Source organism: Micromonospora sp. WMMD723 (genome assembly GCF_049863385.1).
Lineage (GTDB): Bacteria > Actinomycetota > Actinomycetes > Mycobacteriales > Micromonosporaceae > Micromonospora > Micromonospora wenchangensis.
The window spans coordinates 2,070,460-2,126,688 of record NZ_JBMKNR010000001.1 but is presented as its reverse complement, the minus strand read 5'-3'; the positions used below and the strand labels follow the sequence as shown (position 1 = coordinate 2,126,688).

Below are 56,229 nucleotides of genomic sequence, written 5' to 3'. Positions count from 1 at the left end.
CATCGGGCGCAGCGGTCCGAGCCCGGAGCCGGCGGGCCGGGCCGGCTCCCGCTTGAAGAAGATGTTGAAGAACGCCAGGAAGCGGTGCCAGGCGACGCCCATCGTCACGTTCAACGCGATGACGATCAGCCAGGTCATCGAGATTACGATCTTGATGAGGGCGGCGACGCTCACGCCGGCCGGCCAGGCGGGCAGCAGCGCGCCGAGGGCGTGGCTGACCGGGGTGGCCCAGAGCGGGTACTCGAAGTGGTCGGTGGCGACCTTGAAGCCACGGATCACGAACCCCATGACCAGCACGGCGAGGACGACCGCCTCGACGAAGTAGCCCTGCCACATGGTGGAGCCGGTGAACCGGGAGCGCCCGCCCGGCCGGGTCGGCCGGTTGCGGACCCGGATCGCGATCAGCACCAGGATGCCGAGCGTGCCGAGCACCGCGATCACCTCGGTGACCAGGCCGTAGACGGCGAGGCCGCCGATCAGCGGCAGGCCACCGGTCGGCGAGACGACCTCGAAGTACGCCTCCAGCACCAGCAGCGACAGCACGATGAAGCCGACCATCACGAACCAGTGCGCGGCCCCCACCACGCCCCAGCGGAGCATCCGGGTGTGGCCGGCCGTCTCGACCAGCATCGTCTTCGCCCGGGTGCCCTTGTCGGTGAACCGCTCCGGCGCGGGTTGCCCCAGCCGGATGACTGCCACCATCTTCAGCACCGCGCGCACCGCGAGCCACACCGCCACGGCGGTGATGGCGGCGGCGAGGACCGTGGTGACGATCTGGACGCTGCCCATCGAGTTGGCCTCCCGGTCTGCTGCCTGTCGAGCGGCTCGGCGACCGGGGGCCGGCTCAGGGGGTGGCCGGCGTGCCGCCGCCGCACCCCCGACCGGACCGGTCGATGACCTCGCTCCGCTCGGTCATGCAGTGCAGCCTACGCGAAAGTTACCCAACGGTAACGTGAGTCTTCTCGCACCAGGCCACGCCGCCCTGCGGACACCATAGGGCTCCCGACGCCGAAGCGCCGGGTCGGGGCCGTCCGGGGTGACCTGGGACGTGTCGCGGGAAGCGCCGGAGCGCCGCGCTCAACGCCAGCGGGAGAGCAGGACCAGCGAACCCACCATCGCGCCGAAGCCGACCGCGAGGTTCCAGTAGCCCCAGGAGGCGACCGGGTACTCCTGCTCGGAGAGGTAGTAGACCACCAGCCAGCCGATGCCGCCGACGATCAGCGCGACAGCGATCGCCGGCAGCCACACCGGGCTAGGCTTGCGCGTCGCCGCCGTCGTCGTCGGACGAACGTCCGTCGGCGGGGTGTACACCTTCTTCTTACGGACCTGAGACTTGGGCACGACGCTCTCCAGAGGGGTGACGACCTCGTCCGGCCTGACAACCGGGCGCGGGGGCGACGGTCCATGGCCAATAATGTTCGACAGCTAGCGTAGTCCGGAAGGCCGCTCCAGGCCATGAATGGGGTCGATCCGGTGCACGCGGTGACCGGATCGGGCGGGTCGACGCGACGCCGGTGACCGTCCCCGGGTCGTGACGGGCGTCACCACACGACGGGAGAGGAACGCTCGGTGGAGTACACATCCGGTGCGGCGTCCTGGCAGAAGGCCATGCGCCGGGCGGTCGCCGCCTTCCTGCCACGACGCCCCCGGCAGCGCCGGCCGGGCTGGTCGATCGGCGTGCCGCTGATCGCCGCCGCGGCCGGGTTGCTCTTCACCACCACGGCGACCACCGCCGGCGGCACCGCCCTGCGCGAGGACCGCCGGCCCCAGCTCACCCAGCTCATCGAGGACCGCCGCGAACAGGTGGCCGAAAGCGAACTGCGGGCCGCCCGGCTGCGCGCCGACGTGGAGGGCGAGACCGCGGCCCTGGCCGACACCGACGAACCGATCAAGGAGCAGCGCGACCGCGCCCGGGCGCTCCAGCAGGCGGCCGGCTTCACCGCGCTCGCCGGGCCCGGGGTGACCGTCGAACTGAACGACGCCCCCCGGCGCAGCGACGGCACCCTGCCCAAAGGCGCCACCAACGACGACCTGGTCGTCCACCAGGGTGACGTGCAGGCGGTGGTCAACGCGCTGTGGGCCGGAGGTGCGGAGGCCATGTCCATCATGAACGTCCGCGTGCTCTCCACCAGCGCGGTACGCTGCGTCGGTAACACCCTGCTGCTGCACGGCCGGGTGTACTCGCCACCATTCAAGATCGTAGCAATCGGCGATCCCGCTGCCCTCCAGCAGGCCCTCGCCGGCTCTCAGGGAGTCGGGTTGTTCAAGCAGGCGGTCGACCACTACCAGCTCGGTTACTCCGAGAACGTCGGCTCCGTCACCGTGCCCGCGTTCGAGGACTCGACGGCGCTGCGATCGGCGACGGTGCCGCGATGACCCGGCAGGGCGGGGACCAGCGCCACGGCGACCAGCACGACGGGCCGACCGCCTTCCTCCCCCCGGTCGACCGGTCCACGCCGCCCGCCACCGCCCGCCCGGCACCCGGCCACCCGCAGCCCGCCGGCCCCTGGCCCGCACCGGTGCTGCCCACCCGCCAGCCGCCGCCCGCCTGGCCGGGCCGGCCCGTCGGACCCACGCCCGCCGACCGGCAGCAGCCGCCCGGTCTCCCCGCCCCGCCCGCGCCCCCCGGTCAGCAGCCGGGCCGTACGGTCGACCCGGCGGCGACGGCGCTGCTCCCGGTGCTGCCGGCCCGGCCGACCGCTCCGGCGATGGACTCCACCGCCCTGATGGGTGCGGTGCCACCCGCGCCCGAGCCGAGCGGGTCCGACGACCCCGTCCCGCCCCCGCCCCCTCCCCGCCGGGGTGAACGGGTGGTGCAGCTACGCCCGGAGCAGACCGGGGAGGGCTACAAGAGCGTCTACTCGGAGCTGACCCGACCCACCTTCGCCTCCCGGCTGCGCACCGGCGTCCGGGTCAGCGGCGAGGTGCTGATCACCTTCGGCCTGGTGGTGCTCCTCTTCGCCGGGTACGAGATCTGGGGCAAGTCCGTCCTGGTCGACGCCCACCAGAGCAAGCTCAACGAGCAACTCGCCCAGGCGTGGGGCCCGACCGGCGATCCGACGGTCAGCCCGACCGGCCCGGCCAAGGCGGTCGCCCCGGCCGAGGGCAAGCCGATCGCCGGGCTCTACATCCCCAGCCTCGACAAGAACTGGGTCGTCGTCGAGGGCGTCAGCCAGGAGGACATCCGGTACGCCCCGGGCCACTACCCGAAGAGCGCGCTCCCCGGCGAGGTGGGCAACTTCTCCGTCGCCGGGCACCGCAACCGGGCCACCTTCTGGCGGCTGGACGAGCTGAAGTCCGGCGACGCGATCCTCCTGGAGGGCAAGCAGGACTGGTACGTCTACAAGGTGTACCAGTCCCGGATCGTCCGCCCCGACCAGGTCGAGGTGGTGGCCCCGGTGCCCGGCGAGCCGAACGCGAAAGCCACCCGCAAGCTGCTCACCCTCACCACCTGCAACCCGAAGTTCGACAACTACCAGCGGCTGATCATCCACGCCGAACTCGACCGTACGCAGCCCAAGTCGCAGGGCCCGCCGCCGGAGCTGGAGGGCTGACGATGTACTCCTGGATCTGGCGCAAGCTGCCCTTCGGGCTGCCCGGCAAGCTGGCCGGCTCGGTGCTGCTCGCCACCGCGACGGTGGCGCTGCTCTGGTTCGTGGTGTTCCCCTGGGCCGAGCCGCTGCTGCCCTTCGACGACGTGCAGGTCACCCAGGACTCCGGCAACCCGGGTGGTGACTCCGCGGTCGACCCGGACGCGCCGGCCGGTGACGGGCACGACCTGCCGTACGACACCGACCGGAACAACACCCCGCCCGCCCCCTCCCCAAGCCGGTGAGCCCATGCGCATCCTCGTGATCGACAACTACGACTCCTTCGTGTTCAACCTCGTGCAGTACCTCGGCCAACTCGGGGTGGAGTGCGAGGTCCGGCGCAACGACGAGATCGACGTCGCCGAGGTCGGCCGGGTCGGCGCGGCGGGCATCCTGCTCTCACCGGGGCCGGGCAGCCCGGACCGCGCCGGCATCTGCCTCGACGTCATCCACCGGTACGCCGGCGAGCTGCCGATCTTCGGCGTCTGCCTGGGGCACCAGGCGATCGGGGAGGCGTTCGGCGGCACCGTCACCCGGGCCCCAGAGCTGCTGCACGGCAAGACCTCCGAGGTGCGGCACCACTCGGTCGGGGTACTCGCCGGCCTGCCCGACCCGTTCACCGCCACCCGTTACCACTCGCTGGCGGTGCTGCCCGAGACACTGCCCGACGAGCTGGAGGTCACCGGCTGGACGGCCTCTGGCGTGGTGATGGCGATGCGGCACCGGACGCTGCCGATCGAGGGGGTGCAGTTCCACCCGGAGTCGGTGCTCACCGAGGGCGGCCACCTGATGCTGGCCAACTGGGTCGCCGCCTGCGGCCACCCGGAGGCCCTGGAGCGTGCGCCGGAGCTGGCCGCCGAGGTCGACGCCCGCCGCCGGGCCGCCTTCGCCACCCTCTGACGGAGGCGGGCCCGGCACGACGGGCGGTACGGCTCAGTCGTCGTCGCTGCGGAACGGTGGGGTGGGCAGCGGGAACCCGCCCCCCGTGCCGTCGCCGGGCGGCGTGGTGGTCGGCACCGGCGTGGTCGGTGCCGGCGGCGTCGGCGACTCGGTGGCCTCCGGCACGCTCACCACGATGGTGACCGTGCTCCCCTTCGTCTTCTTGGTGCCGGCCTTCGGGTTCTGGCTCTGCACCTTGCCGGCCTCGTCCGCCGGCACCTCCGAGCCGAGTTCGGGGTTGGCCCTGAAGCCGGCGTTCTCGATGGCCCGGATGGCTTCCGCCTGGCTGAGGTCCTTGACGTTCGGCACCTCCCGGACGTTGCCCCGGGAGACGGTCAGGGTCACCTTGGTGCCCTCCGGCACCTTCTCCCCCTCGGGCGGGGACACGTCGAGGACGATGTCCTCGTTCTCCTCGCTGTCCTTGTCCACGACGGTGACGACGAACTTCGCGTCCTTCAGGCGAGCCTGCGCGCTGTCGACCTTGCTGCCCTTGAGGCCGTTGGGGATGCTGACCTCGGGCTTGCCGCCGCAGAGGCTCACCGTCACCTGGCCGTTCTCCTCCAGCGCGGTGCCGGCCGGCGGGTCCTGCCTGACCACCGTGCCCACCTTGCAGGTGCTGTCGAAGACCTGGTCGCCGGTCGCCGGCACCAGGCCGGAATTGCGGATCTCGGCGAACGCGACGTCCTGCGTCTTGCCGGCCAGGTTGGGCACCGGGCTCTTCTTCGGCTCCTGGCCGTTCATCAGCAGCGCCGCGACCAGGGCGATCACCGCCAGCACGCCGACCGCCGCGAACGCCGCGATCACCCACGCCGAACTCTTGCGCCGCTGCGGGTCGCCGACCCGGGCCGGGATCTGCCGGGTCTGCTGGCCGACCACCTGGGTCGGGTAGCCGCTCGCCGCCGCAGCCATCGGGGTCGTCTCGTCCTGGCTCAGGACGGGGGTGGCCATCACCGGCCGGCCGGCGGCGGCGCGGAGCAGGTCGGCCCGCATCTCGCCGGCGCTCTGGTAGCGGTTGAGCGGGTTCTTCGACAGCGCCTTGAGCACGATCGCGTCGATCGCCGGGGTGACGTCCGGGTTGATGTCGCTCGGCGTCGGCGGGGCTTCCCGCACGTGCTGGTACGCCACGCTGACCGGGCTGTCGCCGACGAACGGCGGGTGGCCGCAGACCAGCTCGAACAGCACGCAGCCGGCGGCGTACACGTCGGAGCGGGCGTCGACGGCCTCGCCGCGCGCCTGCTCGGGGGAGAGGTACTGGGCCGTGCCGATCACCGCGCTGGTCTGCGTCATCGTGGTGGCACCGCTGGCCAGCGCGCGGGCGATGCCGAAGTCCATCACCTTGACCTGGCCGGTCTGGGTCAGCATGACGTTGCCGGGCTTGATGTCCCGGTGGATGATCCCGTGCCGGTGGCTGAACTCCAGGGCCGCGCACATGTCGGCGCAGATCTCCAGCGCCCGGCGCGGCTGGAGCCGCCCCTCGACGCCGAGGACCTCCTTGAGGGTCCGCCCGTTCACGAACTCCATCACGATGAACGGCAGGGTCTCCCCGGTCGGGGCGGTCTCCTCGCCGGTGTCGTAGACGGCGACGATCGCCGGGTGGTTCAGCGAGGCCGCGTTCTGCGCCTCCCGGCGGAAGCGCATCTGGAAGGTGGCGTCCCGGGCCAGGTCGGTCCGGAGCATCTTGATCGCGACGTCCCGACCGAGCCGGAGGTCCCGACCGCGGTGCACCTCGGCCATGCCGCCGTAACCGAGCAGCTCGCCGACCTGGTACCTGCCACCGAGCAGGCGGGCCTGGGCTGTCATCGCGTTCGTCGTCCTTCGCTCGTCGTCGTCTCGCCGGCACCCGGTCCGAGCCGTACCACCCGACGGTACGACGTTCCGGCCGGATCGTCGCGTCCGAGGGCACTCAGCGCGCCGGACGTCGTACCCGGCGCACCGGGGTCGGTGGCCAGGTTGCCCTGCCGGCTCGCGTACGCGAGCACACCCGAGCAGACCAGCACCAGCACCGCCAGCAGGATCGCCAGGGTCACCATGCCGGACCGGGAACGGGCAGGTGGGGCGGGCGGCGGGAGGGGCTGTCGGGCGTACACGGGCCGGTCGGCACGCAGCTGGGCGGGCGGGACGGAGGCCGCCCCCCGGGGCTGCTGCGGATAGGGCCGGGTCATCGGGGTGGCCTGGACCGGCGGACGCTGCGGGGTCACCGGCGGCGGCTGCGGGTGCCGGGCCGCGACCGGCGGCCTGGCCTGTCCCCCCATCGGCGGTCGGGCCTGCCCGCCCATCGGGGGCCGCGCCTGCCCGCTGACCGCCGGCCGGTGCGGGTGGACCGGCGCGCCGGGCTGCTGCCGGGGTACGGCGGGCACCTGGGCGCGGGCCATCGGGCCGGCCGGGGACGCCGGGGCCCCGGAGACCGGGCCACCGGAGACCGGGCCGGGGTGGCCGCCACCGGCGCGGGCCTGCTGGGAGAGGGCCTGCTTGGCCTGCCGGGCGACGGAGGCCAGGGCGGCGGCGCTGGGCCAGCGGTGGCCCGGCTCCTTGGCCATCGCCCGCTCCACGATCGCCTTGACCTGCGGCGGGATGTCCCCGGGCAGCGGCCGGGGAGTGTCCCGCACGTGCTTCATCGCGATTTCGAGCGGGTTGTCACCCTCGAAGGGCCGCCGGCCGGCGAGACACTGGTAGGCCACCACCCCGAGGGCGTAGACGTCGGAGGCGGGCGTGGCGACCGCGCCGGTGGCCTGCTCGGGGGAGATGTACGAGGCGGTGCCGAGCACCGACCCGGCGGCGGTGAGCTGGCCGACCAGCTCGGACCGGGCGATGCCGAAGTCGGTCAGCACCAGCGTGCCGTTGGGCCGGACGAGCAGGTTGCCCGGCTTGACGTCGCGGTGCACGATGCCCTTCTCGTGGGCGGCGTGCAGGGCGTCGGCGGCCTGGGCGAGCAGGGCCATCGTCCGGGCCGGGGTGAGCCGGCCGACCCGGTTGAGCGTCGCCGACAGGGCGTCGCCCTCGACGTACTCCATCACCAGGAAGGCGATCTCCTGGTCGCTGCCGAAGTCGTAGACGTCGACCACACCCGGGTGGTTGATGGTGGCCATGGTGCGCGCCTCACCGCGGAACCGCTCGGCGAAGCCGGGCTCGTCGAGCAGCGCCGGGAGCAGGCTCTTCACCGCGACCGTACGGCCCAGCACCTGGTCGGTGCCGCGCCACACGTCGCCCATGCCGCCGCTGGCGATCCGCTCGTCGAGACGGTAGCGGTTGCCGAGCTGCACCCCGGGGCTGAGCATGTCAGCGGCCCCCCGCATCGGCGATGGCCGCCTGCATGATCTTGCCACCGATCCGGGCCGCCTCGGCGCTGCCGCCGCTGCCGGCCTGCTCCAGCTCCACGCAGACCGCCGACACGGCGTTGCCGTTCTTGTCCAGGGCGAAGCCGATGAACCAGCCGTGGTCGGGGCGGTCCGGCGCGGACTGGGCGGTGCCAGTCTTGCCGCCGACGGTGTAGCCGTCGATGGCCGCGGAGCTGCCGGTGCCGTTCTTGACCACGCTGACCATCATGTCCCGCAGGTCGTCGGCGACCTGACCGCTGACCGGCTGGCGCAGCTCGCGGGGCTGGGCGTTGTAGTAGCTGGTGGTGCGGTCCGGCCCGAGGAGCTGCTTGACCAGGTACGGGCGCATCTGCCGGCCCTTGTTGGCGACCGAACCGGCGATCAGCGCCCCCTGCAACGGGGTCATCCGGACGTTGTTCTGGCCGATCGAGGACTGCGCCAGCGCAGCCGGGTCGGTGCCGCCGTCGGGGTTCTGCATGTCGCCGGTCCGGCTGGCCGCCACCGGCAGGCCGCCCTCGCCGAGCTGCCCGACGGTGAGGTCGTCCTGCTCGAAGCCGAACTGCCGGGCCTTCTCCTTCACCGTGTCCGCGCCGAGCCGGACGCCGAGCTGGGCGAAGCCGGTGTTGCACGACTCGGTGACCGCGTCGATCAGGGTGACCTGCGCCTCCGGGCAGATCGACGGGGCGGCGTTGCGGATCTCGGTGCCCGAGGTCGGCGGGGTCCAGCTCGGCCCGGCCGGGATCTCGGTGTCCTTGCCGACCCCGTTCTCCAGCGCGGCGGCGGCAATCACGATCTTGAAGGTGGAGCCGGGCGGCAGGGTCTCCGACAGCGCCCGGTTCTTCAGCGGGCCCTCCGGGTCCTGCTCGTACTTGTTGTAGGCCGCCGAAGCCACGTTGGTGTCGTGGTCGACCAGCGGGTTCGGGTCGAAGCTGGGCATCGAGACCAGCGCCTGCACCGCACCGGTACGCGGGTCGATGGCGATCGCCGCGCCCTTCTTCACCCCGTTACGGTTGTTGCGCAACTGCTCGTAGGCGGTGTCCTGGGCGCGCTTGGAGATGCTCAGCAGCACGTTGCCGCCGCCACTCTCGTCGCCGGTGAACATGTCCTTGATCCGGTTGCCGAGCAGGGCGTCGCTGGTGCCGGCGAGGAAGTCGTTCTCCAGCCGCTCGATGCCGGTGTCGGCCAGGTTGACCGGTTTGTAGCCGAGCACGTGCGCGTACTTCGTCCCCGCCGGGTAGCTGCGCTGGAACCGCAGCTTGCCGCCGGTCTCCTTGCTGGTGGCCACGGCGGTGCCGCCGGCCTCGATGTTGCCCCGCCGACGCTCGTACTCGGCCACCTGGACCCGGCCGTTGTAGTCGCTGTTGCGGTATTCGTCCGCCTTGTAGGCCTGGATCCAGTTGAGGTTGGCGAAGAGCAGCCCGAACAGGACCATGACGACGACGCCGACGCGGCGCAGGGGCGCGTTCACGGGCGGATCACCTCCGTGGGAGCACCGTGCAGCTGTTCCGGCGGCCCGCCACCGGGTCGGCCAGCCGGGCCGCCGCCCTGGGCCACCGGCCGCCGGGCGGCGTCGGAGATGCGCAGCAGCACCGCGATGAGCAGCCAGTTCGCCATCAACGACGAACCACCGGCGGACAGGAACGGGGTGGTCTGACCGGTCAGCGGGATGAGCTTGCTGATCCCGCCGACGATCACGAAGACCTGCAGGCCCAGGGTGAAGGCGAGACCACCGGCGACCAGCTTGCCGAACGAGTCCCGCACCGCCAGCCCGGCCCGCAGCCCGCGCTCGACGATGAGCAGGTAGACCACCAGCAGGGCGGTCAACCCGAACAGGCCGATCTCCTCACCGATGCCGGCGAAGATGAAGTCGTTCTGCACCTCGGGGATCTCCAGCGGCTCCCCGGCGCCCGGCCCGGAGCCGAACAGGCCGCCGCTGCCCAGGCCGAGCAGGCCCTGCACCAGTTGGTAGCCCCGGTCGTACGGTTCGGCGAAGGGGTCGAGCCAGATCTCGGCGCGGGTGTAGAAGTTGGCGAACGGGCCACCCACCGTGCCGCCCAGCACGTAGGCGAGGTAGGCGCCGCCGAAGAACAGGACCAGACCGATCAGCAGCCAACTGACCCGTTCGGTGGCGATGTAGAGGGTCACCACGAACATGCCGAAGTAGAGCAGCGAGGTGCCGAGGTCCTTCTCGAAGACCAGGACCAGCAGGCTGATCATCCACACCCCGAGCACCGGCCCGAGATCCCGGCCGCGCGGGAAGTCGATGCCGAGGATGCGGCGGCTGGCCAGCGACAGCACCTCACGCTTGCGGACCAGGTAGTAGGCGAAGAAGACCAGCAGCGCCAGCTTGGCGAACTCACCGGGCTGGATGCTGAACCCGCCCACCCTGATCCACAGCTTCGCGCCGTTGATCTCGGAGAACCGGCCGGGCAGCACCGCCGGGATCATCACCAGCACGATGCCGGCCAGCCCCAGCGTGTACGCGTACCGGGAGACCGCCCGGTGGTCGCGCATCAGCACCAGCAGGCCGGCGGCGAGAATCACCGCGGCCAGCGTCCAGGCGAGCTGCCGCCCGCCGGTGCCGGCGAAGATGGCCAGCGTCTCCCGGTCGGCCGGGGCGGCCTTGCCGAGGTCGAGCCGGCGCAGGAAGCCCACCCCGATGCCGTTGAGCAGGGCGACCGCCGGCAGCAGGGCCGGATCGGCGAACGGCGCCAGCCACCGGATCACCAGGTGCATGCCGAAGAAGACCAGCCCGAGCGCGGCGGCCGGCATCCAGAAGTCGCGGGTGACGGTGTCGAGCAGGTTCGCCTCGACGATCGCCCCGTACGCGGCCACCAGCACCATCGCCAGCACCAGCAGGGACAGTTCGGCGTTACGCCGGGACCGCGCCAGACGTACGCCGGGCCGCTCGCCCGTCGTGACGGGCGAGACTACCGGCTGGGCCGCTGCGGTCAAGGAGGTGTCCCTCGGTTCTCAGCCGACGGTCACTCGGGCGACCGGCAGCCCGCCGGGTCTCCGGCCGGCGGAACCGCGTCGGAGGCCGAGGCGTCGGGTGTGGTGGGCGGCGTGGGGGTGCCGGTGGCGCCCGGGAGCCTGGTGGCGCTCGGGAGCCCGGTCACGCCGGGGCTGGGTGAGCCCGGGACTGCCGGTGCCGACGAGTTCGCCGGCACGGGTGAGCCGGTGACCAGCGGTGGCACCGGCGGGCAGACCGGCTTCAGGTTCGGATTGGTCGGGTCGTCGCTGGTCAGCTCGGCCAGCCGGCGCAGCGCGTCCGGTCGGCTCTTGGCCTGGATGCCCTGCTTGACCTGCTCCTGGGCGGCCAGGGTGAGGTCGTCGAGCTTGGCCTGGCTGGTCGAGTGCACGCTGGACAGGTCGAGGCCGGCCACCTGGCCGGGAACCCCACGGAACACCGCGAGCTGACCGCTGTCCGTCGCCCCGACGTAGTACTGCCGCTGGGTGTAGCTCCAGCCGGCGAAGAGGCCGCCACCGAGGATGACCAGCAGGGCCGTCAGCATCGCCGCGGTACGCAGCGGCCGGCGCGGGCGCTCCGGGTCGTCGTCCCGGCTGGCCGCCGGTTCCTCCGGGGCGGGCGGGCGCGGCGCGGACAGCGCCGACGCGCGGGCGGCCGGGGTCGAGTCGTCGGCGGCGGTGGCCATCCCCCGGTCCCGGGCCGCGGCCCCGCCGACGATCGGGCTCGCCTCGACGATGTCCTGGTCGGTGGCGTCCGCGATGATCACGGTGATGTTGTCCGGGCCGCCGCCGCGCAGGGCGAGCTGCACCAGCCGCTCGACGCACTGCTGCGGGTCGGTGTACTCGCGGAGGCTGTCGCCGATGGTCTCCGCGCTGACCACGCCGGAGAGGCCGTCGCTGCAGATCAGGTAGCGGTCCCCGGGCAGCACCTGCCGGACGCTGTACTCCGGGTCGATGTCCCGGCCGTCGAGGGCGCGGGTGAGCAGCGAGCGCTGGGGGTGGCTGCTCGCCTCCTCCGCGCTGATCCGTCCCTCGTCGACGAGCATCTGGACGTAGGTGTCGTCCTTGGTGATCTGGGAGAACTCGCCGTTGCGCAGGAGGTAGGCCCGCGAGTCACCGATGTGGACCATGCCGAGCTTGCTGCCCGAGAAGAGGGTCGCGGTGAGCGTGGTGCCCATCCCCTCCAGCTGCGGGTTGGCGTCCACCGTGTCGCGGAGCTGCTGGTTGGCGGTGCCCACGGCCGATCGCAGCGCGTCGACGAGCGCGTCCCCCGGGACGTCCTCGTCGAGCGGCGCCATGGCACCGATGACGATGTTGCTGGCGACGTCACCGGCGGCCATGCCGCCCATGCCGTCGGCGACGGCGAGGAGCCGCGGCCCGGCGTAGACGGAGTCCTGGTTTCCGTCTCGGATCAGACCGCGGTCGCTGTGGGCCGCATAGCGCAGGGTCAGAGTCATGGCCGTAATTCGAGAGAGGTGCGGCCGATACGGATCGGCACGCCGAGGGGGACGGGGGTTGGTCCGGTGACCTTAGCGCGATCGAGGTACGTGCCGTTAGTCGAACCGAGATCCTCGACGAACCACTGCCCGTCCCGGGGCACCAGCCGGGCGTGCCGGGCGGAGGCGTAGTCATCGGTGATGACGAGGGTGGAGTCCTCGGCCCGGCCGATGGTGATCTGCGCTTCGCCGAGGGTGATCCGGGTGCCGGCGAGCTGGCCGGCGGTGACCACCAGTTGGTGGGCCGCCCGACCCCGCTTCACCTTCGCCGGCTTCGCCGTCTGCTGCTGGGTGGAGGCCCCGACCGCGCGCGGCGCGGCCACCAGCCGCCCCGACCTGGCGCCCGCGAAGAGATCCCGACGGATGACACCGACCACCGTGAACACGAAGATCCACAGCAGGATGAGGAACCCGAACCGGGCGACGGTGATGACGAGTTCCGGCAAGGCGGGTCAGCCGTCCACGCGGAAGGTCAGCGTCGTGGTGCCGAGCTGGATCATGTCGCCCGGGTTCAGGGCGACGGCCGAGACGCGCTGGCCGTTGACCATGGTCCCGTTGGTCGACCCGAGGTCGGTCAGCACGACCTGGCCGCCGTCGAAGTCCAGCCGGGCGTGCCGCCGGGAGATCCCGACGTCGGGCAGGCGCAGGTTGGCCTGGTCGCCCCGACCGATCACGGTCGAGCCCATCTGCAACGGATAGGTACGGCCGTCACCCGAGACGAGCCGGACGTTGCGCGCGCCGCCGCCGTGGCCGGGCGGCGGGCCGTAGCCGCCCCCCTGGTCGTACGACGGGTAGGCCGGCGGGCCGGGGTCGTAGCCGCCCGGGGAGGAGACCGGAGCGACCTCGCCACCGGTGTAGACCTCGGCGGTGACCCGGAACATGCCGGTGTCCAGCCCCTCGCCCCGCTCGACCTCGACGATCACGTCGCCGTAGACCGTCCACGCCTGCTCGCCGATGAACTCGGCCTGTGACTGGGCCAGCTCCTGGGCCAGCGCGGCGGCGTACGGCGCCAACCGGCTGTGGTCGTACGGGGAGAGATCGATCACGTAGCGGTTCGGCACCAGGGTGCGGCCACCAGCGAGGATGGCCTTGTGCGCCTCGGCCTCCCGCTGCATGGCGTTGAGGATCTCCACGGGGTGGACCACCCCTTTGAAGACCTTGGCGAAGGCCCCTTCTACCAGGCCTTCCAGACGCTTCTCGAAGCGTTGCAGCACGCTCACCGGCTCCTCCTCGGGTCCCGAGGACATGATGGTATCTGGACGGCGCGCATGCAGCTCGCGCGCCGCTCGGCCACCGCGCGGCGGCCCGTTCGGAGCGGCCGTCCGGACCGTGCTACTCTTTCGTCCGCCACGAAGGGTGACCGCTCGTAGGAACGGTAACCGGTCGGGGCGAGACCGCAGGACCGGGTAGGATGTTCCGGGCCCGCCGGAGACGGCGGGTTCGACACGAACTACCGAGGTTCAAGGGTCGTGCCACGGGGATGTGGCGGAATGGCAGACGCGCACGGTTCAGGTCCGTGTGTCCGAAAGGACGTGGGGGTTCAACTCCCCCCATCCCCACCACCAGACGAGGGCTCCGCAGACGCGGGGCCCTCACTTCGTATCGGGGCGTACCGGACGTCAGGCTATGCTCCGATGGTTTTTTCCAGCCTCCTACCTTGACCAGGAGTGTCGTGTGAGTGTCGCGTTGGTGACCGGGTCGGGCGGTCTGATCGGTTCCGAGGCGGTCCGGCACTTCGCCGGGCTCGGCCTGGACGTGGTCGGCATCGACAACGACATGCGGCAGGAGTTCTTCGGCGCCGAGGCCTCGACCGCGTGGAACGTCCGGCGGCTGACCGACGAGCTGGGGTCGGCGTACGCGCACCACAGCATCGACATCCGCGACCGGGACAGCCTCGGCAAGCTCTTCGCCAGGTACGGCCGGGACATCGCCGTGGTGATCCACACCGCCGCCCAGCCCTCGCACGACTGGGCGGTACGGGACCCGTTCACCGACTTCGACGTCAACGCCGGTGGCACCCTCAACGTCCTGCAGAACGTGCGGGAGCACTGCATCGAGGCGCCGGTGATCCACTGCTCGACGAACAAGGTCTACGGCGACCGCCCCAACAGCCTGCCGCTGGTGGAGCAGGAGACCCGGTGGGAGATCGAGCCGGGCCACCCGTACGAGCAGGGCATCCGCGAGGACATGTCGATCGACGCCTGCCTGCACTCGGTCTTCGGGGCCTCCAAGGTCGCCGCCGACGTGATGGTGCAGGAGTACGGCCGCTACTTCGACATGCGGACGGCCTGCTTCCGGGGCGGCACGCTGACCGGCCCGGCGCACTCGGCGACCGAGCTGCACGGTTTCCTCGGGTACGTGATGCGGGCCAACATGGAGCGCCGCACCTACAAGATCTTCGGATACCGGGGCAAGCAGGTGCGCGACGCCATCCACAGCTCGGACGTGGTGACGGCGTTCGAGGCGTTCTTCCGGGAACCGCGCTCGGCGGCGGTCTACAACCTGGGCGGCGGCCGGCACTCCAACACCTCCAACCGGGAGGCGTTCGCCCTGGCCGAGGAGATCACCGGTCAGGAGATGATCACCGAGTACGTCGACGCGAACCGGATCGGCGACCACAAGTGGTGGATCGGCTCGAACGAGGCGTTCCAGGCCGACTACCCGGGCTGGAAGCAGGTCTACGACGTACCCATGATCATGCGGGAGATCTACCAGGCCAACGTCGACAAGTGGGTGCCGGGGGCATGACCGGACAGGGCAAGCGGAACGTCCTCGGCGTCCTGGTCGACGCCACCGACTACGCCTCGGCGACCGAGCAGGTGGTCGCGGCGGCCCGGGAACGCCGGCCGCTGGCGCTGACCGCGCTGGCCGTGCACGGGGTGATGACCGGGGTGCTCGACCCGGCGCACAACGCCCGGCTCAACTCCTTCGACGTGGTCACCCCGGACGGCCAGCCGGTGCGCTGGGCGCTCAACCTGCTGCACCACGCCGGGCTGACCGACCGGGTCTACGGCCCGACGCTGACCCTGCACGTGCTGCGCCGCTTCGCCGACGAGGGCCTTCCGGTCTACCTGTACGGCTCGACCGAGGAGACGCTGGCGAAGCTCCTCCCGGCGCTGGAGCGGATGTTCCCGGCCCTGAAGATCGCCGGGGTGGAGCCGTCGAAGTTCCGCGCGGTGCAGCCCGGCGAGGACGTCGAGATCGCCGACCGGATCCGGGCCAGTGGCGCCCGGCTCGTGCTGGTCGGCCTGGGCTGCCCCCGCCAGGAGGTCTTCACGTACGCGATGCGGCCCCTGCTGGACATGCCGCTGATGGCCGTCGGCGCGGCCTTCGACTACCACGCCGGCCTGCTCCGGCAGCCGCCGCCGTGGATGCAGCGGGCCGGCCTGGAGTGGTTCTGGCGGCTCGGCCTGGAGCCGAAGCGGCTCTGGCGGCGGTACGTCATCCTCAACCCGGCCTACCTGACCCGCCTCGCCGGCCAGAAGACCGGACTGTGGAAGGCCCGTCCGCCGGCCCCGGCCACCGAACGGCCGGCCACCTTCGCGGTCTGATCCGTCCACGACGGACGACCGGCCGGTACGATGACCCGGTCGGTTCCGTGCCGCTGGGCCGACCGGCCGGGACACGGCCACCCCTACGGGATGCTCCGGGGTGGGAACAGGGGCTCGTCCCGGATTCGCCGCCCGCCGTTGTGGGCAAGGCTGTGTCCATGGATGGGCATCTCATCGTGCTGCTGTCGATCGCCGCCGTCTGGCTCGCCGCCGGCGTCGTGGCGGACGGACTACCCCGGCTGGACCGGGCCAGCGCCCTGCGACGGCGTACCGGATGGTTGCTCGCCCTCTCCCTGGCCGGGCTCGCGCTGACCGCGACGGTGCTGGTCGCCGGCACGATCAGCGGCGGGGACACCCCGGTCGACCGGGCCGCCGGGCAGCTTCCGCTGGTGGCGGTGCCGGCGCTCGCGGTGGCCGCCTGCACGGTGCGCCGGGTCCGCCGGCTGCGGGCCGGGGCGGGCGCGTTCAACTCCGCGCCGGAGACCCCCGCGCCGTACGGCCTGCGGGCCGCCGCCGGTCATCCGCTGATCGGCCTGCCCGTGCAGGTGACCGCGCTGGCCACCCTGCCGGGCCTGTTGCGGGCCGGTGGGCTCGATCTCAGCGCCGGCAACGGGGTGGCCGGGGTGGCGCTCACCGTCGGCGGGTTGGCCGTCCTCGCCATCGGGGTGCGCCACGGGCTGCGGCACAACCGGCTCGCCGAGCGGACCCTGCCGGGCACCCGCCCCGCGCTGGCCGGGCTGCCCGCCTCATCGGCCGCGGCCGGCTCCCTGCACGTATAGCAGCTCCAGGATCGCCCGGGTCGCCTCGAACCACCGGTCCAGCCAGCCGGGCGGTGGGACGCTGCCCTTGGGCGGCAGCTCCAGCAGCAGGCCCCGCAACAGCGGGTGGTCGATCAGCGGTTCGGAGGGCTCCACGGGCCAACCGGCCTGCCGGAGCGACGGCTCGGCGAACGGGCCCGGGTGGGCCGAGGGCAGCGACAGGGGTCCGCCGTGCTCGGACACGGGGTAACCGTCGCGGCCCAACTCGGTGTCACCGGCACCCACCTCGGTGAGCATCGTGTCGCGCCGGGCGCTGCGGTACTTCCCGCCGAACCGTTCGGTCTTGCCGGGGCCGTGGGTGAGGTTGTCTGAGCCGATCGTCGTCATCTGCGTATCGCCTGCCTCGCTCGGTTGCCGCCACCTGCGGCGGATCGTCGACCAGCGCCGTACCGAGGGTTCAACGACCCGGGGCGGAAGTGGCGACGGGCCGGCCGGGGAGTGTCCCCGACCGGCCCGCGGTCAACGCCACGCTGCGTTGGTCAGTGTTGGCCGAACGCGCCGTTCCGAGCGTCGGCGACGAAGGCGTTCCATTCCCCGGGGGCGAATACGAGGGCGGGACCTGTCTTGTCCTTCGAGTCCCGTACCCCGACCGCCCCGATCACGTAAGCCACCTCGACACAGTTGTCACAGTTCGGCCCGCTTTTTGAGCTCTTGAACCAGGTCGCCTGCGTCAGGTCCTCGGGGAACCTCTTGGTCGCCATTTCCACAACGGCTCCTCTGCCAGTTCTGCGATGTGTGCTATGGACTCCTCCGGCTCCCGGGCTGCTGCTCGAATGTGATCGAAGATGAAGCTGTACTTCTGTAGCTCGTCGCTCTTCTCCAGGAAGAGCCCACCCGTGGCGTTCTCCGCGTACACGACATCCGGATCAACCGATTCGGGAAAGCTGAGAATGGTGAAGGTCCCGTCCATGCCGGCGTGCGCCCCCACCTCGAAGGGCAGGACCTGCAACGTCACGTTCGGCAGTTCGGCCACCTCCACCAGCCGCCTGAGCTGGTTACGCATCACCGCGTCCCCGCCCACCGGCCGACTCAACACCGCCTCATCGAGCACCACCCACAGATCGACCGGATCGTCCTGGGTCAACAACGACTGACGGCCCAGTCGGACACGCACCCGTTGTTGCACCTGGTCGGCGGTGAAGTCCGGGCGGGCCGCCTGGATCATCGCGCTGGCGTACTCCTCGGTCTCCAGCAGACCGGGTACGACCTGCTGCTCGTACGCGCGGATGGAGCCGGCCGCCGCCTCCAGGCCGACGTACGCCCCGACGAGCACGGTGCTGTAGGGGTGCCACCACCCCTTCTGCCGCGCCTCGCGGGCGATCTGCACCAACTCCTCGCTCTCCGCTCCCACCACCCCGTAGATCCGGAGCATGTCCCGCACGTCACGGGGCGTGGCGGAGGTGTGGCCGGTCTCGATCCGCGAGATCTTGGAGGCGGAGCACTCCAACTGCTCGGCGACGACCTCTATGGTGATGCCGGCACCGTCGCGCAGGCGGCGTAGCTCGGCCCCGAGCCGACGACGCCGGATGGTGGGGCTCCGCCGTTCGCTCATCGCATCGCCCCAGGTGTCGATGACGGGGAAAGCTCGTGCCTCGCGCTCACCCGGTTACCTCCGGTCGGTCGCGCCTGCGTCCACACCCGCCGGGGGCGCGACCGACGGACGGCGGGCGATCGTTCGCGGCAAGGGGTGGAACCGGTCGTCGACCGGCCGCGGCGGGCGGAACCGCGTCCAGTGTGCCGCTCCGGAGTCAGCGTGATCAAGCGCCCGGTTCACGTGTCGCCCTCACGTATCGGCAAAAGTCGACGTGCAACTTGCATCCCGCATCACACTGATGCACTCTGTCCGTATGGTTCGAGTCACTCACCGTTTCCGGTCGATTTCCGGGTGTGATCACCGCCCCGGGCTCGCCCGGCCGGAGGGCTGCCCCGGGCCGCAGGAATCCACGAGGCCCGCCCCGGGTTGATGACCCCGCCGCTGCACGCCCGAAGGCTGCGGCGGCGGGAGCGGTAACACCCGTGACCAGCCGGGTGATGGTCGGGTGGCGCGATCCACCACCAGCGGGTACGCCCCCGGCCACCACCACATCGAGCACCGGCCCGCGAGGCACAACCCCGTCGCCGGACCCGCATCCGTCCCTGTTCCGCACCGACCGGCCCCGCGACGCCGGCCATATCCTCCCAGGAGCCCATGTGCTTCCCCGCTCCGGTGACGTTCTGCACGTGACCCGCGCCGCCAGTGTGCAGTTCCTCCGACCGATCACCTTCCGGGTGATCCGGGTGCTCGACTGGCCGACGTACGACGGCTGGCTCTGGCTCGACGGCTACCAGCTCAACGCCGCAGGCGACGCGGTCAGCCGCCGCTCGATCTTCGTCCAGCGGGCCGGGCTCACCCAGTTGCGGGCCGCGGCCGTACCGCGTCAGCACACCGCACGGTCGCGCCGGCCGGTCAACCGCGCGCCGATCGCGGTGGGCTGACTCGCCGATTACCCGGCCGGAGGGCGTGCCGCCACCATAGAATCGGTACGCCCACCCCGGCGAAGTCTCCACCCCGCGCGTATCCGGCCCCTGAACCTGGGATGGCCATGGTCTATCTGCCCGCCGCGCGGCGGCACCACAGGTCCCGCCTCCGACCCGCCTTCGGGATGCTCGCCCTGATCGGCGTGGTCCTCACCCTCGTGGTGGTGACCCGCTACCCGGCCGAGTCGGCCACCCGGCTCGCCGAGCCGGTGCCGGCCCCCGAGATCACCGTGGCCGGGCCCACCGACGCCCCCGGCACCGACGACGCCGACGGCACACCGCCCGATCCGGCCGTACCTGCCGACCGGCGTGCCAGCACCCCGCTCGGGGCCGACACCGACGCCGGGGTCGAAGACCCGCCCGGGGACGCCGTACAGACCGGGGACGACCCGACGGCCGAGGGCGACCCGGCGACCGGTCCCGGGGGAGGTGCCGCGGCCGATCCGGGGACGGCGCAGTCCGGGGTCGGCGGTGGCGGTGCGTCCGCGCTCGCCCAGCCCCGGCACCCGTCGGACGACCGGCGGACCGTCGCCCGGTCGCTGTTCTACTCCGGCCTGCTCGGGCTGGCCATCTCCCTGGCCGGTCTGGGCCTGGTGGGAGCCCGACGCCGGATGTGGTGAGCCGGGCCGGTCACCCGGTGGGGGTGCCGGTCGGGGTGGCGGTGCCGGACGGCGACACCGACGGCTCGGCGGCCACCACCAGGGTCACCTCGTCCCCCGGCGACACCGTCTGACCCGCGCCCGGATCGGTGGACAGGACGGTGCCTGGCGGTCGGTCCGACTCCCGCGTCTGCACCCGGGAGGACAACCCGAGCCGCCCCAGCAGGGCCTCCGCCGTCTCCTGGGAGAGGCCGACCAGCGGCGGCACCGGGATTCCGGCCGGCTCGGTAGTCGGCGCGGTGGTCGGTGGGGTCGTCGGCGGCCCGGTGGTCGGCGGGGTGCTGGGTGGTGCGGTGGTCGGGGCGGCACCCGTCGTCGGCACGGCCGTCGGCGGTGGGGTCGGTGTCCCGTCCGACGAGGTGTCCACCGCCCGCAGGGCCAGCCAGATCCCCGCTCCGACGAGCCCGAGCAGCACGAGCCCGAGCACGCCCAGCAGGATCGGCGTCCACCAGCGCCGGCCGCGCTGCTCCTCGGCGTACCACTCGGCCGGCTCGCCGGGGTCGCCCGCCCGTGCCGCCGGCACCCCGGCCCGGCCGGACCAGACCGGCGCGTCCGTCGCACCGGGCGGCGGCGACCCGCCGGCCGGTGGCAGCGGGCGGGTCGCGTCCACCGGCTCCTGCCGGGCGGTCGCGTCGACCGGGGACGTCCCGCCCGCCGGGGGCCGGTCCGCCGGCAACGGCGCGGTCCGGTCCGCAGCCGGCAGCCGGCCGGTGGCGTCGTCGGGGGGACGGGGCAGTGGGCGGGTCGCGTCGTCGGCGGGTGGGTCCTGGCGGTCGTCGCTCATCGCACGTCCTCTCGCCACCTGGCGGACGGCGGGCGCTCGACCCACCGGGCGAGGCCCCGGGCCGGCGCGGCGGTCGTGGCACTCGCCCCACCACGGTAGCGGCCGACGCCGGTCATCACCGGTACCGGCGCGGCGACCCGCCCGTCAGGGCGTCGGCGTCGGTGTCGGCTCGGCGGTCGGCGTCGGTCGGTCACCGCAGGAGATGGCGACCTGGTCGTTCCAGTGTGCGGTCGCGTCGGCCGCAGGCACCTGGGCGGTGACCTCGCCACGGTTGCCGGTGGGATACCGGGGGAACAGGCCCACCTCGCCCAGTTCGTCGGCGGCGTCGTCGCAGTCCTCGCCGACCAGGTCCGGCACCTCGACCTCGGGTGCCGGCCCGCTGACCTCCACCCGCACGGTGGTGCCCGGCTTCACCGACGTGTCCTGGGCGGGCACGGTACGGGTCACCGTCCGGCCCGACCCGGTGCCGAACACCAGCCGCCAGCCGAGCTTGCGGTCGTGCAGGGTGTCCCGCGCCTTCTCGAAGTCGAGCCCGACCAGCCGGGGCACGGTCAGCCCGCCACCGGGGGCGGCGGGTGGCGGCGGGGTGGTGGTCCGCACGGCGGTCGGTCCGGCGGTGGTCGGCTCGTCGACCGGGGTGGACGGTCCGCTGGCCGCCGCTGCCGGGGTGGTGCCGGTCTCCGGGTCGCCGGGGTCGGCCAGCACCCACCCGACGGTGCCCCCGACGGCGGCCAGCAGGACCGTCGCCAGGGCGCCGCCGAGCAGCAGCCTGCCCCGGCCCGGCCGGTCCCGGTCCGCAGTGTCCTGTCCGGTGTACTCGTCGTCGTCCATGCCGCTCCCCCGCCTCGTCCCCGAAACGGTACCGGCCGCTGCCCAGCGGTCACCGGCCGTGCTCCGGCGCTCGTCCGACTCGCCGCCTCGACCAGGGAACGCTACAGTCCCGGCATGGCGGGACGGGGCTGGGGAGGATCGGTGCTCACCGCGCTGGGCGTCGCCGCCGGTGTGGGCGCCGCGCAGCTGGGCTTCGGCTACGGCCTGGGCATCATCAACTGGGCGCCGGCCGACGCCGGCGCCACCGAGCCGTCCTGGTTCGCCAGCCTCGCCTGGGCGACCTGGATCGCCGCCGTCTCCACCGTCGCCGGGGCGGTCTGCGCCCAACGGCTGCACGAACGCAGCGGGGACGTCGCCGCAGGTGGCACCCTGCACCGGGTCACCCTCGCGGTCGCGGGCGCGGTCGGCGCGCTGATCACCGTCCTGCTGGTCGCGGTGCCGTCCCGGGCCGCCTCCGTACCGGAGACCTTTTCGCCGCAGACCGTCGCGGCCGGCTACGCCGGGGTGGGTGTACTGGTGGGGTTGGTGGTCGCGGTCTGGGCGCTGCACTCGCGGGCCGCCGCGACGAACGTGATCGCCACCGTCGGCTGGCTGTGGTTGCTGGCCGTCGTCTCCGTCGTCGACGGGGTACTCGCCGGTCGGGGACTGACCAGCGCCCAGCTCGGCATCTGGCAGATCGCCCAGGACAGCCCCCGGTTCTGGTGGCGGGACCACCTCTACTGGCCCGGAGCACTGCTCGCCCTGGGCTCGGCCCTGCTGATCGGCGCGTCGGCCGCCCGACGGGCCGCCCGGACGCCCGAGCTGCGGCTCGGTGCGGTGGTCTCCGGGGCCGCCGGGCCGCTGCTCGTCGCGGTCGCCTACTTCCTCGCCGTGCCCCGGCTGGCCACGATCTCCCCGGCCCAGGTCTCGGCCCACCTCGTCGCGCCGTACGCGGTCATCGTCGGCGCGGCCGGTTCGGTGCTGGTGGCCTCGCTCGCCCAGCGGGCCGAGCGACGGGCCGCCGCACGGACCACGCCCCCGGTGCCGCACCCCCGCACCGGGGAACCGGACGAACTGCCGGCCGGCACCGACCCGGCCGTACCCTCCGAACCGGACGTCCCCGGTCGGGGGACCGACCACCCGGCGACCGACGACCCGGGCCCCGGCGACACCTCGGAGGTCACTGCCGGGCCACCCGCCGCCCCGGCGGACGACCCGGCCGGGGATTCCCCGACGCCGGTGACGGAACCCGGTGGCGATGCCGGGCCCCCGGCAGTGGGCCGGGCCCGGCCGGTCCGCCGGGGTCGAAGCACCCCGCCGGCTCCGTCACCCGGTGCAGCCCCGGCCGGTGACGCCCGCGCCGGTGCAGCGCCGGCCGGCCCGGTCACCGACCAGCACCCCGGTTCGCCGGACGGCGGGCAACAGGGCGTCGACCAGGGGGGCGGGGCCCCGCCGACGGGACCGGGCCCGGTGCCCAGGCCCCGCACCGGACGCCGTACCCCCTGACCCGGGTACGGCCTCCCCGGCCGGACGTGGCGACAGCCCCGCCCACCGGTGGCTCAGTCCACCGGCCAGGTGTGCACCGGTTCGTTGCTGCGCTGGAGTTCGGCGTACCGGTTGGCCATGTGGCGCAGCGCCGCGTCCCGGTCGAGGTTGCGGTGGCGTTGCGCGGCCCACACCGTCTCGGTCTGCCAGACCGCCCCGTTGCGGCCGGTACGGCAGCGCTGCTCGATGATGCCGAGCAGCCGGTCCCGTTCGGCGGGGGCGACACCGAACCGGTCCAGCCCGGTGGCCGCCTTCGGCAGCAGCGTGTCGAGGACGAGCTTGGTGACCGGCACCTCGCCGAGGCGGGGCCAGTGCAGCACGGCGTCCATGCCCCGGCGGGCGGCGGCGTGGAAGTTCTCCTCGGCGGAGCTGAAGGTGAGCTGGCTCCAGATCGGCCGGTCGGACTCGGCCAGCCCGCGCGCCAGCCCGAAGTAGAAGGCGGCGTTGGCCAGCATGTCGACCACGGTCGGGCCGGCCGGCAGCACCCGGTTCTCCACCCGCAGGTGCGGACGGCCGTTCATGATGTCGTACACCGGGCGGTTCCAGCGGTAGACGGTGCCGTTGTGCAGCCGCAGCTCGGACAGTTGCGGGACGCCACCGGCGTGCAGCACCTCGACCGGGTCCTCGTCGGCGCAGATCGGCAGCAGCGGCGGGAAGTACCTGACGTTCTCCTCGAACAGGTCGAAGATCGAGGTGATCCAGCGTTCACCGAACCACACCCGGGGGCGCACCCCCTGGGCCTTCAGCTCGTCGGGGCGGGTGTCGGTGGCCTGCTGGAACAGGGCGATGCGGGTTTCGGCCCAGAGTTGCCGGCCGTAGAGGAACGGCGAGTTCGCGCCGACGGCGACCTGGACGCCGGCGATGGCCTGGGAGGCGTTCCAGTAGTCGGCGAAGCTGTCCGGCGCGACCTGGAGGTGGAACTGGAGGCTGGTGCAGGCGGCCTCGGGGACGATCGAGTCGGTGTGCGTCCGCAGCCGCTCGACCCCCCTGATGTCCAGTTCGATGTCCTCGCCCCGGGCGCCGACGATCTGGTCGTTGAGCACCCGGTACCGCTCGTTGGTGGACAGGTTGTCGGCCACCAGGTGCCGTTCGGTCAGGGTGGGCAGGATGCCGACCATGACGATCCGGGCGTTGGAACGGGCCGCCCGTTCGTCGGCCCGGGTGAGGCTGCTACGCAGGTCGGTCTCGTAGTTGGCGAAGCCGGCCCCCTCGATGAGCCGGGGTGCCGCGTTCAGTTCCAGGTTGAACTGTCCCAGTTCGGTCTGGAAGAGCGGGTCGGCGATGGCGGCGAGGATCTCGTCGTTGCGCATCGCCGGTTCGGCGTCCGGGTCCATCAGGTTGAGTTCGATCTCCAGTCCGGTCATCGGCCGGTCGGCGTCGAAGCCGAAGTCGTCGAGCATCAACGCGAAGACGTCCAGGCAGCGCCGCACCTTCTGCCGGTAGCGGACCCGGTCCTCCCGGGAGAACGCGCCCTGCTCGACGTCCCTACCCATGTTTCCTCCAGGCGTGAGACGCGCGGGACGGTGACCGTCCCGGCGCGCAGTGTGAACCACCATAAGAGCGCCCACGCGCCGAGGCCAGTGCCCACCGGGTATGCGCTGTCCCGCTTCTCTACCCAGCGGCCGTCCACCAGCACCGGATGTCGCCGTCGCCGGGCAGTGACAATCCGCACGCGCAAACGCCGGGGCCCCCGCTCGTGGTGAGCGGGGGCCCCGGCGTGCCGGGCTCAGGCCTGCCGGATGGCCTCGCCCTCGATCTCGATCTTGATCTTCTTGCCGACCAGTACGCCACCGGTCTCCAGGGCGACGTTCCAGGTCAGGCCGAAGTCCTCGCGGTCGATCTCGGTGCTGGCGGTGAAGCCGAACACGTCGGTGCCGAACGGGGTGCGGCCGACACCCTCGAACTCGACCTCCAGCTCGACCTGGCGGGTGACGCCCTTGATGGTGAGGTCACCGAGCAGGACGAACTCGTTGCCGTCGTGGGACTTCACGGCGGTGCTGCGGTACTCCAGCGTCGGGAACTGCTCGACGTCGAGGAACTCGGGGCTGCGCAGGTGGCCGTCCCGGTCGGCCTGGGCGGTGTTGATGCTGGCCGCCTGGATGGTGGCGGTGACCGAGGACTGCAGCGGGTTCTCGGCGACGGTGATGGTGGCGGTGGCGTCGGCGAACTCGCCGCGTACCTTGCTGACCATCATGTGCCGGGCGACGAAGCCCACCCGCTTGTGCGCGGCGTCCAGCAGGTAGGTGCCGGCGGCGGGGATGGTGAGGCCGTCCCAGTCGCGGGTAACCGACTCGGTGCTGGTCATGTAACTGCCCTCCGGGGAAGATTGTTTAGTAGCCCAACGACTGCCTGAGCAACTATAACCGCAGCAATATTCCCCGTGTCAAGCACTGTTAGGATGGCCAGGTGGACGAGACTGTGTTCGACGACCCCCGGATCACCGCCGTCGGCCTCCTGGTCGAGGCGCACGCCGGGCTGACCGCCCGGTTCACCGCGCAGTACGAGGAGCACGGCGTCTCCGCGGTCGAGTTCGAGGTGCTGATGCGCCTGGCCCGCTCCCCCGGCAACCAACTGCGGATGACCGACCTCGCCGCCCAGACCTCCCTGTCCACCAGCGGCGTCACCCGGGTGGTGGACCGGATGGAGCGCGACGGGCTGCTCCGGCGCCGCGCCTGTCCGTCCGACCGGCGCAGCTCGTACGCGGTGGTCACCCCGGCCGGCATGCAGCGGCTGGACGAGACCCTGCCCGGCCATCTCCAGATCATCGAGCAGTGGTTCACCGGCCAACTCGAACCCGACACCCTCGCCGCCATGCTGGACGGCCTGCGCCGGGTACGCGACGCCGTCCACCCGGGGGCGACCGCCGGCAGCACCGACCAGGCCCCGACCGACGAGCCGCCGTCGGCCTGCTGACCATCCGCCAACAAGACACCGGGCCGACCGGCAGAAAAAGCGGCAGAACTCGTCGGACCCACCGGTCGCAGAGCCGCCGATCGCCGCAAAACGGACGGCCCGGCTGGCTAGCCTTCATCGCGCGGGGGAGCACCGGGGGGTGCTGGCGCGAGCGATCGAGCGAGGGGTTTGACCAGGGGGCCCGTTCGCTCGCGCCACCCCCGCGCCTAGCCCAGCAGGCGTTCCTCGTCCGGTAACAGCCGGATGCCGCCGCGTCGGCACGCCTGCGCCAGCCGCTCCCGCACCTCGGCGGAACCGGTGCTCACGGCCAGCCCGACCAGGGCTTCGACCATGTCCCGCCGGTCCTGACCGGCCGCACCGGCAGCCTCCGCCACCGCGAACCACTCCGCCGCCAGCTCCCGGTCCCCCCGGTGCCGGGCCATCGTGCCCTCGATCAGCGCGCAGACCGACTCCTCCGCCCGGACCGGCCCGCCCCCGCCCGGACGCCCCCCGGCCACGCCCGCCTCCGACCGGGACCCGGGCGGCGACGGACGACCGTCGCAGCGCAGCTCGGCCAGGATCTCGGCGGCCTCGTCCAGCCGGCCCGACCGGGCCAACGCCAGGCCCACCGTGCCGAGCACCCGCCGCCGGTGCGCCGGATCACCCACCCCGGCCAGCGCCGCGACCACCCGCCGGCCCTGGTCCACCGCGTCACCGTGACGGCCCTCCAGCCGGGCCACCTCGGCCAGGTCGGCACGGGCCAGCAGGCGCAGCCGGGGCTCCCCGCACTGGGCGGCGAGCCGGTCCACCGCGGCCAGCCGACGCCGGGCCGCCGACAGATCGGCGAGGCGGATCTCGTGCCAGGCCAGGTGGTGCTGGGCGACCGCCATGTCCCTGGTCCGACCGTGCCGGGTGGCCAGGGTCAGCACCGCCTGCGCCTGCTCGGCCGCCTCGTCGTAGCCACCGGTCGCGACCAGCAGGGTGCCGAGGACGGTCCGCGCCGCCAACTCCCCGGCCACGTCGGCCCGCCCGGCGAGCACCGCGAGCGCGGCACGGGCGGCGGGCAGCTCCTGCGCCGCCGCGCCGTGCTCGGCGGCCAGCCGGGCCACCCCGAGCAGCGCCCAGGCCCGCAGCACCGGATCGGCGTCGGCGGTACGGGGATCGGCGAGCAGCCGGCACAGCCACTGCCGGCCGCTGACGTCCCGCCCCCGCATCCGCCACCAGCGGGTCAGCTCGGCGGCCAGCCGCAGCGCGGTGACCGGATCGTCGCCGGCGGCGTGCGCCAGCGCCGCGCCGATGTCACCGGTCGCCTCGTCGAGCTGACGGACCGCCGCCGGCTGTCGCGCCCCGACCAGGTCCGGCGCGGTACGGGTCACCAACCGGGTGATCACCACGGCGTGCCGGCGGCGGATGGCGGTCAGCTCGCCCCGGCCGGTGGCCTGTTCGACGGCGTACTCACGGACCGCGTCGAGCAGACGGAACCGCAGTGGCCCGGCACCCCGGACACTGAGCAGGCCCAACTCGACCAGCCGGTCGAGCAGCGGCACCGGGTCGACCACCCCCGACGGGTCCGGGTCGGCCTCGTCGGCGAGCAGTTCCTCGGCCAGCTCCACCGACCACCGGTTGGCGAACACCGAGAGCCGGCGTAGCGCCGCCTGCTCCCACCCGTCGAGCAGCCGGTAGCTGGTGGCGACCGCCTCGCGCAGGGTCACCGCGACCGTGGACCGGGCCGGGTCGTCGGTACGCCCCGGCGGCGCGGCCTCCCACCCCCGCCCGCCGAGATCCGGGCCGGCCAGGTCGAGCACCCGGTCGCCGTACCTGTCGAGCAGTTCGGGCAGGTCGAGGATGCGGCCCCGGGCCGCCATCAGCTCGATCGCCAACGGCAGGCCGTCGAGCCGGCGGACCAGCGCGGTGAGGGCGGGCAGCTCGTCCGGGCCGGGTGGTTCCGGGCGGACCCGGGTCAGCCGGGCGGTGAACAGGGCCGCCGCCGGCCACCGGGCCAGCTCGTCCGGGTCGACCACCCCGGCGGGAGGCACCTCCAGCGGGGCCACCGGGCGGACGAGTTCGCCGGGGACGCCGACCGGATGCCGACCGGTCGCCACCACCCGCAGGGTGGGCACCGCCGCGACGAGCAGGTGTACCACCTCGGCCACCGGGTCCGGGGCCCGTTCGACCGCGTCGACCAGCAGCAGCGCCGGGCGACCCCGCAGCCGGGCGGCCAACTCGGCGAGCCGGGCCGCGCCGAGCACCGCGCAGGCCGCGGCGAGCACGTCGCCGGCGTCGGAGCCGGTACCGACCAGCACCCCGGCCACCCCGCCCGGGTGGGCGTCGGCCACCGCGTGCGCCACGGCCAGGGCGAGCGCGGTCTTGCCCACCCCGGCCAGGCCGACCAGGCTCAGCACCGGCGGCCAGCCGTCGCCGGTCAGCAGAGCAGTCAGCTCGTCGAGTTCCCGTTCCCGGCCGATCAGCTCGACCGGCGGGGGCAGCGCCATCGGCGTACCCGGGAGGTCGGGGTCGCGGGGGACGGTGCCGGCGGGTGTGCGGTGCGGCAGCCCGGCGACGCCCGGGGCCGGGACGGCCGCCGCCCGGCCCCGGGCGCTGGCGAGGAAGCCGGCGCGCGCCGCGCCGGTCAGGCCGAGCGCCCCGGCGATCAGCTCGGCGGTGGTGCGGTGCGGCCGGTGGGCCCGGCCGCGTTCCAGGTCGCGGACCGTCCGCACGCCGACCCCGGCCCGCTGTGCCAGGTCGGTCTGGGTGAGACCGGCGGCCAGGCGGTGGGCCCGCACCAGCTCCCCGATCGGGGTACGACCACCCGGGGGCGAGTGATCATGATCCGGGGTCATGGGCAGGAAGGGTACGGACGGGATACGACGCCGGGCAGCCCTTCGTCGGTCTACTGACGAAGGGCTGCGGATACCCGACAGAGCCCCGTCTCCGCCCGGCGGCGGCCCCGGTCCGGAGGTACGGTCAGAGGCCCAGGTCGCGGGCGATGATCATGCGCTGTACCTCGGAGGTACCCTCGCCGATCTCCAGGATCTTGGAGTCCCGCCAGAACCGGGCCACCGGATACTCGTTCATGAAGCCGTAGCCCCCGTGGATCTGGGTGGCCTCCCGGGCGTTGTCCACCGCGACGGTGCTGGCGTGCAGCTTGGCGATCGCCGCCTGCCGCTTGAACGGCTCACCGGCGAGCATCCGCGCGGCGGCGTCGTGGTAGGCCAGCCGGGCGGTGTGCGCCTTCAGCTCCATGTCGGCGATCTTGAACTGGATGGCCTGGTAGTTGCCGATCGGCTGCCCGAACGCCTGGCGCTCCTTCGCGTACTTCAGCGACTCGTCGACGCAGCCCTGGGCGAGGCCGACGGCCAGCGCGGCGATGGCGATCCGCCCCTCGTCGAGGATCCGCAGGAACTGGGCGAAGCCCCGGCCCCGCTCGCCGAGCAGGTTCCCGGCCGGTACCCGGCAGTCGTCGAAGGTCAGCTCGTGGGTGTCCGAGGCGTTCCACCCCACCTTCGAGTACCCCGGCGCGACGGTGAAGCCGGGTGTCCCCGACGGCACGATGATGGTGGACAGCTCCTTCGAGCCGTCCGGATTGGTGCCGGTGACCGCGGTGACCGTGACCAGCGCGGTGATGTCGGTGCCCGAGTTGGTGATGAACGCCTTCGAGCCGTTGATCACCCACTCGTCGCCGTCCAGGACGGCCCGGGTCTGGGTGCCGCCCGCGTCCGAGCCGGTGCCCGGCTCGGTCAGCCCGAACCCCGCGAGGGCCTCCCCGCTGAGCAGCTTCGGCAGCCAGCGGGCCTTCTGCTCGGCGGTGCCGAACCGGAAGATCGGCATCGCGCCCAGGGAGACCGCCGCCTCCAGGGTGATCGCCACGCTGGAGTCGACCCGGGCCAGTTCCTCCAGGGCCAGGCAGAGCGCGAAGTAGTCGCCGCCCATGCCGCCGTGCTCCTCGGGGAAGGGCAGGCCGAACAGCCCCATCTTGCCCATCTGCCGGACGATCTCGTACGGGAAGGTGTGCCGCTCGTAGTGCTCGGCGATCACCGGGGCGACCGCCTCGCGGGCGAAGTCCCGCACGCTCTCCCGCAGCGCCTCGTGCTCCTCGCTGAGCCGGAAGTCCATCGGTTCCTCCTGTACGGGTGCCGCCCCGGACGCTCGTGACGCCGGGACGACGGATCGGTTGGACGACCGGTCGGACCCGGTCGACGGCGGTGGCGGCTCGCTGGCGGTGGCTCGGTGCCGGCCGGTCGGGCCGGTGGTGGGTCCCCGGCCGGTCAGACCGGGGTGACCCCGTGCCGGCGACGGGAGAAGTGCCGGTCCTTGCTGCGGGCCGCGGCGAACCGGCGGACCAGTTCGGCGCGCAGCTCGTGCGGTTCGACGATCGCGTCGATGACCAGCTCGCTGGCGAGCCGCACCACGTCGATGTCCCGCTCGTACTCGGCCCGCCTGGCGGCGACGAAGGCGGCCCGTTCGGCCTCGTCGGCGATCGCCGCGATCTTGTTGGCGTAGACGGCGTTGACCGCCGCCTCGGCCCCCATCACCGCGATCTTCGCGGTGGGCAGGGCGATCGTCGCGTCCGGCGCGAAGCCGGGGCCGGCCATCGCGTACAGGCCCGCGCCGTACGCCTTGCGGACCACCACACAGATCTTGGGTACGGTCGCCTCGGAGATCGCGGTGATCATCTTGGCCCCGTGCCGGATGATGCCCTGCTTCTCCACCGCGCTGCCGACCATGAACCCGGGCACGTCGCTCAGGAACAGCAGCGGCACGTTGAACGCGTCGCAGAGCTGCACGAACCGGGTCGCCTTGTCGGCGGAGTCGACGAAGAGCACGCCGCCCTTGAACATCGAGTTGTTGCCGACCACGCCGACGACCTCGCCGTCCAGCCGGCCGAACCCGATGGTCAGCTCCTTCGCCCAGAGCGCCTGGATCTCGAAGAACGAACCCTCGTCGAGCAGGCCCTTGACGTACCGGCGCATGTCGAACGCCTGCCGCTCGCTGGCCGGCACCAACGCGGCGAGATCGGCCTTCTCCGGCGCGGCGACGGCCGGCGCGGCCGGCGGTTGCTGCTGCCAGTTGGAGGGCAGGTACGACAGGTAGGTCTTCACCACGTCGAGCGCGTCGGCCTCGGTCCTGCACAGGAAGTGCCCCACGCCGGACTCGGCGCAGTGCACCCGGGCCCCGCCCATCGCCTCCAGGGTGGTCTTCTCCCCGGTGACCATCTCGACCATCCGGTCGGAGCCGAGGTACATGCTGGCGTTGCCCTCGACCATGGCCACCACGTCGCAGAACGCCGGGATGTACGCCCCTCCGGCGGCGCTCGGCCCGAACAGCGCGCAGACCTGCGGGATCGCCCCGGAGGCGCGGACCTGGTTCCAGAAGATCTTGCCGGCGCCCCGGGGGCCGGGGAAGAGGTCGACCTGGTCGGTGATCCGGGCACCGGCCGAGTCGACCAGGTAGACCATCGGCACGCCTGTCGAGTAGGCCCGCTCGATGATCCGGATGATCTTCTCGACGGTACGCGCGCCCCAACTGCCGGCCTTGACCGTGGAGTCGTTGGCCATCAGGCAGACCGGCCGACCGTCGATGGTGGCGGTGCCGGTGACCACGCCGTCGGCGGGCAGCCCCTCGGCCAGGGCGTTGGCGTAGAGCCCGTCCTCGACGAAGGAGCCCTCGTCGACCAGGAGCGCGACCCGTTCGCGGGCGAAGAGCTTGCCCTTGCCGGCGTTGGCCGCGTGGTACTTGTCGGCGCCGCCGGAGCGGGCCCGCTTGCGTAGCTGCTCCAGTGCCTCACCGTCGAGCGTCACGCCGACCCCCTCGCCCCGCGCCTCGTGGGCGCGCCCGCCCGCCATGCCGCCGGGGGCGTCGTGGTGGACGCGCCGACCAGCCTGAACGATCGTTAGGCTAGCGCATCCGGGCCCCACCCGACCACCCGACCGACTTCCGCCCCGGATATTGATACTCAACTATCGATATGGCTACGCTCCAGACACCCCCTCCGGATTGGAGTGAGTCATGAACTCACGCGTCAAGCGCCTCGCCGTCGCCGCCCTGGCGACGGCGACCGCGACCCTCGGCCTCACGGTCGCCAACCCCGCGCCCGCCTCCGCCGCGATGACCATCTGCTACAACACCAGCCAGGCGCCCAGCTACGCGGGTATCGCCAACCAGGCCGCGTCGATCTGGAACAACGCCACCACCAACCTGACGCTCACCGCGAACTGCGGCACCAACCTGCGGATCTACCAGATCACCGGCGGCGGCTCGTACGCCCAGCGCACCAGCCTCGGCAACGGCCGGGTCTACATCGACACCCAGCAGGCCGCCCAGTACAGCCCGCTGCGGATCATGACCCACGAGATCGGGCACATCCTCGGCCTGCCCGACAACTACAACGGCAACTGCGCGATCCTGATGTCGGGCGGCAGCGCCGGCACGAGCTGCACCAACCCGTACCCGAGCACCACCGAGGCGAACCGGGTGAGCAGCCTGTTCGCCGGCACGCTCAGCGCCAACGACCGCCGCAGCAGCACCGGCAGCCAGGTCTTCAAGGACAGCTGGCCGGGTCTGCTCAGCGTCGGCTGACCCACGACGTGACCCGACGGAGGGGCCGGCACCGCGCCGGCCCCTCCCCGCGTCTCCCGGGGGTCGCACGTTGCCGCCACGACGGCGCTGTAGCGGCATCGACCACCTGCCGACACCGCTACGGGGACGCAACGGAGTCGATCAACCGGGTCGCCCCTCAGCGGGCGGTCAGCCGGGTACGCGGGCCGGCCCGCAGCACTCCCGACGGCAGCCGCTTGCCGAGCAGCTCCTCGGCCAACTCGGCGACCCCGATCAGGGCGTCCAGGTCGATGCCGGTGTCGATGCCCATGTCGTGCAGCATGTGCACCGCCTCCTCGGTGGCCAGGTTCCCGCTCGCCCCCGGCGCGTACGGGCAGCCGCCCAGACCGCCGACGCTGGCGTCGAACTCGGTGACCCCCAGCTCCAGGGCGGTCAGCAGGTTCGCCAGCGCGGTACCCCGGGTGTTGTGGAAGTGCAGCAGCACCGGCACGTCGGGCTCCCGGTCGCGGACGGCGGTGACCAGCTCCCGGACCCGCCGGGGCGTACCCATGCCGGTGGTGTCGCCGAACGCGACCCGGTCGGCGCCGTCGCGGACCACCCGCTCGACGATCCCGGCGACCCGCCCCGGGTCGACGTCCCCCTCGTACGGGCAGCCGAAGCTGGTCGCCACGATCACCTCGGCCCGCGCGCCCGCGCCGTGCAGCAGGTCGATCAGCTCGGCGATGTCGTCGAGCGACTCGTCGGTGGAGCGGTTGACGTTGCGCCGGTTGTGCGTGTCGCTCGCCGAGACCACCACCTCGATCTCGGTGAATCCGGCGGCCAGGGCCCGCTGGGCACCCTTCGTGTTGGGCACCAGCGCCGAGTAGCGGACCCCCTCGGCCCTCCCGGCCTGCCGCCACACCTCGTCGGCGTCGGCCATCTGCGGGATCGCCCTGGGATGCACGAACGACACCGCCTCGATCCGGCGCACGCCGGTGCCCGAGAGGGCGTCGAGCAACCGCACCTTGGCCCCGGTGGGGATCGGCTCCTCGTTCTGGAGCCCGTCACGGGGCCCGACCTCGCGGATCGACACCGCCGCTGGCATCTGACTCATGGTCACCTCGCTGTGACATCGGGTCGCCGGAGAGTGGTCCCGGGCCGCCGCCCCTCGTGGGGACGACGACCGGCGACGCCGGACGACCGGTGGTCCCCCCAGGGAACCACCTGACCGACCGCCGCCGCCACGCCGCGCCGGGGTCAGCGCATCCGGCCGACGATGCCGGTGTCGTAGTCGCCGGAGACGAACTCCTCGTTGGTCAGCAGCTCGGCGAAGAAGGGCAGGTTGTTCTTCGGGCCGGCCAGCGCGAAGTCGGCCACCGCCGTACGGGCCCGCCCGATCGCCTCGGCCCGGTCCGCCCCGGTGACGACGAGCTTGGCCAGCAGGCTGTCGTAGAACGGGGTCACGGTGTTGCCGGCGACGTACCCGGAGTCGACGCGTACCCCCTCGCCGGTCGGCTCCACCCAGGTGCTGATGACGCCGGGTCCGGGCAGGAACCGCTTCGGGTCCTCCGCGTTGATCCGTAGCTCAATCGCGTGCCCGCGCGGGGTCAGCGCGTCCGGGTCGAAGGTCGGTGGCAGGCCGGCCGCCACCCGCAGCTGCTCCTCGACCAGGTCGACGCCGTAGACCAGCTCGGTCACCGGGTGCTCCACCTGGAGCCGGGTGTTCATCTCCAGGAAGAAGAACTCCTGCGTGGCCGGGTCCAGCAGGCATTCGACGGTGCCCGCGTTGCGGTAGCCGACCGCCTCGCCGGCCCGCACGGCGGCGGCCAGGAACCGCGCCCGCAGCTCCGGCGAGACCGCCGGGGAGGGGGACTCCTCGACCAGCTTCTGGTTGCGCCGCTGCACCGAGCACTCCCGCTCGCCGAGCGCCACCACCCGGCCGTCAGCCAGGCCGAGGATCTGCACCTCGACGTGGCGTACCCGGGGGAAGTAGCGCTCGATGAGCACCGAGCCGTCGCCGAACATCCGCTCGGCGAACGCGCGGACCTTGTCGTACTCGGTGCGCAGCGCGGCCTCGTCGGCGGCCACGGCCATGCCCATCCCGCCGCCACCGGCGGCGGCCTTGACCATCACCGGGTAGCCGATCTCCGTGGCGGCGGCGACCGCCGCGTCGAGGTCGGTGGCCGGTTCGGTGGTACCGGGCGCGACCGGCACCCCGGCCGCCGCCATCAGGTTCCGTGCGTTGATCTTGTCGCCCATCGCGGTGATCGCGTCCGCGCCGGGCCCCACCCAGACCAGCCCGCGGTCCTGCACGGTACGGGCGAAGTCGGCGTTCTCCGACAGGAAGCCGTAGCCGGGGTGGATCGCCTGCGCGCCGGTGGACCCGGCGGCGGCCAGGATCGCCTCCACGTTGCGGTAGCTCTGGGCCGGGTTCGCCGGTCCCACGCACACCGCCTCGTCGGCCTCGACCACGAACGGCAGGTCGACGTCGGCCTCCGAGTGCACCGCGACCGCGCGGATGCCGAGCCGCTTCGCGGTACGGATGATCCGGCGGGCGATCTCGCCCCGGTTGGCGACCAACAGCGACTCGATCATGTTTCCTCCAGCGTCCAGGGTGGGGACGGATGCTCAACGTCCGGGGTGGGGACGGATGCCAGGAAACCACGGTCGGGCCGGCGGCCACGAGTCGGGCGGAAGGGTCAGGAGTCGGTCTCGGCGAGCAGGGCGGCCGACGCGGCGGCCCGTAGCAGCGCCGCCCGACGCCGCCTGTCGACCTCGCCGCCGAGGAACGGGGTCGAGTTCATCAGGCCGAACGCGGCGTGCGCCAGCACCCGCGCCTCTCCGGCGGGCAGCCCCGGGTGCAGCGCGGTCAGCACGGTCACCCACTCCTCGACGTACAGCCGCTGGAGCTTGCGGATACGGCGGCGCGGCTCGTCCGGGAGGCGGTCCAGCTCGTGCAGGTGCAGGGCGATCACGGCCGGGTTCGCCAGCGCGAAGTCGACGTGGAAGTCGATCAGGGACTCCAGCGCGCCACGCGGGTCGCCCGGACGGCTCGCCGCCCGGTCCCGGCCACCGTCGAGCAGCCCCTCGCTGACCGGGATCAGCGCGGCGGCCAGCATCGCCTCCTTGCCGGCGAAGTGGTGGTAGAGGGCGGGACCGGTCACCCCGGCGGCCGCACCGATGTCGTCCATGGAGACCCCGTGGTAGCCACGGGCGGCGAAGAGCCCGACAGCGATCTCCAGGATCTCGTCGCGCCTCGACCGGCGCCGGCACGCGCTGCCTGCGCTGCCCCTTGCCTGCTGCCCCACAGTCACCTGGCAAGCGTAGACCTCGACCCGGACACCGGGGCCCCTCGGTTACCCGCGGGTTCACCAGGCGGACAGCGACCGCCGGAAGCGCCCCGGGTCGCGCCCCCGGACCGGGTGCCGGCGGCGGCCGTCGGGTGCCGCCGGTGATCGCCGGACGGCGTGCCCCGCCGGCCCTAGCCTGGAAGGGGAGGGAGGGTGGGATGACGGCACGACGGCCGGACCGGTCGCTGCTGCTCGCCGGTGGCCTGCTGGTCGGCGCGGGCATCTTCGACGTGCTGTCCGGGATCGGCGACGTCGACAGCGGCGACGTCTACGTCTCGCTGCACGCCGACGGGCTCGTCTTCTACGACCTCACCAACTGGGCCTGGCTGCACGTGGCGAGCGGGGTGCTGCTGGTGGCGACCGGCCTGGTCGTCGCGCTCGCCCGCCGCCGCTGGGTGACCGCCGCCATGGTGGTCGGCGCGGCGGTCGTCGTCGTGCACCTGCTGTTCGCGCCGTACCACCCGATCGAGGCGTTGATCGTGATGGGACTGACCCTCGCCGCCGTCCGGCTGGTCGTCCGACACCGACGCGGCAACCGGGACGACGCTCAGGTCAGGAAGGTTGGCAGACCTTCCCGGTGAAGGACGGGTCCGGTTGGCGGACGTCGTTCCAGGCGGGGTTGACCCGGATCGCCAGTGGTGGCGCCTGCCAGCCCGCGCCGAGCTGCTGGAGCAGCGGATACTCCCGCCGCATCCGGCTCTCGGGCACCCCGGCGAGGAAGTGGATCAGACGGTCCTGGACCAGTGAGCGGCCCAGCAGCCCGCCGTGCACCCCGGGCATCTGGAACACGGGGATGCCGGTGTAGTCGCCCGGCGGCGCCTCGGTGGCCGTGGTCGTCGGCAGGAAGGCCACCATCCGCACGCCCGGCACCTGGCACATCAACTGGTTGCGGTAGAAGGGCGCATTGTCCAGCAGGGAGCGGATGAACGGCTCGTCCGGCCCGGCGTCGGTGACCCCGAACAGTCCGATCGCCCCGAGCAGGGCCCGTAGCTGCCAGCCGGTGGCCACCCCCCAGCCGTGGGACGCCCCGGCCGGCGGGTAGTACGCCCGCCCCGCGTTGATCAACGGGCTGAACATGACCAGGGTGTCCACCGCCGGGTGCGGGCGCTGCGCGAGGTAGGTGCGGGCGAGCATCGCCCCCTCGCTCTCCCCGATCAGGGCGACCGGCCGGCCGGTACGCCCGTGCAGGCGGTCCACCTGCGTCTGGAGCAGGGCGGTCCCGCTCTCCAGCGACCGGTTGGTGTCCGACGACCGGTACGGCAGCGGTCGACCGTCCCCGCCCAGCCCCCGGTAGGAGAACCGTTCCACGTTCGCGTCGACGGGCGGGGTGCCGTCGTAGGCGGACCCGTGACCGGCGAGGACGATCACCGCGTGCCGTACGTCGGTGGGCAGCCGCTGCCCGAGCACCACCTGCTCGATACTCACCCCGGCCGGGACGACCTGCACCAGCAGGGGGATCGTCAGCGGCACGGCGAGGGCCAGCGCGACGGCGATCGGGGTGACCGGCACCCGCGCCCAGCGCACCCGGGAGGTCAGCACGGCGACGTGCACGGTGCGTTCCCAGAGCAGCCCGTTGGCCGCTCCGGCGAGCAGCGCGACGGGCACCGTCCACCAGCCGGGGACGCTCCAGCACAGCGCGCTGGCCACGGTGAGCACCACGAAGTTCAGCAGCGACCAACCGACCAGGGAGATCGACGGCAATCCGCGCCACCACGGCCCGACCACGGCGGCGCGTTGCAGGAACGGCGCGAGCAGGAACATCGGCAGCAGCGAGGCGAGCAGCACCCAGGAGAGCGCGACCACCGAGGCGGCCACCGAGATCAACGCCCAGGGGGCGACCAGCACGACGACCACCGCGGACAGGCCGAGGTTGCGTCCGAGCAGCCAGCGCAGGCCGGGCCGGGCCGCCTCGGCGGGCCAGGCGAGTACGACCAGCCCGGTGGTGAGCAGTGCCCGGAACCCGATCACCAGCAGCAGTCCGACCAGGAAGTCGGGCCACGAGTCGTGGTAGACGTACAGCCAGCGCAGGTCGTGGTAGGTGTCGTACGGCCAGACGGCGGTCACCTGGGAGGACAGCCCCTCGGCGGCGACGAACCCGAGGCGTACCAGTAGCAACGCCTCGATCGCCGGGGGCAGGGCGGCCAGGGCGCACAGCGCCATCAGCCGGGCTCGCGGTCGGTGCACGCCCTGTCTCCTCACCGGGTATCCGGGGCTCCACCAGCAGATTCCCCCGCCCGGTGCCCCCGGTCGGGGGGAACCGCCGATTTACCGCCGGACGGGCGGGGGACGCACTTGGGCGGATGTCGCGGTATCCCGGATCGGGGACACCGCAACATCCGCCCAAGTGCGATCGAGGGCCGGCCGGGGTCGGCCCGGCGGAGGGCCGGTCAGCCGGCCAGGCCGCCGGGCTGGTCGCCCCGGACCACGGGGGCCCGGACCAGGTTGCCCCACTCGGTCCACGAACCGTCGTAGTTGCGTACCTGCGGGAAGCCCAGCAGGTGGTGCAGCACGAACCAGGTGTGGCTGGACCGTTCACCGATCCGGCAGTAGGCCACCACGTCGTCGGCGGGGCTCAGCCCGAGCTGGTCGGTGTAGATGGCCCGCAGTTCGTCGGCCGACTTGAAGGTGCCGTCGTCGTTGGCGGCGGACTTCCACGGCTTGCTCACCGCGCCCGGGATGTGCCCGCCGCGCAGCGCGCCCTCCTGCGGATAGTCGGGCATGTGCAGCATCTCGCCGGTGTACTCGCCCGGCGAGCGGACGTCGACGAGCGGCCGGCCCGCCGCCACGTGCGCCATCACCTGCTCCCGGTACGCCCGGACCGGCGCGTCGTTACGCTGCGGCACCGGATAGTCGGCGCGCGGCCGGACCGTCTTCTCCCGGGTCAACTCACGCCCCTCGGCGATCCACTTCTGCCGGCCGCCGTCGAGCAGCCGCACGTCGGAGTGGCCGAACAGGGTGAACACCCACAGCGCGTACGCGGCCCACCAGTTGAAGTTGTCGCCGTAGAAGACCACCGTGTCGTCGCGGCCGATGCCCTTGGCCGCGCACAGCTCGGCGAAGCTCTCCGCGTCCAGGTAGTCCCGGGTCACCTGGTCGTTCAGCTCGGTGTGCCAGTCGACCTTGACGGCCCCGGGGATATGACCGGTGTCATAGAGCAGCACGTCCTCGTCGGATTCGACCACGACGAGACCCTCGTCGCCGAGGTGTTCGGCCAACCATTCGGTGGTGACCAGCCGCTGCGGGTCGGCGTACGACTGGAGGCGGGGATGCGGATCACTCGGCACAGACATGAGCCCCAAGTTACGCCGGAATCCGGGGCGTCGACCGCCCAACGGCACCGGACCACCGCCGGCCGGGCCGGCGGTGGTCCGGCTGTCGGTGGTCCGGCCAGCGGCGGTCGGCCCGGTCAGCGGCGGGCCGAGCGGTCAGGCGCGGCGGTGTACCAGGCGGCCGGCGACCACGGTGGCGAGACACTGGCCGTCGTCGGCGAAGACGGCCAGGTCGGCGCGGCTGCCGACGGTGAGGGCCAGGGGTCGAGCCACGTCGAGGACCGCCACGTCGTTACGGGCCGCCGCCGCCCGCAGCGCCGGGTCGGTCAGGTGCCCGGCGAGCACCGCACCGACGCCCATCCGCAGCAAGGCGTGCACCCGTTCCCGTGGGCTGGCCGCCGGGGGCAGCGGCCCGTCGTGCACCAGCGCCGGCCCGAGGGTGCCGGGCCACCGCCGCACCCGCACCGTCGGGTACGCCTGCGTCAGCTCCCCGACCGGCCCGACCGCCTCGATCCGGTCCCCGTCGACCAGCACCGCCCAGCCCGACAGCGACCCACCGTCGCCCGCGGCGGGCGGGTCGGGCAGCGACTCACCCTCGGCCGGAGCCGGCTGACCCGGCGGCGGCCCGTCGTTCCGGGTGAGGCGCAGCAGGGGGGCGGTGTGCAGGGTGCGCACGTCAGTCGGTGACCGGGCCGAGGATCGGACGCTTCGCGGTGACCGTGTCGCCGGAGGACCGGCCGGTGAGTCGACGGGTGATCCACGGGGCCAGGTGCCGGCCGACCCAGCTCAGGTCGGCGGCGCGGGCGGCGAGCCACGGGGTGGCGGCCGGGCGCTCCGGCACCATCAGCCACTCCTCGTCGCAGCCCACCCCGAGCGTGGTCAGCACCTGGGCGGCGACCCGCCGGTGCCCGGCGGCGGACAGGTGCAGCCGGTCGGGGCTCCAGAGCATCGGGTTGAGCCGGAACGTGTCGTCGGCGAACAGGTCGATCAGGATCGCGCCGTGCCGCTCGGCGATCTCGCCGATGATCCGGTTGATCAGCGCGATCCGGGGGGAGACGAGGCGCTGGCCGGGCAGCCGGGCCAGCACGTCGGCGAACCGGAAGAGGATCACGTCGGAACCGTTGGCGCGCAGTCGGGCCACCACGGCGTCGAACCGGGTCGCCAACGCGTCCGGGTCGAAGGTACGGCGCAGCACGTCGTTGCCGCCGGCCGCGAAGCTGACCAGGTCGGGCTTCATGGCGAGCGCGGCGGGCACCTGCTCGGCGACGACACTCGGGAAGAGCCGGCCCCGGATGGCCAGGTTCGCATAGCCGAAGTCCGGCCCGGCCTCGGCGGCCAGCCGCGTCGCCACCAGGTCCGCCCAGCCCCGGTAGGTGCCGTCGGGGTACGCGTCGTCCATGCCCTCGGTGAAACTGTCCCCGACCGCCACGAAGCTCCGCCAGCGCACGCCGCCCCCTCATGCCCTCGTCGACTGCGGCGACCAGTGTGTCACCGGCCGACCGTCGCCTGCCGCCGCCCACCGCCCCAACGTGGCGCAGGTCATCGACCAGCACCCCGCGCCCTTGCCGCCTCGCCTGCGGTCGGGGTTGATCGACTCTTTTGGGTCGACACAGCGGTATCCCGCACCTTCGGACACCGCTATGTCGGCCCCATACCGCCGCCCACTCCACCCGGCCCGGACCGGCTCAGCCCGACGGGGGCGGGGTGGCCGGTCCCCGGCGGTAGGGGGCCCAGGCGACGAACCGCTCGAACAGGTCACGCGGCGTCGGCCCGTCCTGCGGGTCAAGCCGGAACAGGTCGTGACTCGCCTCGTGATAGAGCCCGGACAGATAGACGGCCAGGTCGACGGGGTGTGCGTCGTACTCGATGCGGAGCAGCAGCCGGGCCTCGGCGCACGGCCACGGGCCGCCGCAGGCCCGACACACCCACAGCGGTCGCAGCGGCAGGTGCGGTCGGCCGCCCGGCGGGCGGGAACGGGGCCGGTCGGCATACGGGCCGAGGCGCGGCACCGGAAACGGACGGGAGTTCACCGGTCTCGACCTCCTGATGGTGGCGGGGATGGAGCCGCCCGGCACGGGGCGGCTCCGCAGCGGGCCGGACGGAAGGCGACCCGCTGGTGACATTCTGGTGATGACACCACTACTCTCGGAAGGCATCGACGCCGGCCGGGGCGAGGTCGGGTCGACGGCGAGGGCCGCCCGGTCGGACCGGGGAGGCGGCCGGGACAACCGTGGAGGACGTGTGGAAAGTGAACCGACCGCCGACCTGATCCGGGCACAACTGCGCAGACTGCGGCTGCACGCGGAGCTGAGCCAGGAGGAGTTCGGCAAGCTGGTCCACTTCTCCGGCTCGCAGATCTCGGCCATCGAGCTGGGCCAGCGGCCGTTCGACAGGCTCTTCCTCAGGCGGGCGGACGAGGTCCTGGCGACCGGCGGGCTGCTCACCTCACTGCTCAGGCTGGCCGAGCGCTACTCGCAGCCGAACTGGTTCCGGCCCTGGCTGGAAGCCGAACGCCAGGCACAGCAGCTCTGGTGTTACCACCCGACGCTCGTTCCGGGTCTGTTGCAGACGGAGAACTACGCCCGTGCGGTGATCCGGGCCGACGACATGCTCAGCGACGACGAGGTGGAGCGGCGGCTCGCCGTCCGGTTGGACCGGCAGGGCGTGCTCAGTCGTCCGCAGCCGCCGAAGCTGATCGCGGTGGTGGAGGAGGCGGTGCTCCGGCGCGCGGACGAGAGCTTCCGGGGCCTGATGACGCAGCAGATCGCCCACCTGCTGGAGTGCGTCGACCAGCCGAACGTCAGCATCCACGTGATACCCGCCGAGGTCAGCACCCATGTGGGCCTCGCCGGCCCGTTCACGCTGGCGCTCGGCAACGACAGCGGTTGGGTAGGCCATCTGGAGAACCAGCTCAGTGGCACCACGATCGACAAGGACGGGGAGCTGACTATCCTGATTGCACGGTGGGAGAGCGTCCGCAGCGAGGCCCTGCCCCACAACCAGTCGGCACTGCTGATGAAGGAAGTGATGACGTCATGGAGCTGACCGGTGCCACCTGGCGCAAGTCCACCCGCAGCGGCAACGGTGAGTGCGTCGAGGTCGCCGACGGTCTGCCGGGCCTCGTCGGGGTGCGCGACAGCAAGGACCCGACCGGGCCCGTCCTCACCTTCGACCGCCGGGCCTGGCGGTCGTTCGTCGCCGCCACCGGCAGCGGCACCCACTGACCCGGCCCACCGAGGGCAGCGGCCCCCGGCGCGGCCGGCGGCTACTGGCCCAGGATCGCCTCGATCAGGCGCATCGTGCCGTCGCGCTCCCAGATCGACTGGTAGTTGGCGACGGTCGAGCCGGGTGGAAAGTGCGCCGGCATGTCCGGCCAGGTGCAGCCGGTGCGTCTGCGGTGGTAGATCGCTTCCACGATCAGCCGGCGGTCGTACCGCCGGCCCCCATGCGCGTCGCTGCCCGGCAGGATCGCCGCGATCTGCCGCCACTGCTCGTCGGTGATGCCGCCCGGAGTCGACGGTCCGTGCTGCTCGGGCCGGCGGGATGGTGGTCGCGGCACCTCGACGGCTCTCGGCACCTCGACGGCTTCCGGCGTCTCGACCGGTTGCGGCGGTTGCGCACTGGCCTGCCGGCTCTCCCTGGCCGACAGCCGGGCCCGCGCCGCCGCCGCGATCTGTTCCCGAACCGGCAACGGCTGGGCCGGCGGATATCCGGTGAAGCCGGGTTCGAGGGCGGCGGTGAGGAGCCCGCAGGCCTGGCGTAGCTGCTCCCACTGCGGGGCGAGGGCCAGCAGGTGGGCGGTTGCCGGATCGTCGGGCTGTCCCTGCGGTCCGCCGAACGCCTGGAGGCGACCCAGGATCACCGGTTGACGGTGGGCGTACCAGGCCAGGACGCGGGCGATGGCATCGTGCACCGACGACCGGTACTCCTCCTGGTACGGCCCGGCCAGGCTGAACGCGTACGCCTGCGTGTTGTAGTCGGCGATGTCGGTGGCGAGGTCCGGGCAGTCCGCCAGCACCTGCGGGAACTGGTCGGGGTCCAGGTAGTCCAGCCACCGGGGCGCCGGCTGGTCGCCACCGTCAGGTGCCGGGTCCCCGGGCTGACCGGGCAGGTCCGGTTGCGCGACGGTGGCGGTCAGGTACCACTGCCGCAGGTGCTCGTCGCAGGCTGCGGCGAAGTACGGCAGGTACGCCCCGGCGACCTCGCCGGCGAGAGCCTCGGCGGCCACCGACCAGAGGGCGAACGTGAACCCGGTGTCCACCTCGAACACCTGCGTCAACCGGGCGACCAGCGCGTACATGTCGTCGATCTGGGCGAACTCCGCGACGAGCGTCGGATCGACCTCCCCGAACGCCAACGCCAGGGGGTGGTCGACCCACGGCGGCCGGACGGTGTCCACCAGCGCGACGACGAGGTGGTCCCGGTCCAGTTGCCCACTGGCGTGCTGCTGGAGCAGCGTGACCGTGGCCAGGCTACGGCGCAACTGGTCGACGCCGGTGTGGGCGGCCTGCTCGTCGGCCCAGGCGTGGAACATCGCCAGGCAGGTGGGGTTCTGCTGGGTGTCGGCCCAGGTGAGGCGCTGGAAGTACGCCGGCTCGTGCTCGGCGATCCAGGCGAAGGTCGTGGCGAACGTGTGTTGCCATGGCGCCGGCTGGACGTCCTGATGCGGATGCACGCCTGTCTCCCGGTCGGTGGGCGGGTCCGCACCAGCGTGCACCGGATCTGCCGGCCCGCTCCCCGGTCGCCGGCCGGTCCTGCGGGCAGTCCGGGTTGCCCCTGCGGGCAGCGCGGCCCGGCCGGTGCGGGCACTGCGACGTCGAGACGCGGTGCCCGCCGCCGGCAGACCAGCCCCCGCTCGTCGACCTTCGGCGTGGCCAGGGCCCAGGTGATCGGCAGACCCGAAGGGGTGCAGCCCCGATGTGGACGCGGGCTCGGCTAGGGCAGCCGGTAGACGGAGACGTGGGAGCGGGATTCGGCGGTGAACTCGCCGCCGGCCCAGTCCGCGTGCCGGCTCTCCAGGGTGAACCCGGCGAGCTGCGCCATCAGGTCCAGCTCGGCGGGCCAGACGTAGCGGTGCGGGGTACGGAACAGTTCCGCCTGCCGGCCGTCGTCGAACCGGAAATGGTGGGACACCACCTGCTGGTTCAGCACGTCGTAGGTGTCCAGGCCGACGTAGCCGGGTTCGGAGTGCCACACCACCGCCTGCTGGCCGGGCGGCAGTTTACGCAGCTCGGGCACCCACAGTTCGACGACGAACCGACCACCGGGGGCGAGGTGCCGGGCGGCGTTGCGGAAGCAGGCCACCTGCTCGGCCTGGGTGAGCAGGTTGGCGATCGTGTTGTAGATCAGGTAGACGAGGGAGAACTCACCCGGGGCGACGGCGTTCGCCATGTCACCGGCGACCACCGGGATGGTGTCCGCGTCCACCTTGGTGCGGAGCTGCGCGATCATCGGGGCGGACAGTTCGATGCCGGTGACCGGCACCCCCCGGGCGGCCAGCGGGACGGCGACCCGACCGGTCCCGATGGCGAACTCCAGCGCCGGCCCGTCACCGGCGAGCGCGGCCAGCCGGTCCACCGTCGGCTCCAGCACCTCGGCCGCGAACATGCCCTCGCCCGGCGTGTCGTAGTGCCGGGCGGCCTCGTCGTCCCAGATCTCGTCCTGCCGCATGCCCCGATGCTCACCGCCCCGGAAACCCATGTCGATCGAATTACCCCCTCGCCCCCGCCCCCTGCCCCCCGCCCCCTCCCGCCCCGGTGATCAAGAGGTTTGCGTCACCCGCTCCCGGAATCCTGACGCAAACCTCTTGATCACCGCGAAACGTCGGGGCGGCGGCGGGAGCGAGGGGATGAGGTGAAAGGGATCGCTGGGGTGGGGGGTGCGGCCTTACGCTGCGTCGATGTTGCTTCGTACGTCGACCACCCTGCTGCGGACCCTGCGCGAGGACCCGGCGGACGCGGAGGTGCCGAGCCACCGGCTCCTGCTGCGCGCCGGTTACATCCGCCGCGTCGCCCCGGGTGGGTACGCCTGGCTGCCGCTGGGCAAACTGGTGCTGGACCGGGTCACCGAGATCGTCCGGTCGGAACTGGCCGCGATCGGCGACCAGGAGGTGCACTTCCCGGCGCTGCTGCCGGCGGAGCCGTACCGCACCAGCGGCCGGTGGGCGGAGTACGGCGACGACATCTTCACCCTCGCCGACCGGCGCGGCGCCGAGCACCTGCTCGCCCCGACCCACGAGGAGTTGGCGACGCTGCTGGTCAAGGATCTGGTTTCGTCCTACCGGGACCTCCCGTTGACGATCTTCCAGATCCAGACGAAGTTCCGCGACGAGGCCCGCCCCCGGGCCGGCCTGCTGCGCGGGCGGGAGTTCCTGATGAAGGACGCCTACTCGTTCGACCTGGACGACGACGGCCTGCGCGCGTCGTACGCCCGGCACCGGGCGGCGTACCGGCGGGTCTTCGACCGGTTGGGGCTGGCGTACACGGTGGTGCGGGCGGTCTCCGGAGCGATGGGCGGCTCGGCCTCGGAGGAGTTCCTGGCCGGCACCCCGGTCGGTGAGGACACCTACGTCGGCTGCACGGTCTGCGACTACGCGGCGAACACCGAGGCGGTGACGACCCCCGTCCCGGCCGGTGGCGACCTGGACGCGCACCGCCCCACCGAGGTGCACGACACCCCGCAGACGCCGACCATCGCCGCGCTGGTGGCCGTCGCCAACGACCGGAAGCTCGCCGGGCGGCACGACTGGACCGCCGCCGACACCCTGAAGAACGTGGTGCTGACCGTACGCCGGCCCGGCGCGGAGACCCCCGAGGTGCTGGTGATCGGGCTGCCCGGCGACCGGGAGGTGGACCTCCGGCGGGTCGCGGCGGCCCTGCACCCGGCCGACGTGGCGGTCTTCGACGACTGGGCCGCCCACCCCGGGCTGGTCCGGGGCTATCTCGGGCCGCAGGTGCTGGCCGGGCTCGGCCTGCGCTACCTGGTCGATCCCCGGGTGGTCACCGGCACCGCCTGGCTGACCGGGGCCAACGAGCCGGGGCGGCACGCCACCGACGTGGTGTGCGGGCGGGACTTCGTCCCCGACGGCACCATCGAGGCCGCCGAGGTCCGCCCCGGTGACCCCTGCCCGGCCTGCGCCGCCACCGGAACTCCCGACGGCACCGCCGCCGGGAGGGACGGCACCGGCGGTGAGCTGACGATCCGGCGCGGGATCGAGATCGGGCACATCTTCCAGCTCGGCCGCCGGTTCACCGACGCGTTCGCCCTCGACGTGCTGGGCGCGGCGGGCAAACCGGTCCGGCCCACCATGGGTTGCTACGGCATCGGGGTGTCCCGGGCGGTCGCGGCGATCGCCGAACAGCACCACGACGAGCGGGGGCTGGTCTGGCCGGCGGCGGTCGCGCCGTGCGACGTACACCTGGTGGTGGCGGGCAAGGGGGCGCAGCTCGACGCGGCGCTCGACCTCGGCGGCCGGCTGTCGGCGGCCGGCCTGCGGGTGCTCGTCGATGACCGGGCCACCGTCTCGGCCGGGGTGAAGTTCACCGATGCCGAGCTGATCGGCATCCCGTGCGTCGTCGTGGTCGGCCGCCGACTCGTCGACGGGTACGTCGAGGTGCGCGACCGGGTGACCGGCGGACGCGACGAGGTGCCGTGGGACGGCCTGGCCGACCAACTACTGGGTCGGGTTCGCGGCAACGGGGTGTAGCGGACGCGCCACGGGGTACCGAAGTCGGATCGACTACGGGTGTTGTACGGAGGCTCTCATGTACCGGGTCAGTGACGTGATGACCAAGCAGGTGGTCTATCTGTCGGCGGAGACCACTCTGGACGAGGCGGCCAGGGTGATGAAAGAGGCCGACATCGGGGACGTGGTGGTCACCGACGGCTCCACGCTGGCGGGTCTGCTGACCGACCGGGACATCGTGGTCCGGGCGGTGGCCGAGTGCAGCGACCCGACCAGCACCTCGATCGGCTCGATCATCACCCGGGAGGTGGTGATGATCGAGCAGCACGCCACGGCCGGCGAGGCGGTGGCGTTGATGCGCGAGCGCAACATCCGGCGCATCCTGGTCTGCGACAACGAACGCAAGCTCGTCGGCATCGTCTCCCTGGGTGACCTGGCTATGCAGCTCGACCCCAGCTCGGCGCTGGCCGACATCAGCGAGGGTGCCCCGAACAACTGAGCGGGGCGCGACGGCCGGCGGTGGGGACGGGAACGACGGCCGGAGCGGACGGGTGACGTGGTCGGGGGCGGGTGGACCCACCCCCGGCCGGTGCCGACCGTCGGGCCGGGACGCCAGGGACGGCGGTAGCCTGGCGGGATGCCCGAGATGCCGACGAAGCTGGCCGAGATCGTCGAGGAGTTCGCCGACGCGCCCCGCGACGTGGTGCTGGAGATGCTGCTGGAGTACGCCGACGTGGTCCCACCGCTGCCGGCCGGGGTGGACCGCGACGACCTGGAGCAGGTCCCCGAGTGCCAGACGGCGTTCTTCCTGCGCGCCGAGGTCGCCCCGGACGGCACGGTGACCACCGTGTTCGACTGCCCACCCGAGGCACCCACCACCCGGGCCTTCGCCGGCATCCTCGCCGAGGGGTTGGCCGGGGCGAGCGCCGCGCAGGTGCTCGACGTGCCGGACGACCTCTACCAGCGGATGGGCCTGGCCCAGGCGATCAGCCCGCTGCGGGTGCGCGGCGGCACCGCGATCCTGGCCCGACTCAAGCGACAGGTGCGGGAACAAGCGGGCTGAGCTGGGGGTTGTCTCCGATCATGGAGATCGAGATCTACGCCGACGTGGTCTGCCCCTGGTGCTACATCGGCAAGCGCCGCCTCGAACAGGCCCTCGCGTCGTACGACGGTGAGGTGACCGTCAGGTACCGGCCGTTCCAGCTCGACCCGTCGCCGGTGAGCACGCCTGGGCCGCTGCTCGACGCGCTGGCCGCGAAGTTCGGTGGCCGGGAGCGGGCCGAGTCGATGGCCGGCCAGGTGACCCAGGTGGCCGCCGGGGTGGGGCTGACGTTGAACTTCGACCGGGCGGTGAGCGCCAACACCTTCGAGGCGCACCGGCTGGTCCGGTTCGCCGACGAGCACGGTCGGGCGGGTGAGCTGGTCGAGGCGCTCTACCGGGCGCACTTCACCGACGGGGTCGACGTCGGGTCACCTGAGGCGTTGGTGGCGCTGGCCGCCTCGGTCGGGCTGGACGAGACCGGGGCGCGCGAGTACCTGGCGTCGAACGCCGGCCGCCGCGAACTGGCCGCCGACCTGAGCACCGCCCACCAGCTCGGGGTGACCAGCGTGCCGACCTTCGTCCTCGCCGGCAAGTACGGCGTCACCGGGGCGCAGGAACCCGAGACACTCCTCGCCGCCCTGACCGAGGTCGCCCAGCGGGAATCGGCCGCCTGACGCCCGGCGTTCCGGGGCGGCATCGACCGGCACGATGTTTCACGTGCAACAACATCGATGAACGCAAATGACTAGGCGGGCCGGGCCAGGCCCTCCACCACCCGCGCCCCGGGCAACGCGCCGAGCGCCGGCCCCGGCAGGGCGATCTTGCTGTGCCGTACGCCGGACCCGATGATCACGTGCGGGGTGGCGATCACCCGGGCGTCGACCAGGATCGGCCAGGACTCGGGCAGCCCGATCGGGGTGATCCCGCCGTACTCCATCCCGGTCGACTCGACCGCCTCGGCCATCGGGGCGAAGCTCGCCTTGCGCACGTCCAGCGTCCGGCGGACCACCCCGTTGACGTCGGCGCGGGTGGTGGCGAGCACCACGCAGGCGGCGTACCGGATCTCACCCTCCCGCTTACCGGCGATCACCACGCAGTTCGCCGACACGTCCAGCCCCACCTCGTACGCCGCGCAGAACGCCGCCGTGTCGGCCAGGGTGGCGTCGATCGGGGCGACCAGGACGGCGTCGACGTCCACGGGGGCCTGCGCCGGCCAGGACGCCAGCGCGGCGGCCACCGGTGCCGCCAGCAGGTCGGGGCGGGTGCGGGCGGGCTCGGTCTGCAACGTTCCCATCACGGCAGCGATCCTCGCACCCCGGGCCACGGGCCGCCCGTCGGGCCACGCCCGCTGGTCACCGGGCACACCGCCACGGGTCCGGCGGGTCAGTTACCGCCGAGGAAGGAGTTCTCCCGCAGGAACGCCCGGTCGTCGGCCGACGCCGACTGCGCACCCCGCAGCACCTGGGGTCGGCGGGCCTCCAGATCCTCCATGCCGTGCCGCACGGCGAGACGGATCACCCCGTAGAGAAAGACCAGGCCGAAGACGTAGAGCAGCACCGTGACGACGAAGACCACCATGGGGCCACGGTAGGCAGGGCCGTAACCCGTAGCAGGCTCATCTTCGGTCGGTTCCCCCGTACGTGTCGGCCAGGTGATCCGCGCCCTACCCGCCCGGCCGCCCGGCGCGGCCTCACCTCAGCAGGTCGACGACGGTCAGCACGAGGAAGAAGGCCACCACCGCCTCGCTGATGATCCACGAGTGCCGGTCCGCCCAGTCACGCATCCGGGGCAGCACCCGGTCCGCCCGGTCGCCGAGCAGCAGCAACGCCAGCAGCGGCAGCGCGAGCAACAACAGGGTCAGCAGCACGAACGGCACCAGGTGCCACCACGGCAGCCCGTGCCGGGCGGCGGTCGCCCCCACCGTCACCATCGTCAGGTCGTCGGAGGGCATCACCACGAACAGCAGCAGGCCCAGGCGGAACGCGTACCCGAAGCCGGCGTGCTGGAGGCGACCCATCCACCGGGGTTCGCCGGCCGAGTGCCGCCGGAGGAACACCACCACCGCCAGCACCACCAGCAGCGCCAGCACCACCCAGTCGATGACCGTCTCGACCGGCTTGCGGCCACCACCCCCGCCGCCGCCCCCGGCCGCACCCCTGACCAGCCGGAAGACCAGCCAGGCGAGGGTCGTCCCGGCGGACACCACGAGCGCCGCGCCGGCCAGGAAACCCGCCGACGCCCGCCGGGGCCGGTCGCCGGAAGCGAGGAAGACCGCCGCCACCAACTGCGTACCGGCCACCATCACCACGGCCATCGGCAGGATCGTCAGGAGGTTCATCGCCCACCATCCTCGCCGTCGGCACGGCCGACCCGGCGGGATTCGCCCGGATCAGGCGGCCCGCTCCCGGGCCGGCACCACCCGACCGGCGAGCAACGCGCCGAGCAGCGCACACGCCACCGCCACGGCGAGCGTCCCCGCGTACCCGGCCGGGCCGGGCGTCGTCCCGGCGGCGAGCACGGTGCCGGTCAACGCCAGCACGGTGGCGGTGAACAACGAGTCGGCCAGTTGCAGCGAGGAACTGTTGCGGCCCTGCTCGTCCGGGGCCGACAGGGCCAGCGTCAACACCGACAGCGCCGGGAACGTCAACCCCATCCCCAGCCCGGCCACCGCCCAGCCGGCCACCCCGACCGCCACCGGCACCGCCGGCCAGACGGCGAGGGTGACGGTGGCCGTGCCCGCCGCCACGCAGGCCAGCCCGAGCCGGGGCAGGGTCGCCGAGGACCGTGGCGGCGGCAGCCGGCCCTGCGTCCAGGAACCCACCGACCAGGACAGCGCGCCGACGGTCAGCACCAGCCCGGCGGCGGTCGGCGAGAAGCCGCGTTCCCGGGACAGCATCAACGGGATGACCACCTCCGCGCCCGCGAACGCCGCCGCCGCCAACCCGCGCAGGCCCACCACCGTGGGCAGGCCCCGGGCCGCCCGCAGGAACCCCGCCGGCAGCAGCCGGGGCGCGCAGACCCCCAGACCGGCCAGGGCCACCGCCACCAGGGTCACCGCGAGCACGCCGCGCTGCTGCCCCCCGTGGTGCAGCAGCGCGGCGCTCACCCCCGCCCCGGCCGCCCACCCGATCCGGGCCGCCGCGCCCTTCGGCGGCCCGGCCGGCGGCGGGCGGTGCAGCGTCCGCAGACCCGACTCCACCAGCAGCACCGCCGGCAGCGCCACCACCGGCACGGCGAGGAAGACCCACCGCCAGCCCAGGTACTCCACGATCAGCCCGGCCAGCGCCGGCCCGACCAGCGACGGTACGACCCACGCCGCCGCGAACGCGGCGAACACCCGACGCCGCAGCTCCTGCGGGTACGCCTGCCCGACCACCACGTACAACGCGACGGAGAGCAGGCCGGAGCCGAAGCCCTGCACCGCCCGACCGACCACCAGGGTGCCCATCGCGTCGGCGCTGCCGGCGACGAACAAGCCGGCGACGAACAGTCCGACCCCGACCCACATCGGCCCCCGGGGGCCCCGCGCGTCGCACCAGATCCCGGACAGCACCATGGCCAGCACGCCGGCGGCGAACGAGCCACCGAAGGCGAGCGCGTACAGCCCGAGCCCGTCCAGCGCGCGGGCCACCGTGGGCATCGCGGTGCCCACCGCCAGCGCCTCGAAGGCGAGCAGCGACACCAGGGCGACGCTGCCCACCGTCATCGCCCGCAGGCGCGGGTCGTAGAGGCGGGTGGCCGGCGTCAGGGTGGCGGTCACCGGGTGACGCCGGGCGGTACGTCAGACATGCGCCCAGCCTGCGACCTGCACCCCGGTTCAGGTCAAGGGTGAGCCCGGTCTCGTCAGGCCGACTCCAGTGCCTCGCCGAGCCCCTTGGCCAGCCCCGACAGGTGCTGGTCGGCGAGCAGGTGACCGGCGGTGATCACCAGGGCGAGCGGCCACTCGATGACCTGGAGGGCGGCGAGCACCCCCAGCCCGGCGTAATAGGCGATCTTGTCCGGTGGCGGCACCGCCACCTCACCCAGCATCGGCACCTCCACCCGTCGGGTGTACGCCCGGACCATCTCGTGACCGCCGCTGAGATGACGCGTGATCGTGCTCATTCCGGCCTCCCTGCCACTCGTCGGGTCGGCAGGGGGATTCCACAGGCACCGCCGTCCATGCCCCGCCACCGGCGGAAACTTCGCCCGGCCGGGGGGCATAACGGACGCCCGACCGGGAAGCCAGGCCGCCTGACGAACGCGGGAGGCGAGATGGGGTACGGCGGCAGTGGGCGGGACCGATCCGCCCGTACCCCCCGATGACCACGCTGGGCCGGGTCGCCGGCCGGGTCCTGCCGTCGGTGCCGGTGCCGCCGCTGCTCGGCGGGGCGTCCCGTACCGTCGGTTCGGCCGCCGGCCGGCTGGCCCGGGTGGCCGGGCTGACCCGCCGTCGGGTCTGGTCCCGCGACGGCCGGCACCACATCGAGGTGCACGGCGTCTGCCAGGACGGCGGTGACCGGCTGGCCTGCCAGGTCGAGGCGGCGTTGGAGCGGCTGCCCGGGGTGGCCTGGGCACGGGTGAACGCCCCCTCCGGCCGGGTCGTGGTGGCCGTCGAGGACCCGAAGCCGAAACTCGCCACCCTGATCGACACGGTGGCCCGGGTCGAGCGGGTCTGCCCGCACGAGCCGGACCCGGAGATCCCGCCCCCGCACCCGCCGGAGGACGGGCCGCGTACCCCCCGGACCCTCGGCGCGCTCGCCTCCGACGCGCTGGGCCTGACCATCTCCGCCGCCACCCGTATCCTGCCGTTCACCCCGGTACCGGGCGAGGTGGCCGGTCTGCTCACCGCCGTCGACCTGCACCCGAAGCTGCACGACCTGGCCGGTCGGGGGTGGCGTGCCGACCCGCGCACCGAGGTGCTGTTCCCGCTCGCCGAGGCGGTCGTGCAGGGGCTGACCGGCGGCTGGGCCGGCATCGTCCTCGACGGCGCGCAGCGGATCGTGCAGTGGGGTGAGGCGCGCGCCCAGCTCACCGCGTGGACCCGGGCCGAGCCGAGGCTGACCGGTGACCCGCGACGCGCCGTCGCCCGGTCACCCGGCCCCGGCCGTCCCTGTCCCCGACCCGACGGCCCCGTCGAGCGGTACGTCTCGACGATGCTCGCCACCGGGGCCACCGCCGGGGCCGCCGCGTGGCCCGTCGCCGGCCCGAAACGGGCCGCCGCGCTCGGGCTCGCCGCGTTGCCCAAGGCCCCCGGCAGTGGCCGCGAGGGGTACGCCGCGCAGCTCGGCCGGGTGCTGGCCCGGCGCGGCGTGATCGCGATGGACCGCAGTGTGCTGCGGGAACTCGACCGGATCGACACGGTGGTGCTGGACGCGGCCGTGCTCGGCTCGCCCCGGGGCGTCCTGGCCGACCTGGCCCCGCTGGCCGGCACGGACACCGGGGAGGTGGCCGGTCGGGCGTTCGCCCTCTTCGACCCCGACCACCCGGACCAGGCCCACGAGGCCGACGGTTGGCGACTCGGGCCACTGGCCGATCTCGACGCCGTCGACCCGGGGGACACCCCGCAGAGCCGGCGGCTACGCGCGACGGACGGCCCCCTGCTCGGTCTCGTCCACGACGGCACCCTCACCGCCGTCGTCCGGGTCGCCCCCGAGCCGGCACCCGGCGTGGACGCGCTGCCCGCCGCCGCCCGGCACGCCGGCCTGCGCCTGGTCGTCGCCGGCCCGGACCCGCAGCGGTACGGCTTCGCCGACGCGGTGCTGCCCGGTGGGGACCGGCTCGCCAGTTCCGTACGGGCCCTGCAACGCGACGGGGCGGTGGTGATGCTGGTCTCCGGCGACCGGTCGGCGCTGGCGGCGTCCGACTGCGGCCTCGGCGTGGCCGCCCCCGACGACCTGCCCCCGTGGGGTGCCCACCTGCTCGTCGGCACCGACCTGCGGATTGCGGCGCTGCTGATCGAGGCGGTCGGGGTGGCCCGGCGGATGACCGGGCAGAGCATCCGCCTCGCCATGGCCGGCACCGGGCTCGGCGCGTTGGGCGCGTTCACCGCCGCGCCGACGCAGCTTCCCGGCCGTAGCCTCGCCGCCGTCAACGGCGCGGCGGCGCTGGCCTTCGCCAACGGGGTGTGGCGGGCCCGCCGGCTACCCGACCCGGCCGTGGCCCCGACGCCGGCCACCACCGCCTGGCACCTGATGCCGGTCCCGACCGTGCTGCGCCACCTCGACACCGGCCCGGAAGGGCTCACCGACGCCGAGGCGCAGCGCCGGCACCGCACCGACCCGGACCCGTCGGCCGGGCCGGTCGGCCTGTTCCGGGCGTTCGTCGACGAGCTGGCCAACCCGCTCACGCCGGTGCTGGCCGCCGGTGCCGTCCTGTCCGCGGCGTTCGGCTCGCTGGTCGACGCGGCCCTGGTCGGCGGTGTGGTCGGCGGGTCGGCGCTGGTCGGGGCGGTGCACCAGCGCAACACCGACCGGGCGCTGGCCCAGCTGCTGTCCCGCTCGGCGGTCACCGCCAAGGTGCTGCGCGACGGTGCCGAACGGGTGACCGCCGCCGAGGACCTGGTCTGCGGTGACGTGGTGATCCTCGGCCCCGGTGACGCGGTGCCCGCCGACTGCCGGGTGCTTACCGCCGACGGTCTGGAGGCCGACGAGTCGTCGCTGACCGGCGAGTCGCTGCCGGTGCCCAAGGGGGCCGCCCCGGTGGTCGCCGCCGCCCTCGCCGACCGCACCTCGATGCTGTACGAGGGCACCACCGTCGCCACCGGCCACGGCACCGCCGTGGTGGTCGCCACGGGTGCCGCCACCGAGTCGGGGCGCAGCCTCGCGCTGGCCCGGCAGGCCCCACCGGAGAGCGGGGTGGAGGCCCGGCTCGGCCGGCTCACCCGCTCGGCGGTCCCGCTGGCCGTCGCGTCGGCGGTCGCGGTGGCCGGGGCGGGGCTGCTGCGGGGCGTACCGCTGGGACAGACGGCGGCGACCGCCGCGAACCTGGCCGTGGCGTCGGTGCCGGAGGGGTTGCCGTTCCTGGTCAGCGCGGCCCAGTTGGCCGCTGCGCGACGGTTGGCCGAGCACGGCGCGCTGGTCCGCAACCCGCGCACCATCGAGGCGCTGGGCCGGGTCGACGTGCTCTGCTTCGACAAGACGGGCACCCTCACCGAGGGCCGGCTGCTGCTCGCCGGGGTCGGCGACGGCGACCGGTTCGCCCCCGTCGACCGGCTCGACGACGAGCTGCGCCGGGTCCTCGCCGCCGGGCTGCGCGCCACCCCGTACGCGGACGATCCGCAGGAGCTGCCCCAGCACACCGACCGGGCGGTCCGGTACGGCGCACGGCAGGCGGCGACGACCGAGCAGACCGGTGCGCACGGGTGGACGGCGGTGGGTGGGCTGCCGTTCGAGCCGTCCCGGGGTTACCACGCGACGGTCGGGCGTGCCGCCGACGGTCTGCTGCTGAGTGTGAAGGGTGCCCCGGAGACGGTGCTGCCCCGGTGCGGCGCGTGGCGGCGGCCGGGCGGCCGGGACGAGCCGCTGGACGACGAGCGCCGGGAGCGGCTGCACGGTGTGCTCGCCGACCGGGCCGGGGCGGGGCACCGCATCCTCGCCGTCGCGGAGTGCCGGGTCGGTGCCGAGACGGTCACCGACGACGAGGTACGCGGGCTGGTCTTCGTCGGCTTCCTCGCCCTCGCCGACGGGATACGTGACAGCGCCGCCCCGGCGGTCCGCCGGATCAGGCAGGCCGGCGTGCACACCATCATGATCACCGGGGACCATCCGGCCACCGCCGAGGCGATCGCGTCGGCGATCAGCCCGGATGCCGACGGTCAACGGGTGGTCACCGCCACCGACCTGGACCAGTGGGACGACACGGAGCTGGGTGAACGGCTCAGCCGTACCGACGTGGTGGCCCGGTGCACCCCGGCGCACAAGGTCCGGATCATCCAGGCGTTGCAGAGGTGCGGGCGAACCGTGGCGATGACCGGGGACGGCGCCAACGACGCCCCGGCGATCCGGCTGGCCGACGTCGGCATCGCCCTCGGCCAGCGGGGCACCCCGGCCGCCCGCGCCGCCGCCGACCTGGTGGTCACCGACGACCGGCTGGAGACCATCATCGCCACCCTGGTCGAGGGGCGGGCGATGTGGTCGTCGGTACGCCACGCGCTGAGCATCCTGGTCGGCGGCAACCTCGGCGAAATCGCGTTCAGTGTGCTCAGCGCCGCCGTCACCGGCCGGTCGGCGCTCAACGGCCGGCAGTTGCTCCTGGTCAACCTGCTCACCGACCTGGCGCCGGCGCTGGCCATCGCCGTCCGGCCGCCCGACGCCGACCACGCCGACGGCCTGCTCCGCGAGGGGCCCGACGCCTCCCTCGGCGGCACCATGACCCGGGAGATCGGGCTGCGCGCCGCCGCCACCACCCTCGGGGCGACCGCCGGCTGGACGGTGGCCCGGTGGACCGGCCGGGAACGACGCGCCGGCACGGTGGCCCTGGTCTCG

The 56,229-nt window shown here is 73.3% G+C and carries 53 protein-coding genes, 1 tRNA gene and 1 pseudogene (2 of these 55 cut by a window edge); 21 read left to right on the top strand and 34 right to left on the bottom strand.

From position 1 onward, the window contains the following. Both ACN261_RS09605 and ACN261_RS09600 read right to left on the bottom strand, forming a co-directional pair. Positions 1-789, bottom strand: partial view of a (Fe-S)-binding protein gene (locus ACN261_RS09605; RefSeq protein WP_425849572.1) — the 5' portion only. It extends 1,428 nt beyond the left edge of the window; only the first 789 of its 2,217 coding nucleotides appear in the window; its start codon is at positions 787-789; its stop codon lies off the left edge, out of view. 288 nt (positions 790-1,077) lie between these two features. Next, positions 1,078-1,341: a cell division protein CrgA gene (locus ACN261_RS09600; RefSeq protein ID WP_363649779.1), complete on the bottom strand. Its 264-nt coding sequence runs from the start codon at positions 1,339-1,341 to the stop codon at positions 1,078-1,080. Positions 1,342-1,569: 228 nt separating this feature from the next. Between ACN261_RS09600 and ACN261_RS09595 the strand changes: the two genes are divergently transcribed. The 4 genes from ACN261_RS09595 to ACN261_RS09580 are packed head-to-tail and all read left to right on the top strand — an operon-like array spanning position 1,570 to position 4,490. Then, the gene (locus ACN261_RS09595) at positions 1,570-2,376 is read left to right on the top strand and encodes a DUF881 domain-containing protein (protein WP_421484884.1); all 807 of its coding nucleotides are present in this window, start codon (positions 1,570-1,572) and stop codon (positions 2,374-2,376) included. Continuing rightward, positions 2,373-3,554, top strand: a complete 1,182-nt coding sequence (locus ACN261_RS09590) for a class E sortase (RefSeq protein ID WP_425849569.1) — start codon at positions 2,373-2,375, stop codon at positions 3,552-3,554. Before ACN261_RS09595 ends, ACN261_RS09590 begins: the two co-directional genes overlap by 4 nt. 2 nt (positions 3,555-3,556) lie before the next feature. Continuing rightward, complete coding sequence (locus ACN261_RS09585; protein WP_204925577.1) at positions 3,557-3,835, top strand: hypothetical protein; 279 nt, start codon at positions 3,557-3,559, stop codon at positions 3,833-3,835. Positions 3,836-3,839: 4 nt separating this feature from the next. After that, the gene (locus ACN261_RS09580; RefSeq protein WP_421484881.1) at positions 3,840-4,490 is read left to right on the top strand and encodes an aminodeoxychorismate/anthranilate synthase component II; all 651 of its coding nucleotides are present in this window, start codon (positions 3,840-3,842) and stop codon (positions 4,488-4,490) included. Positions 4,491-4,523: 33 nt separating this feature from the next. Here ACN261_RS09580 and pknB read toward each other — a convergent pair whose 3' ends face one another. The 7 genes from pknB to ACN261_RS09545 are packed head-to-tail and all read right to left on the bottom strand — an operon-like array spanning position 4,524 to position 13,556. Further along, positions 4,524-6,329: a Stk1 family PASTA domain-containing Ser/Thr kinase gene (gene pknB, locus ACN261_RS09575; protein WP_421484880.1), complete on the bottom strand. Its 1,806-nt coding sequence runs from the start codon at positions 6,327-6,329 to the stop codon at positions 4,524-4,526. Then, complete coding sequence (locus ACN261_RS09570; protein WP_421486962.1) at positions 6,326-7,804, bottom strand: protein kinase domain-containing protein; 1,479 nt, start codon at positions 7,802-7,804, stop codon at positions 6,326-6,328. The genes pknB and ACN261_RS09570 overlap by 4 nt, the downstream gene beginning before the upstream one ends. Position 7,805: 1 nt before the next feature. Next, complete coding sequence (locus ACN261_RS09565) at positions 7,806-9,311, bottom strand: peptidoglycan D,D-transpeptidase FtsI family protein (protein WP_421484879.1); 1,506 nt, start codon at positions 9,309-9,311, stop codon at positions 7,806-7,808. Then, positions 9,308-10,798, bottom strand: coding sequence for an FtsW/RodA/SpoVE family cell cycle protein (locus ACN261_RS09560; RefSeq protein ID WP_421484878.1), 1,491 nt, complete (start codon positions 10,796-10,798; stop codon positions 9,308-9,310). Before ACN261_RS09560 ends, ACN261_RS09565 begins: the two co-directional genes overlap by 4 nt. 29 nt (positions 10,799-10,827) lie before the next feature. Beyond that, on the bottom strand, positions 10,828-12,270 hold the full coding sequence (locus ACN261_RS09555) for a PP2C family protein-serine/threonine phosphatase (RefSeq protein ID WP_421484877.1): 1,443 nt from the start codon (positions 12,268-12,270) through the stop codon (positions 10,828-10,830). Next, positions 12,267-12,755, bottom strand: a complete 489-nt coding sequence (locus ACN261_RS09550) for an FHA domain-containing protein FhaB/FipA (RefSeq protein WP_328341589.1) — start codon at positions 12,753-12,755, stop codon at positions 12,267-12,269. Before ACN261_RS09550 ends, ACN261_RS09555 begins: the two co-directional genes overlap by 4 nt. 6 nt (positions 12,756-12,761) lie before the next feature. Beyond that, positions 12,762-13,556 (bottom strand): FhaA domain-containing protein, encoded by a 795-nt coding sequence (locus tag ACN261_RS09545; protein WP_088645731.1) that lies wholly within the window; start codon positions 13,554-13,556, stop codon positions 12,762-12,764. 229 nt (positions 13,557-13,785) lie between these two features. On the opposite strand from ACN261_RS09545, the gene ACN261_RS09540 reads away from it, so the two are divergent. The 4 genes from ACN261_RS09540 (at position 13,786) to ACN261_RS09525 (ending at position 16,639) form a co-directional block, all read left to right on the top strand. After that, positions 13,786-13,871, top strand: a tRNA-Leu gene (locus ACN261_RS09540). Between the two features lie 64 nt (positions 13,872-13,935). Beyond that, a complete protein-coding gene (locus ACN261_RS09535) occupies positions 13,936-15,057 on the top strand; it encodes an NAD-dependent epimerase/dehydratase family protein (protein ID WP_421484876.1) in 1,122 nt (373 codons plus the stop codon). After that, positions 15,054-15,860 carry a WecB/TagA/CpsF family glycosyltransferase gene (locus ACN261_RS09530; protein ID WP_425849563.1) on the top strand — a complete coding sequence of 269 codons (807 nt, stop codon included), beginning with the start codon at positions 15,054-15,056 and terminating at the stop codon, positions 15,858-15,860. The genes ACN261_RS09535 and ACN261_RS09530 overlap by 4 nt, the downstream gene beginning before the upstream one ends. A 158-nt stretch (positions 15,861-16,018) precedes the next feature. Beyond that, positions 16,019-16,639, top strand: coding sequence for a hypothetical protein (locus tag ACN261_RS09525; RefSeq protein ID WP_421484874.1), 621 nt, complete (start codon positions 16,019-16,021; stop codon positions 16,637-16,639). On the opposite strand, the gene ACN261_RS09520 is transcribed toward ACN261_RS09525, so the two are convergent. The 3 genes from ACN261_RS09520 to ACN261_RS09510 all read right to left on the bottom strand — a co-directional run bounded on the left by ACN261_RS09520 (position 16,607) and on the right by ACN261_RS09510 (position 18,230). Further along, positions 16,607-17,005: a hypothetical protein gene (locus ACN261_RS09520; protein WP_421484873.1), complete on the bottom strand. Its 399-nt coding sequence runs from the start codon at positions 17,003-17,005 to the stop codon at positions 16,607-16,609. The two genes, ACN261_RS09525 and ACN261_RS09520, sit on opposite strands and share 33 nt — an antisense overlap. Positions 17,006-17,157: 152 nt before the next feature. Then, positions 17,158-17,379, bottom strand: a complete 222-nt coding sequence (locus ACN261_RS09515; RefSeq protein ID WP_091253343.1) for a DUF397 domain-containing protein — start codon at positions 17,377-17,379, stop codon at positions 17,158-17,160. Further along, the gene (locus ACN261_RS09510) at positions 17,349-18,230 is read right to left on the bottom strand and encodes a helix-turn-helix domain-containing protein (protein ID WP_421484872.1); all 882 of its coding nucleotides are present in this window, start codon (positions 18,228-18,230) and stop codon (positions 17,349-17,351) included. Before ACN261_RS09510 ends, ACN261_RS09515 begins: the two co-directional genes overlap by 31 nt. Before the next feature lie 638 nt (positions 18,231-18,868). Between ACN261_RS09510 and ACN261_RS09505 the strand changes: the two genes are divergently transcribed. Together ACN261_RS09505 and ACN261_RS09500 are read left to right on the top strand one after the other, a co-directional pair. Continuing rightward, entirely contained in the window at positions 18,869-19,153 is a 285-nt protein-coding gene (locus ACN261_RS09505) for a hypothetical protein (protein ID WP_088645737.1), read from the top strand. A gap of 101 nt (positions 19,154-19,254) precedes the next feature. Further along, on the top strand, positions 19,255-19,815 hold the full coding sequence (locus ACN261_RS09500) for a hypothetical protein (protein ID WP_425849558.1): 561 nt from the start codon (positions 19,255-19,257) through the stop codon (positions 19,813-19,815). A 10-nt stretch (positions 19,816-19,825) separates the two neighbouring features. Here ACN261_RS09500 and ACN261_RS09495 read toward each other — a convergent pair whose 3' ends face one another. Both ACN261_RS09495 and ACN261_RS09490 read right to left on the bottom strand, forming a co-directional pair. Then, the gene (locus ACN261_RS09495) at positions 19,826-20,638 is read right to left on the bottom strand and encodes a PASTA domain-containing protein (protein WP_425849556.1); all 813 of its coding nucleotides are present in this window, start codon (positions 20,636-20,638) and stop codon (positions 19,826-19,828) included. A gap of 144 nt (positions 20,639-20,782) precedes the next feature. Then, entirely contained in the window at positions 20,783-21,469 is a 687-nt protein-coding gene (locus tag ACN261_RS09490) for a PASTA domain-containing protein (RefSeq protein ID WP_422753965.1), read from the bottom strand. Between the two features lie 114 nt (positions 21,470-21,583). On the opposite strand from ACN261_RS09490, the gene ACN261_RS09485 reads away from it, so the two are divergent. Next, positions 21,584-22,954 carry a hypothetical protein gene (locus ACN261_RS09485; RefSeq protein WP_425849555.1) on the top strand — a complete coding sequence of 457 codons (1,371 nt, stop codon included), beginning with the start codon at positions 21,584-21,586 and terminating at the stop codon, positions 22,952-22,954. 53 nt (positions 22,955-23,007) lie between these two features. Here ACN261_RS09485 and ACN261_RS09480 read toward each other — a convergent pair whose 3' ends face one another. After that, positions 23,008-24,486, bottom strand: coding sequence for a glutamate--cysteine ligase (locus ACN261_RS09480; protein WP_421484867.1), 1,479 nt, complete (start codon positions 24,484-24,486; stop codon positions 23,008-23,010). A gap of 233 nt (positions 24,487-24,719) precedes the next feature. Beyond that, a complete protein-coding gene (locus tag ACN261_RS09475; protein WP_204925562.1) occupies positions 24,720-25,298 on the bottom strand; it encodes a YceI family protein in 579 nt (192 codons plus the stop codon). Positions 25,299-25,399: 101 nt separating this feature from the next. Between ACN261_RS09475 and ACN261_RS09470 the strand changes: the two genes are divergently transcribed. Next, the gene (locus ACN261_RS09470) at positions 25,400-25,906 is read left to right on the top strand and encodes a MarR family winged helix-turn-helix transcriptional regulator (RefSeq protein ID WP_204925561.1); all 507 of its coding nucleotides are present in this window, start codon (positions 25,400-25,402) and stop codon (positions 25,904-25,906) included. Positions 25,907-26,112: 206 nt separating this feature from the next. Here the strand turns inward: ACN261_RS09470 and ACN261_RS09465 are convergent, their stop codons facing one another. From ACN261_RS09465 to ACN261_RS09455, 3 genes are all read right to left on the bottom strand, one after another. After that, positions 26,113-28,725 carry an ATP-binding protein gene (locus tag ACN261_RS09465; protein WP_425849551.1) on the bottom strand — a complete coding sequence of 871 codons (2,613 nt, stop codon included), beginning with the start codon at positions 28,723-28,725 and terminating at the stop codon, positions 26,113-26,115. Positions 28,726-28,849: 124 nt separating this feature from the next. After that, the gene (locus ACN261_RS09460) at positions 28,850-29,998 is read right to left on the bottom strand and encodes an acyl-CoA dehydrogenase family protein (RefSeq protein ID WP_425849548.1); all 1,149 of its coding nucleotides are present in this window, start codon (positions 29,996-29,998) and stop codon (positions 28,850-28,852) included. 152 nt (positions 29,999-30,150) lie between these two features. Then, positions 30,151-31,683, bottom strand: a complete 1,533-nt coding sequence (locus ACN261_RS09455; RefSeq protein WP_421484864.1) for an acyl-CoA carboxylase subunit beta — start codon at positions 31,681-31,683, stop codon at positions 30,151-30,153. A 208-nt stretch (positions 31,684-31,891) separates the two neighbouring features. Between ACN261_RS09455 and ACN261_RS09450 the strand changes: the two genes are divergently transcribed. Then, positions 31,892-32,461, top strand: a complete 570-nt coding sequence (locus ACN261_RS09450) for a snapalysin family zinc-dependent metalloprotease (protein WP_421484863.1) — start codon at positions 31,892-31,894, stop codon at positions 32,459-32,461. A 157-nt stretch (positions 32,462-32,618) separates the two neighbouring features. Here the strand turns inward: ACN261_RS09450 and ACN261_RS09445 are convergent, their stop codons facing one another. The 3 genes from ACN261_RS09445 to ACN261_RS09435 all read right to left on the bottom strand — a co-directional run bounded on the left by ACN261_RS09445 (position 32,619) and on the right by ACN261_RS09435 (position 35,733). After that, complete coding sequence (locus ACN261_RS09445; RefSeq protein ID WP_421484862.1) at positions 32,619-33,533, bottom strand: hydroxymethylglutaryl-CoA lyase; 915 nt, start codon at positions 33,531-33,533, stop codon at positions 32,619-32,621. A 143-nt stretch (positions 33,534-33,676) separates the two neighbouring features. Continuing rightward, positions 33,677-35,014, bottom strand: a complete 1,338-nt coding sequence (locus ACN261_RS09440; protein ID WP_421484861.1) for an acetyl-CoA carboxylase biotin carboxylase subunit — start codon at positions 35,012-35,014, stop codon at positions 33,677-33,679. A 104-nt stretch (positions 35,015-35,118) separates the two neighbouring features. Continuing rightward, entirely contained in the window at positions 35,119-35,733 is a 615-nt protein-coding gene (locus tag ACN261_RS09435) for a TetR/AcrR family transcriptional regulator (protein WP_425849546.1), read from the bottom strand. Between the two features lie 194 nt (positions 35,734-35,927). Here ACN261_RS09435 and ACN261_RS09430 point away from each other — a divergent pair, with 194 nt between their 5' ends. Further along, entirely contained in the window at positions 35,928-36,350 is a 423-nt protein-coding gene (locus tag ACN261_RS09430) for a DUF7144 family membrane protein (RefSeq protein ID WP_421484859.1), read from the top strand. Here the strand turns inward: ACN261_RS09430 and ACN261_RS09425 are convergent. The 5 genes from ACN261_RS09425 to ACN261_RS09405 form a co-directional block, all read right to left on the bottom strand. Beyond that, on the bottom strand, positions 36,322-37,953 hold the full coding sequence (locus ACN261_RS09425) for a hypothetical protein (protein ID WP_421484858.1): 1,632 nt from the start codon (positions 37,951-37,953) through the stop codon (positions 36,322-36,324). The genes ACN261_RS09430 and ACN261_RS09425 overlap by 29 nt on opposite strands. Positions 37,954-38,156: 203 nt before the next feature. Then, a complete protein-coding gene (locus tag ACN261_RS09420; RefSeq protein WP_204925548.1) occupies positions 38,157-39,059 on the bottom strand; it encodes a sulfurtransferase in 903 nt (300 codons plus the stop codon). Between the two features lie 135 nt (positions 39,060-39,194). Then, a complete protein-coding gene (locus ACN261_RS09415; protein ID WP_425849543.1) occupies positions 39,195-39,713 on the bottom strand; it encodes an imidazolonepropionase-like domain-containing protein in 519 nt (172 codons plus the stop codon). 1 nt (position 39,714) lies between these two features. Then, complete coding sequence (locus tag ACN261_RS09410; protein WP_421484856.1) at positions 39,715-40,485, bottom strand: SGNH/GDSL hydrolase family protein; 771 nt, start codon at positions 40,483-40,485, stop codon at positions 39,715-39,717. A 238-nt stretch (positions 40,486-40,723) separates the two neighbouring features. Beyond that, complete coding sequence (locus ACN261_RS09405) at positions 40,724-41,068, bottom strand: hypothetical protein (protein WP_421484855.1); 345 nt, start codon at positions 41,066-41,068, stop codon at positions 40,724-40,726. A 211-nt stretch (positions 41,069-41,279) separates the two neighbouring features. Here ACN261_RS09405 and ACN261_RS09400 point away from each other — a divergent pair, with 211 nt between their 5' ends. Together ACN261_RS09400 and ACN261_RS09395 are read left to right on the top strand one after the other, a co-directional pair. Then, the gene (locus ACN261_RS09400) at positions 41,280-42,083 is read left to right on the top strand and encodes a helix-turn-helix domain-containing protein (protein WP_421484854.1); all 804 of its coding nucleotides are present in this window, start codon (positions 41,280-41,282) and stop codon (positions 42,081-42,083) included. Beyond that, positions 42,074-42,262 carry a DUF397 domain-containing protein gene (locus ACN261_RS09395; protein WP_421484853.1) on the top strand — a complete coding sequence of 63 codons (189 nt, stop codon included), beginning with the start codon at positions 42,074-42,076 and terminating at the stop codon, positions 42,260-42,262. Before ACN261_RS09400 ends, ACN261_RS09395 begins: the two co-directional genes overlap by 10 nt. A 41-nt stretch (positions 42,263-42,303) precedes the next feature. Here the strand turns inward: ACN261_RS09395 and ACN261_RS09390 are convergent, their stop codons facing one another. Both ACN261_RS09390 and ACN261_RS09385 read right to left on the bottom strand, forming a co-directional pair. Next, entirely contained in the window at positions 42,304-43,713 is a 1,410-nt protein-coding gene (locus tag ACN261_RS09390; RefSeq protein WP_421484852.1) for a transposase, read from the bottom strand. Positions 43,714-43,973: 260 nt separating this feature from the next. Next, on the bottom strand, positions 43,974-44,708 hold the full coding sequence (locus ACN261_RS09385; RefSeq protein ID WP_421484851.1) for a class I SAM-dependent DNA methyltransferase: 735 nt from the start codon (positions 44,706-44,708) through the stop codon (positions 43,974-43,976). Between the two features lie 229 nt (positions 44,709-44,937). Between ACN261_RS09385 and ACN261_RS09380 the strand changes: the two genes are divergently transcribed. The 4 genes from ACN261_RS09380 to ACN261_RS09365 all read left to right on the top strand — a co-directional run bounded on the left by ACN261_RS09380 (position 44,938) and on the right by ACN261_RS09365 (position 48,438). After that, positions 44,938-46,743, top strand: a complete 1,806-nt coding sequence (locus tag ACN261_RS09380; RefSeq protein ID WP_425849540.1) for a proline--tRNA ligase — start codon at positions 44,938-44,940, stop codon at positions 46,741-46,743. Between the two features lie 58 nt (positions 46,744-46,801). Further along, positions 46,802-47,221 carry a CBS domain-containing protein gene (locus ACN261_RS09375; protein WP_204925541.1) on the top strand — a complete coding sequence of 140 codons (420 nt, stop codon included), beginning with the start codon at positions 46,802-46,804 and terminating at the stop codon, positions 47,219-47,221. Between the two features lie 138 nt (positions 47,222-47,359). Continuing rightward, a complete protein-coding gene (locus ACN261_RS09370) occupies positions 47,360-47,785 on the top strand; it encodes a SufE family protein (RefSeq protein WP_088647203.1) in 426 nt (141 codons plus the stop codon). Between the two features lie 20 nt (positions 47,786-47,805). Then, positions 47,806-48,438 (top strand): DsbA family oxidoreductase, encoded by a 633-nt coding sequence (locus tag ACN261_RS09365; RefSeq protein WP_421484848.1) that lies wholly within the window; start codon positions 47,806-47,808, stop codon positions 48,436-48,438. Positions 48,439-48,509: 71 nt separating this feature from the next. Here the strand turns inward: ACN261_RS09365 and ACN261_RS09360 are convergent, their stop codons facing one another. The 5 genes and pseudogenes from ACN261_RS09360 to ACN261_RS09340 all read right to left on the bottom strand — a co-directional run bounded on the left by ACN261_RS09360 (position 48,510) and on the right by ACN261_RS09340 (position 51,927). Next, a complete protein-coding gene (locus ACN261_RS09360; RefSeq protein ID WP_204925539.1) occupies positions 48,510-49,058 on the bottom strand; it encodes a YbaK/EbsC family protein in 549 nt (182 codons plus the stop codon). An 89-nt stretch (positions 49,059-49,147) separates the two neighbouring features. Next, positions 49,148-49,342, bottom strand: coding sequence for a hypothetical protein (locus tag ACN261_RS09355; RefSeq protein WP_088647200.1), 195 nt, complete (start codon positions 49,340-49,342; stop codon positions 49,148-49,150). 112 nt (positions 49,343-49,454) lie between these two features. Then, positions 49,455-50,102, bottom strand: a complete 648-nt coding sequence (locus ACN261_RS09350) for a GAP family protein (protein WP_425849535.1) — start codon at positions 50,100-50,102, stop codon at positions 49,455-49,457. A 51-nt stretch (positions 50,103-50,153) separates the two neighbouring features. Then, the gene (locus ACN261_RS09345) at positions 50,154-51,524 is read right to left on the bottom strand and encodes an MFS transporter (RefSeq protein ID WP_421484846.1); all 1,371 of its coding nucleotides are present in this window, start codon (positions 51,522-51,524) and stop codon (positions 50,154-50,156) included. Positions 51,525-51,607: 83 nt separating this feature from the next. Further along, positions 51,608-51,927 (bottom strand): annotated as a pseudogene (locus tag ACN261_RS09340) (hypothetical protein). 138 nt (positions 51,928-52,065) lie between these two features. Between ACN261_RS09340 and ACN261_RS09335 the strand changes: the two are divergent. After that, a protein-coding gene (locus ACN261_RS09335) for an HAD-IC family P-type ATPase (RefSeq protein WP_425849533.1) crosses the window boundary here: on the top strand, positions 52,066-56,229 show its 5' portion. 273 nt of this gene lie beyond the right edge of the window; the window shows 4,164 of its 4,437 coding nt (coding positions 1-4,164); its start codon is at positions 52,066-52,068; the stop codon falls past the right edge of the window.

Coding starts and splice junctions, on each gene's coding strand:
- ACN261_RS09365 (WP_421484848.1), top strand. CDS start 47,806: ATGGAGATCGAGATCTACGCCGACGTGGTCTGCCCCTGGTGCTACATC.
- ACN261_RS09585 (WP_204925577.1), top strand. CDS start 3,557: ATGTACTCCTGGATCTGGCGCAAGCTGCCCTTCGGGCTGCCCGGCAAG.
- ACN261_RS09355 (WP_088647200.1), bottom strand. CDS start 49,342: ATGGTGGTCTTCGTCGTCACGGTGCTGCTCTACGTCTTCGGCCTGGTC.
- ACN261_RS09500 (WP_425849558.1), top strand. CDS start 19,255: ATGGCCATGGTCTATCTGCCCGCCGCGCGGCGGCACCACAGGTCCCGC.
- ACN261_RS09460 (WP_425849548.1), bottom strand. CDS start 29,998: ATGGACTTCCGGCTCAGCGAGGAGCACGAGGCGCTGCGGGAGAGCGTG.
- ACN261_RS09445 (WP_421484862.1), bottom strand. CDS start 33,533: ATGAGTCAGATGCCAGCGGCGGTGTCGATCCGCGAGGTCGGGCCCCGT.
- ACN261_RS09525 (WP_421484874.1), top strand. CDS start 16,019: ATGGATGGGCATCTCATCGTGCTGCTGTCGATCGCCGCCGTCTGGCTC.
- ACN261_RS09580 (WP_421484881.1), top strand. CDS start 3,840: ATGCGCATCCTCGTGATCGACAACTACGACTCCTTCGTGTTCAACCTC.
- ACN261_RS09360 (WP_204925539.1), bottom strand. CDS start 49,058: ATGGGAACGTTGCAGACCGAGCCCGCCCGCACCCGCCCCGACCTGCTG.
- ACN261_RS09510 (WP_421484872.1), bottom strand. CDS start 18,230: ATGAGCGAACGGCGGAGCCCCACCATCCGGCGTCGTCGGCTCGGGGCC.
- ACN261_RS09480 (WP_421484867.1), bottom strand. CDS start 24,486: ATGGGTAGGGACGTCGAGCAGGGCGCGTTCTCCCGGGAGGACCGGGTC.
- ACN261_RS09475 (WP_204925562.1), bottom strand. CDS start 25,298: ATGACCAGCACCGAGTCGGTTACCCGCGACTGGGACGGCCTCACCATC.
- ACN261_RS09535 (WP_421484876.1), top strand. CDS start 13,936: ATGCTCCGATGGTTTTTTCCAGCCTCCTACCTTGACCAGGAGTGTCGT.
- ACN261_RS09545 (WP_088645731.1), bottom strand. CDS start 13,556: ATGTCCTCGGGACCCGAGGAGGAGCCGGTGAGCGTGCTGCAACGCTTC.
- ACN261_RS09555 (WP_421484877.1), bottom strand. CDS start 12,270: ATGACTCTGACCCTGCGCTATGCGGCCCACAGCGACCGCGGTCTGATC.
- ACN261_RS09430 (WP_421484859.1), top strand. CDS start 35,928: ATGACGGCACGACGGCCGGACCGGTCGCTGCTGCTCGCCGGTGGCCTG.
- ACN261_RS09350 (WP_425849535.1), bottom strand. CDS start 50,102: ATGAACCTCCTGACGATCCTGCCGATGGCCGTGGTGATGGTGGCCGGT.
- ACN261_RS09520 (WP_421484873.1), bottom strand. CDS start 17,005: ATGACGACGATCGGCTCAGACAACCTCACCCACGGCCCCGGCAAGACC.
- ACN261_RS09570 (WP_421486962.1), bottom strand. CDS start 7,804: ATGCTCAGCCCCGGGGTGCAGCTCGGCAACCGCTACCGTCTCGACGAG.
- ACN261_RS09490 (WP_422753965.1), bottom strand. CDS start 21,469: ATGGACGACGACGAGTACACCGGACAGGACACTGCGGACCGGGACCGG.
- ACN261_RS09370 (WP_088647203.1), top strand. CDS start 47,360: ATGCCCGAGATGCCGACGAAGCTGGCCGAGATCGTCGAGGAGTTCGCC.
- ACN261_RS09465 (WP_425849551.1), bottom strand. CDS start 28,725: ATGACCCCGGATCATGATCACTCGCCCCCGGGTGGTCGTACCCCGATC.
- ACN261_RS09450 (WP_421484863.1), top strand. CDS start 31,892: ATGAACTCACGCGTCAAGCGCCTCGCCGTCGCCGCCCTGGCGACGGCG.
- ACN261_RS09385 (WP_421484851.1), bottom strand. CDS start 44,708: ATGCGGCAGGACGAGATCTGGGACGACGAGGCCGCCCGGCACTACGAC.
- ACN261_RS09380 (WP_425849540.1), top strand. CDS start 44,938: ATGTTGCTTCGTACGTCGACCACCCTGCTGCGGACCCTGCGCGAGGAC.
- ACN261_RS09515 (WP_091253343.1), bottom strand. CDS start 17,379: ATGGCGACCAAGAGGTTCCCCGAGGACCTGACGCAGGCGACCTGGTTC.
- ACN261_RS09375 (WP_204925541.1), top strand. CDS start 46,802: ATGTACCGGGTCAGTGACGTGATGACCAAGCAGGTGGTCTATCTGTCG.
- ACN261_RS09420 (WP_204925548.1), bottom strand. CDS start 39,059: ATGTCTGTGCCGAGTGATCCGCATCCCCGCCTCCAGTCGTACGCCGAC.
- ACN261_RS09395 (WP_421484853.1), top strand. CDS start 42,074: ATGGAGCTGACCGGTGCCACCTGGCGCAAGTCCACCCGCAGCGGCAAC.
- ACN261_RS09590 (WP_425849569.1), top strand. CDS start 2,373: ATGACCCGGCAGGGCGGGGACCAGCGCCACGGCGACCAGCACGACGGG.
- ACN261_RS09530 (WP_425849563.1), top strand. CDS start 15,054: ATGACCGGACAGGGCAAGCGGAACGTCCTCGGCGTCCTGGTCGACGCC.
- pknB (WP_421484880.1), bottom strand. CDS start 6,329: ATGACAGCCCAGGCCCGCCTGCTCGGTGGCAGGTACCAGGTCGGCGAG.
- ACN261_RS09485 (WP_425849555.1), top strand. CDS start 21,584: ATGGCGGGACGGGGCTGGGGAGGATCGGTGCTCACCGCGCTGGGCGTC.
- ACN261_RS09440 (WP_421484861.1), bottom strand. CDS start 35,014: ATGATCGAGTCGCTGTTGGTCGCCAACCGGGGCGAGATCGCCCGCCGG.
- ACN261_RS09495 (WP_425849556.1), bottom strand. CDS start 20,638: ATGAGCGACGACCGCCAGGACCCACCCGCCGACGACGCGACCCGCCCA.